General features: G+C 71.2%; 36 protein-coding genes (2 of these 36 running past the window's edge). 11 read left to right on the forward strand and 25 right to left on the reverse strand.

From position 1 onward, the window contains the following. From EJ913_RS15160 to EJ913_RS15210, 11 genes are all read right to left on the reverse strand, one after another. Positions 1-423 carry the 5' portion of an FAD-binding oxidoreductase gene (locus EJ913_RS15160; protein WP_211098961.1) on the reverse strand. Its footprint begins 999 nt before the window's first position, so 423 of the gene's 1,422 nt are visible here — the first part of the coding sequence; it begins with the start codon at positions 421-423; its stop codon lies off the left edge, out of view. 10 nt (positions 424-433) lie between these two features. After that, the gene (locus EJ913_RS15165; RefSeq protein WP_126999285.1) at positions 434-1,141 is read right to left on the reverse strand and encodes an ABC transporter ATP-binding protein; all 708 of its coding nucleotides are present in this window, start codon (positions 1,139-1,141) and stop codon (positions 434-436) included. After that, on the reverse strand, positions 1,134-1,910 hold the full coding sequence (locus EJ913_RS15170) for an ABC transporter ATP-binding protein (RefSeq protein ID WP_126999287.1): 777 nt from the start codon (positions 1,908-1,910) through the stop codon (positions 1,134-1,136). Before EJ913_RS15170 ends, EJ913_RS15165 begins: the two co-directional genes overlap by 8 nt. Then, positions 1,907-2,905 carry a branched-chain amino acid ABC transporter permease gene (locus tag EJ913_RS15175; protein ID WP_126999289.1) on the reverse strand — a complete coding sequence of 333 codons (999 nt, stop codon included), beginning with the start codon at positions 2,903-2,905 and terminating at the stop codon, positions 1,907-1,909. The genes EJ913_RS15170 and EJ913_RS15175 overlap by 4 nt, the downstream gene beginning before the upstream one ends. Continuing rightward, positions 2,902-3,780, reverse strand: coding sequence for a branched-chain amino acid ABC transporter permease (locus EJ913_RS15180; RefSeq protein WP_126999291.1), 879 nt, complete (start codon positions 3,778-3,780; stop codon positions 2,902-2,904). Before EJ913_RS15180 ends, EJ913_RS15175 begins: the two co-directional genes overlap by 4 nt. Before the next feature lie 218 nt (positions 3,781-3,998). Next, on the reverse strand, positions 3,999-5,141 hold the full coding sequence (locus EJ913_RS15185) for an ABC transporter substrate-binding protein (protein WP_126999293.1): 1,143 nt from the start codon (positions 5,139-5,141) through the stop codon (positions 3,999-4,001). 55 nt (positions 5,142-5,196) lie between these two features. Continuing rightward, the gene (locus tag EJ913_RS15190) at positions 5,197-6,060 is read right to left on the reverse strand and encodes an isocitrate lyase/PEP mutase family protein (RefSeq protein WP_126999295.1); all 864 of its coding nucleotides are present in this window, start codon (positions 6,058-6,060) and stop codon (positions 5,197-5,199) included. Beyond that, positions 6,044-6,592 (reverse strand): 3-isopropylmalate dehydratase small subunit, encoded by a 549-nt coding sequence (locus EJ913_RS15195; protein ID WP_126999297.1) that lies wholly within the window; start codon positions 6,590-6,592, stop codon positions 6,044-6,046. Before EJ913_RS15195 ends, EJ913_RS15190 begins: the two co-directional genes overlap by 17 nt. An 8-nt stretch (positions 6,593-6,600) precedes the next feature. Then, on the reverse strand, positions 6,601-7,857 hold the full coding sequence (locus EJ913_RS15200; protein WP_126999299.1) for a 3-isopropylmalate dehydratase large subunit: 1,257 nt from the start codon (positions 7,855-7,857) through the stop codon (positions 6,601-6,603). A gap of 26 nt (positions 7,858-7,883) precedes the next feature. Further along, positions 7,884-9,470 (reverse strand): FAD-binding oxidoreductase, encoded by a 1,587-nt coding sequence (locus EJ913_RS15205; protein ID WP_126999301.1) that lies wholly within the window; start codon positions 9,468-9,470, stop codon positions 7,884-7,886. Positions 9,471-9,666: 196 nt separating this feature from the next. Beyond that, entirely contained in the window at positions 9,667-10,575 is a 909-nt protein-coding gene (locus EJ913_RS15210) for an MBL fold metallo-hydrolase (RefSeq protein WP_126999303.1), read from the reverse strand. Between the two features lie 236 nt (positions 10,576-10,811). Here EJ913_RS15210 and EJ913_RS15215 point away from each other — a divergent pair, with 236 nt between their 5' ends. Beyond that, positions 10,812-11,672: an IclR family transcriptional regulator gene (locus tag EJ913_RS15215; protein ID WP_126999305.1), complete on the forward strand. Its 861-nt coding sequence runs from the start codon at positions 10,812-10,814 to the stop codon at positions 11,670-11,672. A gap of 96 nt (positions 11,673-11,768) precedes the next feature. Then, positions 11,769-13,358 (forward strand): alpha/beta fold hydrolase, encoded by a 1,590-nt coding sequence (locus EJ913_RS15220; protein WP_126999307.1) that lies wholly within the window; start codon positions 11,769-11,771, stop codon positions 13,356-13,358. Between the two features lie 73 nt (positions 13,359-13,431). Here the strand turns inward: EJ913_RS15220 and EJ913_RS15225 are convergent, their stop codons facing one another. Together EJ913_RS15225 and gloB are read right to left on the reverse strand one after the other, a co-directional pair. Continuing rightward, on the reverse strand, positions 13,432-14,052 hold the full coding sequence (locus EJ913_RS15225; protein WP_244939367.1) for a glutathione S-transferase N-terminal domain-containing protein: 621 nt from the start codon (positions 14,050-14,052) through the stop codon (positions 13,432-13,434). Positions 14,053-14,131: 79 nt separating this feature from the next. Further along, positions 14,132-14,899 (reverse strand): hydroxyacylglutathione hydrolase, encoded by a 768-nt coding sequence (gene gloB, locus EJ913_RS15230; RefSeq protein WP_211098962.1) that lies wholly within the window; start codon positions 14,897-14,899, stop codon positions 14,132-14,134. 52 nt (positions 14,900-14,951) lie between these two features. On the opposite strand from gloB, the gene EJ913_RS15235 reads away from it, so the two are divergent. After that, positions 14,952-15,731 (forward strand): class I SAM-dependent methyltransferase, encoded by a 780-nt coding sequence (locus EJ913_RS15235; protein ID WP_126999311.1) that lies wholly within the window; start codon positions 14,952-14,954, stop codon positions 15,729-15,731. Positions 15,732-15,817: 86 nt separating this feature from the next. Here EJ913_RS15235 and EJ913_RS15240 read toward each other — a convergent pair whose 3' ends face one another. Beyond that, entirely contained in the window at positions 15,818-17,032 is a 1,215-nt protein-coding gene (locus EJ913_RS15240; protein WP_126999313.1) for a methyl-accepting chemotaxis protein, read from the reverse strand. Between the two features lie 217 nt (positions 17,033-17,249). Here EJ913_RS15240 and EJ913_RS15245 point away from each other — a divergent pair, with 217 nt between their 5' ends. Continuing rightward, the gene (locus EJ913_RS15245; protein ID WP_126999315.1) at positions 17,250-18,281 is read left to right on the forward strand and encodes a 4-(cytidine 5'-diphospho)-2-C-methyl-D-erythritol kinase; all 1,032 of its coding nucleotides are present in this window, start codon (positions 17,250-17,252) and stop codon (positions 18,279-18,281) included. An 84-nt stretch (positions 18,282-18,365) separates the two neighbouring features. Here the strand turns inward: EJ913_RS15245 and EJ913_RS15250 are convergent, their stop codons facing one another. The 8 genes from EJ913_RS15250 to EJ913_RS15285 all read right to left on the reverse strand — a co-directional run bounded on the left by EJ913_RS15250 (position 18,366) and on the right by EJ913_RS15285 (position 29,635). Next, positions 18,366-20,780 carry a TonB-dependent siderophore receptor gene (locus tag EJ913_RS15250; RefSeq protein WP_238521784.1) on the reverse strand — a complete coding sequence of 805 codons (2,415 nt, stop codon included), beginning with the start codon at positions 20,778-20,780 and terminating at the stop codon, positions 18,366-18,368. A gap of 316 nt (positions 20,781-21,096) precedes the next feature. Continuing rightward, positions 21,097-22,092 carry a FecR family protein gene (locus EJ913_RS15255; protein ID WP_126999317.1) on the reverse strand — a complete coding sequence of 332 codons (996 nt, stop codon included), beginning with the start codon at positions 22,090-22,092 and terminating at the stop codon, positions 21,097-21,099. Positions 22,093-22,185: 93 nt separating this feature from the next. Next, entirely contained in the window at positions 22,186-22,713 is a 528-nt protein-coding gene (locus EJ913_RS15260; RefSeq protein ID WP_126999319.1) for an RNA polymerase sigma factor, read from the reverse strand. A gap of 140 nt (positions 22,714-22,853) precedes the next feature. Then, the gene (locus EJ913_RS15265; protein WP_126999321.1) at positions 22,854-24,575 is read right to left on the reverse strand and encodes a tetratricopeptide repeat protein; all 1,722 of its coding nucleotides are present in this window, start codon (positions 24,573-24,575) and stop codon (positions 22,854-22,856) included. Positions 24,576-24,785: 210 nt separating this feature from the next. Next, complete coding sequence (locus tag EJ913_RS15270) at positions 24,786-26,342, reverse strand: multicopper oxidase family protein (protein WP_126999323.1); 1,557 nt, start codon at positions 26,340-26,342, stop codon at positions 24,786-24,788. A gap of 18 nt (positions 26,343-26,360) precedes the next feature. After that, positions 26,361-28,049 (reverse strand): GMC oxidoreductase, encoded by a 1,689-nt coding sequence (locus EJ913_RS15275; RefSeq protein ID WP_126999325.1) that lies wholly within the window; start codon positions 28,047-28,049, stop codon positions 26,361-26,363. Positions 28,050-28,060: 11 nt separating this feature from the next. Next, entirely contained in the window at positions 28,061-28,603 is a 543-nt protein-coding gene (locus tag EJ913_RS15280; protein ID WP_126999327.1) for a sugar dehydrogenase complex small subunit, read from the reverse strand. A gap of 198 nt (positions 28,604-28,801) precedes the next feature. Next, positions 28,802-29,635, reverse strand: a complete 834-nt coding sequence (locus EJ913_RS15285) for an isocitrate lyase/PEP mutase family protein (RefSeq protein ID WP_126999329.1) — start codon at positions 29,633-29,635, stop codon at positions 28,802-28,804. 225 nt (positions 29,636-29,860) lie between these two features. Here EJ913_RS15285 and napE point away from each other — a divergent pair, with 225 nt between their 5' ends. The 7 genes from napE (at position 29,861) to EJ913_RS15320 (ending at position 38,214) form a co-directional block, all read left to right on the forward strand. After that, positions 29,861-30,088 (forward strand): periplasmic nitrate reductase, NapE protein, encoded by a 228-nt coding sequence (napE, locus tag EJ913_RS33015; RefSeq protein ID WP_126999331.1) that lies wholly within the window; start codon positions 29,861-29,863, stop codon positions 30,086-30,088. A gap of 14 nt (positions 30,089-30,102) precedes the next feature. After that, complete coding sequence (gene napF / locus EJ913_RS15295; RefSeq protein WP_126999332.1) at positions 30,103-30,654, forward strand: ferredoxin-type protein NapF; 552 nt, start codon at positions 30,103-30,105, stop codon at positions 30,652-30,654. After that, a complete protein-coding gene (locus EJ913_RS15300; RefSeq protein WP_126999334.1) occupies positions 30,644-30,955 on the forward strand; it encodes a chaperone NapD in 312 nt (103 codons plus the stop codon). Before napF ends, EJ913_RS15300 begins: the two co-directional genes overlap by 11 nt. Positions 30,956-31,013: 58 nt before the next feature. Then, a complete protein-coding gene (gene napA, locus EJ913_RS15305) occupies positions 31,014-33,506 on the forward strand; it encodes a periplasmic nitrate reductase subunit alpha (RefSeq protein WP_126999336.1) in 2,493 nt (830 codons plus the stop codon). A 15-nt stretch (positions 33,507-33,521) separates the two neighbouring features. Continuing rightward, positions 33,522-34,046 (forward strand): nitrate reductase cytochrome c-type subunit, encoded by a 525-nt coding sequence (locus EJ913_RS15310; RefSeq protein WP_126999338.1) that lies wholly within the window; start codon positions 33,522-33,524, stop codon positions 34,044-34,046. Continuing rightward, positions 34,043-34,747, forward strand: a complete 705-nt coding sequence (locus EJ913_RS15315) for a cytochrome c3 family protein (protein WP_126999340.1) — start codon at positions 34,043-34,045, stop codon at positions 34,745-34,747. The genes EJ913_RS15310 and EJ913_RS15315 overlap by 4 nt, the downstream gene beginning before the upstream one ends. A 200-nt stretch (positions 34,748-34,947) precedes the next feature. Continuing rightward, complete coding sequence (locus EJ913_RS15320) at positions 34,948-38,214, forward strand: PAS domain S-box protein (RefSeq protein WP_126999342.1); 3,267 nt, start codon at positions 34,948-34,950, stop codon at positions 38,212-38,214. 42 nt (positions 38,215-38,256) lie between these two features. Here the strand turns inward: EJ913_RS15320 and EJ913_RS15325 are convergent, their stop codons facing one another. The 3 genes in view from EJ913_RS15325 to EJ913_RS15335 are tightly spaced (each overlapping or abutting the next) and all read right to left on the reverse strand, a layout consistent with a single transcriptional unit that may run on beyond the window. Next, positions 38,257-46,806 carry a non-ribosomal peptide synthetase/type I polyketide synthase gene (locus tag EJ913_RS15325; protein WP_126999344.1) on the reverse strand — a complete coding sequence of 2,850 codons (8,550 nt, stop codon included), beginning with the start codon at positions 46,804-46,806 and terminating at the stop codon, positions 38,257-38,259. Further along, complete coding sequence (locus tag EJ913_RS15330) at positions 46,803-56,705, reverse strand: non-ribosomal peptide synthetase (RefSeq protein WP_126999346.1); 9,903 nt, start codon at positions 56,703-56,705, stop codon at positions 46,803-46,805. Before EJ913_RS15330 ends, EJ913_RS15325 begins: the two co-directional genes overlap by 4 nt. Further along, a protein-coding gene (locus tag EJ913_RS15335; protein ID WP_126999348.1) for a type I polyketide synthase crosses the window boundary here: on the reverse strand, positions 56,702-57,671 show its end. Its footprint extends 3,836 nt past the window's final position; the window shows 970 of its 4,806 coding nt (coding positions 3,837-4,806); its start codon lies beyond the right edge, outside the window; it ends in the stop codon at positions 56,702-56,704. Before EJ913_RS15335 ends, EJ913_RS15330 begins: the two co-directional genes overlap by 4 nt.

The raw sequence follows: 57,671 nt of genomic DNA on the forward strand, positions 1-57,671 counted from the left end.
GGTGCCTTCGCTGCCGAGACTCATCGGGAACAGCCGGTCGGCCTCCTCGGCGGCGCGCTGCACCTCGGCCAGCGTGCAGCCGGCGTCCACGGTGATCGCGTCGCTGTGCCGGTCGAGGTTCCGGATCCGGTTCATCCGCGTCAGGCACAGCACCAGCGCCGAGCCCGACCCGTCCGGGATGGCGCCGCCGCAGACGCCGGTGTTGCCGCCCTGCGGCACCAGGGGAACCCGCCGCTCGGCGCAGAGGCGGACCAGCGCCGCCACCTCCGCCGTGTCGGCCGGGCGGGCGACGCAGAGCGCCGCCCCCCGGTAGCGCCCGCGCCAGTCGGCGACGTAGGGCTCGGTGTCGCCGGGGCCGGTCAGGACATGGCCGCTCCCGACGACGGCCCGCACCCGCGCGACGAAGTCGTCGTTCACAGCCATGTCCATCGCGTCACAGGCCCAGATAGGCGGTCTTGATGCGCGGGTCGGCCAGCAGGGTGTGGGCCGCCTCCTCCATCACGACGCGGCCGGTCTCCAGCACATAGGCGCGGTCGGCCAGACGCAGGGCCAGATCGACCCGCTGCTCGACCAGCAGCACGGTGATGCCCGAGGCGTGCAGGCTCTTGATGGTGTCGGCCAGCGTGTCGACCATGATCGGCGCCAGACCCAGCGACGGCTCGTCCAGCATCAGGCATTTCGGGTTGGCCATCAGGCCGCGCGCGATCGCCACCATCTGCTGCTGCCCGCCGCTCATGGTGCCGGCCTTCTGGGCGTGGCGTTCGGCCAGCACCGGGAACAGGTCGTAGACCCAGCGCAGCCGCTCGGCGAAGCCCATGGAGCCGGGGCGTCCGCGCAGGGCGCCCAGCTCCAGATGCTCCAGCACCGTCATCTCCGGGAAGAGCAGGCGGCCTTCCGGGACGTGGACGACGCCGCGCTCGATCACCTGGTGCGGAGCCAGCCGGTCGATGCGCTCGCCGTCGAAGCTGACGGTGCCGCCCGACGCGCGCAGCAGGCCGGAGATCGCCTTCAGCGTCGTCGTCTTGCCGGCGCCGTTGGAGCCGACCAGCGTGACGATCTCGCCCTCCTCGACCCGCAGCGACACGTTGTGCACCGCCTCGCGGTGGCCGTAGCTGACCTGCAGGTTCTCGACCTTAAGCATCGACCGTCTCCCGTCCCAGATACACGCGGATCACCTCGGGGTCGTTGAGCACCTGGGCCGGCGGCCCCTCGGCGATCTTCACCCCGTGGTCGAGCACGAACAGCCGGTCGCAGACGGCGGCGACGACGCGCATGTGGTGCTCCACCAGCAGCACGGTGACGCCGCTCGCCCGGATGCGGCGGATCATCTCGACCAGCCGCTGGCCCTCCTCCGGGTTCATGCCGGCGGCCGGCTCGTCGAGCAGCAGCAGGCGGGGCTGGGCGGCCAGCGCGATGGCGATCTCCAGCCGGCGCTGCTCGCCGTAGGACAGCGCGTCGGCCAGGATGTCGGCCCGGTGGTCGAGGTCGCAGAAGGCCAGCGTCTCCATCGACCGGCGGTGCAGGTCGGCCTCTTCCCGACGGTAGGCGGCGGTGCGGAACACCGAGGCGCCCCAGCCGGCCTTGGTCGTGCGGTAGGCGGCGCTGCGCACGTTGTCGAGCGCGCTGAGGCTGGGGAAGACGCTGGTGATCTGGAAGGTGCGCGACACGCCGCGCTGTCCCATGACGTGCGAGGGCTCGCCCGTGCAGTCGGCGCCGTCGAAGCGGATGCGGCCCGAGGACGGCGGCAGCGACCCGCCCAGCATGTTGAACAGCGTCGTCTTGCCGGCGCCGTTCGGCCCGATCAGCCCGACGACCTCGCCCGCGTGGACCGTCATGTTCACGTCGCGCACCGCCGTCAGACCGCCGAAGATGCGGGTCAGGCCGGTGACCGAGAGGATCTCCGCGTTCATTTGGCGCCTCCCTCGGCGTTGGGCAGGGTGGTCGGCGCGGTCGTCGCGGTGGCGTTGTTCTCGGCCTTGTGGTTGCCGCGCCAGCGCTGCCACAGGCTGACCAGCCCGCCCGGCAGGAAGACCACGGTCCCGGTCAGCAGCGCGGCGAAGACCACCATGCGCAGGGGACCTGCGACGCGCAGCGATTCCAGCAGGCCGATGTAGACCAGCGCGCCCAGGATCGGCCCGACGATGGTGCCGCGCCCGCCGACCACCACCACGATGATCAGGGCGGCGACGTTGTGGACGCCCATGATGTCGGGGGTGATGACCTTGATGTAGTGGGCGTAGATGGCGCCGCCGACGCCGGCGATGGCGGTCGCCACGACGAAGCCCAGCAGCTTGGTGTGGAAGACGTTCACGCCCAGCGAGGCGGCGAGCGGCGCGTTCTCGCGCACGGCGATGAAGGCGCGCCCGGTGCGGCTGTTGACCAGCGCGTGGCACAGGAAGGCGACGACCAGCACCAGCCCGAGGACGAGGTAATAGGTCTCGCGCGCGTCGGTGAAGGTGACGGGGCCGAGCGACAGCGGCGGGATGTTCGAGATGCCCATCGGCCCGCGCGTCACGTCCACCCAGTGGTTGGTGACGGTGTAGAGGATCGACCCGAAGCCCAGCGTCAGGATGGCGAATTGCGGCCCGACGACGCGCAGCGCCGCGTAGCCGATCACCAGACCGAACAGCGCCGCGACGAGCCCGGCCAGCGGCAGGCCGATCAGCGGCGGCAGGCCGAGCTGGGTGGAGAGGATGGCCGAGGTGTAGGCGCCGACGCCGACGAAGGCGGCGTGGCCGAAGGACAGCTCGCCCAGATAGCCGATGATGATGTTGAGGCTGAGCGCCAGCAGCGCGTACAGCATCCACAGCACCAGCAGATGCTCCAGATAGGCGTTCCCGGCCAGGAAGGGCAGGATTCCGAGCAGCAGGACGCCGCCCGCGAGGCTGATGTGTTTGGCGTTCATCGCAGCCCCCTTGCCGTGCTGAACAGGCCGTTGGGGCGCCACAGCAGGACCGCGATGATCATCGCGTAGCCGATCGCCTCCATGAAGCCGAGGGAAATGTAGCCGCCGCCCAGCGATTCGATGACGCCGAGCAGCAGGCCGGCGAACAGCGCGCCGGTGACGCTGCCGAGCCCGCCCATGATCACCACGATGAAGCCCTTCAGCACCGCCCAGTTGCCGATGGTCGGGAAGATCATCACGGTCGGGCCGACCAGCGCGCCCGACAGCGCGGCGAGGCCGCAGGCGAGCGCGAAGGTGTAGCTGTGGACCAGACCGATGTTGATGCCGGTCAGCGCCGCGCCGTCGGGATTCTGCGCGGTGGCCCGCATCATCTTGCCGAAGCGCGAGTAGCGGATGAACAGGTAGACCGCCACCAGCACCGCGACGGCGGCGGCGAAGACCAGCACGCGCTGCTGGGTCAGGGTGACGGTGCCGATGTCGAGGATCTCGTCGGCGAACGGGCTCTCGACGTATTTGGGATCGGCGCCGAACAGCAGCTCGCCGCTGTTGGCGATCAGCAGGGCGAGGCCCAGGCTGGACAGCAGGATGGTGAATTCGTGGTCGCGGCGCAGCGGCCAGAAGATCAGCTTGTTGGCGACGACGCCAAGCGCCGCCACCACCACGGCGCCGAGCACGGCGGCGGTGATGTAGTCCAACCCCAACAGGGTGCCGGCGAAATAGGTGAGGTAGGCGCCGAGCATGTAGAACTCGCCATGGGCGAAATTCACGATGCGCAGCACCCCGAAGACCAGCGTCAGCCCGGTGGCGATGAGCACATAGGCCATCCCGTTGACCAGGCCGTTCGCGATCTGCTGGGCGAAGACGGTGAAATCCATGGAGGTGTTGACCTTCCTGTCGGGGAGGGGCCGGACGCAGAGGCGCTGATATGCCCTTCTCCCCTTGTGGGAGAAGGGTTGGGATGAGGGGGATTCCGCCGAAGGCGGAAAGGAACCGTATGTTTCCGGCCGGCTGAAGCCGGCTCCCCCTCACCCCTAACCCCTCTCCCGCAAGGGGAGAGGGGCACCAGCGTCCAAGGGGGCCGGACCGGCTGGCGTCAGTCGCGGACGGCGACGATCTGCTTGCTCTTCACCTGGACGAGATGGATGGGCTGCGTCGCCTGCCCCTGGTCGGAGAAGCGGACGTTGCCGAGCACGGTCGGGGTCTCGTTCGCCTTCAGATAGGCGGCGATCTTGTCGTAGGCGCGGGGATCCCCGCCGGTGCCGGCGACACCGGCCGCGATCAGCTCGACGCCCTGGGCGCCCAGCGCGGCGATGAAGGAGGGCTCGTTCTTGTAGGACTTGCGGTATTCCGCCAGCCAGGGCTTCATCGAAGGCTGGCCGTTGTCCTCGACGAAGGGCGAGGCCGAATAGACGCTCTCCAGCGAATTGCCGGACAGCTCGACCAGCTTGGGGTTCATGTTGCCGGCCGACGCGATGACCTTGCCGCGGAAGCCGGTCTGCCGGACCTGCCGGTAGATGGTGGCGCCCTGCGAGGTGTTGATCGCCGCCACGTAGATGGCGTCCGGGTTCAGCGCCTTCAGCTTGGTCAGCGCGGTGGTGAAGTCCGTGTCGGTGCGGTTGTAGAACTCGTGGCCCTTGATCTCGATGCCGCACTCGCCGAGCAGCTTGGTGTAGTTGTCCAGCTCCAGCCGGCCCCAGTCGTCGTTGACGTTCATGAAGGCGATCGACTTCGGCTTGATCTGGCCGCAGATCGCCTTGGAGTAGAAGTTCGACATCATCGCCGAGGTGGCGTTGAGGCGGAACAGGTACTTGTGCCCCTCCTCGGTGACCTTGGGGTGCTGCGAGCTGGTCATCACGGTGATGATCTTGTCGCGCGTGACCTCCTTCATCGACAGCGCCACGGCGCTGAACCAGCCGCCGATGATGAAATCGACGTTGTCCTGCTCGATGGCGCGCTTGGCGGCGCTGACGCCGTCCTCGGGCGAGCCCTTGTCGTCGTAGTTGAGCAGCTCCAGCTTGCGGCCGGCGACGCCGCCCTTGGCGTTGATGATGGCGGCGGCCGCCTGCGCGCCCTCAAGGCCGAGCTGGCCCTCGAAGGCGCCGGTTCCGCTCATCGGGCCGATGAGGGCGATGCGAATGGGCGGTTGCTGGGCCAGCGCGCCGGCCGAGGGGCCGACGAAGGGGATGGCCAAGGCCAGGGTCGCCGCCGCGGCGATGAGATCGCGCCTTCCGAGCATGGTTTCCTCCGTTGATTTTCGCTTTGTTGAGCCGGTGGGATGAGGCCGGCGCCCGTCAGGCGCTCTTGAGATACTTTTTTTGCAGCTCTTCGATTTCCGGGAAGCCGATGAAATCGATGAAGCTGTTGTGGTCGGTGGTCGGGCGCGGCAGGTCCTTGGTGGACCGGCGCTGCGCCAGCGCCGCCAGGTTTTCCTTCAGCGCGGAGGCCACCGTCATCAGCGGCACCAGCGCGTAGGTCGCCATGCCGGCGACCTCCTCGACCTCGGCCGGCGACAGGTCGCGCTCCAGCCAGCCCAGAAGCTGGAGGGACAGCGGAACGCCGACCGCCTCGCGCATCGCGCGCAGGCCGTCGATGGAGCTGAAGCACTTGCTGATCGGCTGGATCATGTCGGCGCCGGCCTCGACATAGGCGCGGCCGCGCGCCATCGCCTCGGCGGGGTCCACCGCGTCGGTGCGGGCGATGATCAGCATGTTGGGGTCGCGCCGGGCGTCGGCCGCCGCCTTGATCTTGGCGACGCCCTCGTCCATCGGAATCACCTCGACCCCGCCGACGCAGATCGGGCAGCGCTTGGGCGCCACCTGGTCCTCCATGATGACCGCCGAGACGCCGGCCGCCTCGAACTCGCGGATGGTGCGCATCACGTTGATGGCGTTGCCGTAGCCGGTGTCGATGTCGGCGATGACCGGCACCTTGACCGCCGAGACGACGTTGCGCACCACCGTCAGGTTCTCCGACATGGTGTACAGCTCGGCGTCCGGCTGGCCCAGGAAGGAAGCGGACACGCCGAAGCCCGAGGTCATCAGGGCGTCGAAGCCGGCCTGCTCGATGAAGCGGGCCGACAGCGCGTCGTAGGCGCCGGCCGACCAGACGGTCTTCTGCGCGAGAATGCGGTTGCGGAACTCAGGCCCCCTGGACATGCTCGCTTCCCTTCTGCTGACGTTGTTCAGTTGCTTGGCGTTTGAGGTAGGGGACGAGGCCGCCGGCCTCGATCATCTCGGCGTCCGACTGCGGCGGCGGCTCGAAGGCGATCTCGGTCCCCTGGGTGACGTTGCGGATGGTGTGGGTCGACCAGTCGACCTCCAGCTCGTCCCAGCGCTGGACGAAGCCGAGGATTCCGGGGCAGCTCACCTGCGGGAAGCCCATGCTGATCTCGCCGCGCCAGTAGCCGGGCGAGAAGGACTCCGCGATCACCCCGGTGATGCCGAGGTGCCGCATCGCCTTCATCGGCGGGTAGTGCGGGTGGCCGTAGCCGAAGTTCCCGGCTCCGACCAGCAGGTCGCCGGGCTTCACCTTGGCGGCGAAATCCGGGTCGTAGGGCTGCATGGCGAGCTTGGCCAGCTCCTCCACGTCGGTGATCTTGATGTTCTTGACGCCGACGATCTGGTCGACGTCGAAGTTGACCTCGTCGAAGATGTAGGCGACGCGGCCGCGCAGGGGGTTCAGCGCCATGGCGGGCCTCACAGATAGGGGCGCGGATCGGCGATCCGGCCCTCGATGGCGGAGGCCGCGACCACGGCGGCGTTGCACAGGTAGATTTCCGAGTCCGGGCTGCCCATGCGGCCCCGCACGTTCAGCGTCCCGGTCGAGACCGCGCGCTGGTTGGCGGTCATCGTCGCGATGCGGCCGAAGCAGTAGTCGCAGCTCGGCGAGGAGACGAAGGCCCCGGCCTCAACCAAAGTGGAGATCAGCCCCTCGCGCGCCGCCGCCGCCATCAGCTCCTGGCTGGTCGGGATGATGTGCAGCGAGACGCCGCTCTTCACCTGACGCCCGCCGAGGATCTTGGCCGCCACGCGCATGTCCTCCAGCCGGCCGGACGCGCAGGACCCGAGATAGCCGGCGTGGATCTCCAGCCCGAGGAACTCGGTCAGGTCGCGGGTGTCGGCCGGGGTCGGCGGCACCACGACGATGGGCTCCAGCGCCGACAGGTCGATCTCGTGGACCGCCGAGTATTCGGCGTCCGGGTCGCTCGACACCGGGTCGAGCTTCTTGCGGGCGCGCGGCAGGGCGTAGTCGAGCCGCACCGGGTCGGGGTTGACGATGGCGGTCAGCGCCCCGGTGAACATCGCCAGGCCGGTGATGGTCTGGAGACCCTCGGTGCTCATCGACGCCGCCGCCGGCCCGCCGATCTCCAGCACCTGGAAGCGGCAGGAGCTGGGGCCGAGCACGCGCACCAGATGATGGAACACGTCGCGCGCCATGACGCCGGGCCGCAGGGAGCCGCGCAGGTTCACCCGCACGGTGTGCGGCACCCGCAGCGACACGGTGTCGCTGACGAAGGCCTCCAGCACGTTGCGGCGCAGCCCGATGGCGAGCGTGCCGAAGGTGCCCATCTGGCTGACATGGCCGTCGAAATGGACGGCGAAGGCGCCCGGCGTGGCGTAGCCGACCTCGCAGGCCACCTGATGGCCGATGCCGCGCCGTTCGAACAGCGGCACGTTGTTCTCCGCGCACCAGGTGCGGGTGTTGATGTGCAGCTCCTCTTCCTTGGCGGTGGCGGTCGGCACCATGTGGTCGATGAAGATGCCGAAGCGTTCCGGCTCGGCGACCCGCTCGATGCCGAAATCCTCCTTCATGGTCTTGAAGTAGACGTCGGTGTAGCCGGGGAAGTCGTAGGCGAGGACGAAGTCCGGCTTTGCCTTGATGTCCTGGCCGGCGCGGACGGCGGGGAGCCCCGCCGCGCGCGCCAGGATCTTCTCGGTGATGGTGTAGCCCATGCTGTGCGGTCTCCGTTCCGGTGGGCTCAGTCGAGGCCGAGCGCGCCGGGGTTCATCAGGCCTTGCGGATCGACGGCGCGCTTGACGCCCTCCAGCAGCGACCAGGTCTCGGGCGAGAGGATCTCGCGGAAGGGATAGTCGCGGGCGACCTGCCAGCTGATGCCGCCCATGCCGGCGTAGAGTTCCTGCGTGGCGCGGCGGAGTTCCGCCACCGCCTGCCGGGTGGCCGGGTTGGCCGGACGGTCGCGCCAGGGACGCACCACGTCCTCGCCCAGGCTGGCGGCGTGCAGCGGGGTGATCTCGTCGTCCCAGTAGAAGGCCGGCTCCAGGAAGAAGTCGTTGCCGACCGTCATCGTCATCACCGAATAGATGATGCCGTGGGTCTCCATGAAGCCGCGCTTCTCCGCGAAGAAGGCGTCGTTGGCGTCGATCACCTTGGGCGCGTCGCTCAGCGGGAAGACGGCGTGGATGGGAACCCAGCGCTGGCCGTCGCGCCCCAGCATGCCGCGCACCGGCCCGAAGGGCTTGGAGCGCATCACCTTGGGCACGCTGTTCTCGATCTCGGTGCCGTGGCGCTTGCCGATGGCGCGCAGCGTGTCGAGCGAATGGCGCAGCTCGCCGTCGGTGCGCCCCTCCACCACCAGATGGAGCGTGAAGTTGTGCGCCTTGAGGAAGGCGGTGCCGGCGGTCGCCACGCCCAGCGCGTCCTTGGCGCCCTGGAACAGCGACTTGCCGCCCATGGCGAGGTTGCCCAGCGTCTTCAGACCGTCCGACAGCTTGTTGACGCTGGCCGAATGCTCGATCTTGGTGCGGTCGATGCCGAAGCCTTCCGAGACGCAGCGCGAGCGCGCCATCTCGACTTGCGCCGCGGCCATCGCCTGCATGGTCTGGAAGCCGAAGGACAGGAAGTCCACCTTGTCGGGGCGCGGGTAGAGGCGCAGCGTGGCCGAGACCTTGACGCCCATCGCCCCGTTGTCGCCCAGGAACATCCCCGTCAGGTCGGGGCCGCCGTAGCGGTTGAACGGCTTGGCGCCGACGCGCCCGCCCGACCCCGTGGTGACCTTGCGGCCGTCGGCCAGCACCACCGTGACGCCCAGCACCGTTTCGGCCACCGTGCCGTGGATGCCGGAGCCGAAGAAGGCGCTGTTCTGCGACAGGGCGCCGCCGATGGTGGCGTTGATGCCCGACAGCGGCCCCCAATAGCCGGTGCGCAGGCCGGTGCCCTCCAGCGCCTCGTTCAGCGCCGACCAGGTGCAGCCGGTCTCGACCGTCACGTACTGGTCGGCGGCGTTCAGCTCGACGATGCGGTTCAGCTTGCGGCCGTCGACGACGATGGAGTCCGGGCGCTTGGGCAAATAGCCCTTGGTGTAGGACATCCCGCCGCCGCGCGGCACGATGGAGACCCCGGCCTTCGACGCGGCGGCCACCGCGGCGGCGGCCTCGTCGGCGGTGCGCGGCAGGACGATGGCGAGCGGGGCGACGCCGGGCTGCCAGAACACGTCGTTGGCGTAGTAGGTGCGGCTCTTCTCGTCGTGCAGCACGGCCTCGGCGCCAAGGGCGGCGCGCAGGTCGTCGAGCAGGGTGGCGGAGCCTTCGAGGGCGGCGATGCTCATCGAACTTGCCTCTGCGTCAGATGTCGAAATGTTTCGGTGTCGGACCAACGGCTGCGGGTCCTGGCTTTTTCGAAGCCCCTCTCCCCTTGAGGGAGAGGGGTTGGGGTGAGGGGTGCGCAAATCTCTTCGCCTTCGGCGAATACCCCTCATCCCAACCCTTCTCCCTCAAGGGGAGAAGGGCTCAAGAGCCCTGGCCTCAAACCGGCTCGTGCAGCGGCTCGAAGCGGAAATCCTCGCCCCGGCGGCGCACGAAACCGGTGTGCGGCGCGCCGAAATGGGCGGGGAAGACCAGCGCCTCGCGGTCCGCCGCGAAGTCCAGCAGGCGGCGACGGGTCGCCACGGCCTCGTCCTGGTCCTCGCAGAAGCGGCTGTTCCAGTTCGGCCGGGCGATCTGCATCGGTTGGTGCAGGCAGTCGCCGGTGAACACCGCCGCGTGGCGGTCGGACTCCAGCTTGACGAAGAGCTGGCCCGGCGTGTGGCCGGGGGCCAGCTCCACCTCCAGCCCGTCGAGGATGCGGTCGCCGCTCTCGATCAACTCGACCTGGCCCGCCTCCCACACCGGCATCACGCTGTCGTCCATCACCGGCCCGTTGCCCGGCATCGTGACCAGCCCGCCGGTCGGCGAGCGCCAATGCGCGAACTCCTTGGCGCCGTAGATGTAGCGCGCGTTGGGGAAGGTCGGCACCCAGCGGCCGTCGACGAGCTGCGTGTTCCAGCCGACATGGTCGATGTGCAGGTGGGTGTTGATGACCAGCGTCACCTCCTCGGGCCGCACGCCGGCTTCGGCGAGGCGCTGGAGGTAAGGCTTGTCGAGCATGTGGAAGCGCTCGAAGCCCGGCGTGTCGCGGTGCTTGCCGTTGCCGCAGCCGGTGTCGATCAGGATGACGTGGTCGCCGGTGCGGATCAGCCAGGAATGCATGCTCGACATCAGGCGGCGCGAGGCCGGGTCGAGGAAATTCGGGGCGGCGAGATCGGGGTTCGCGTCGAGGATCGACTCCTCGTAGGCGGGAAACAGGAAGCCCGGGTCGAAGCCGGGCGTCAGCATTTCCTCGATCCGCGTCACCGTGAACGCACCCAGGGAGATGGTGTGGGCGGTGGTGGCCATGCGCCTCCCCTCGTTGCCGTTTGTTTTGTTTGTTCGTTAAGGAAACCATTTGCCTTGGACGGTGTCAACAGGCAAAAATGGTTTCACTCTGCAACACGGATGCGGCCGATGCCGGGGGGCTGGACCCGACATTGGGCTTGCACAATGCAACGAGAGATAAGAATGCTACCGGAGCGGGATGATCTCGGCCGGTTCGCGGCCCGACGGCTGCGCCATCCATCAGGGGACTTTGCGGAATGGACAACGATCAGGACGACACTCAAGCGGTGGAAACGGGAGCGGAGAAGAACGGGCTCAGCGTCCGCGCCGTGTCCCGCGCGCTCGCCGTGCTCCGCAGCTTCTACCAGGAGGGGCCGTCGCTCTCGCTGACCGAGGTCGCGAGCGCCGCGAAGCTCGACAAGGGCACCGCCCGGCGCATCCTGCTGACGCTGGTGCAGGACGGCTTCGCGGTGATCGATCCGCAGACCCAGAAATACAGCCTCGGGCTGGAGATCCTGAAGCTGGCCGGCGCCGTGCCGGAGCGCCGCGACCTGCGGCAGATCGCCTCCACCATCCTGTCGCGTCTGGCGAAGGCCACCGGCAGCACGGTGTTCCTGTCGGTCTACCACGACGGCTCGGCCATCTGCCTGGATCAGTTCCACAGCGACCGCTCGGTGGAGGTGCGCTGGTGGATCGTCGGCGGGCAGTTGCCGATGAACTGCGGCGCGGCGCCCCGCGTGCTGCTGGCCTATCTGCCCGAGGACGAGGTGTCGCGGGTGCTGGCGCGCGGCACGACTCGGCTGACGCCCTTCACCACGACCGACCCGAAGGCGCTGATGGAGGAGCTGGAGGCCGTCCGGCGCGACGGCTGGTCGGTCGCGGTGGACGATGTCTACGAAGGGTTGGCGGCCATCGCCATGCCGGTCTTCGACCCCGAAGGCGCGCTGGTCGCGGCGGTGAGCCTGACGGGGCTGACGCCGTCGATCATCCGCAACGGGCAGCCGTCCTTCCTGGACGAACTGCGCAACGCGGTGCGGGACATCTCCGGCAACCTCTATCCCGGAAAGGCAGCGCCGCTGCACCGGGCCGCGCGGGCGCAATCGGCTCTGAGCGGCTGAGCGTGGCGGCGTGTCGCTGCGCGACGCGCGTTTCATAAAATCAAGAACGTCGCCCTTGGCGCCGGGCGTGGCGCCGTGGCGGACAAGGGAGGGGACATGGCGTTTCCACACTATGCGACGACGGCGGCCGGGCAGCTGCGCGTCTGGCGCGAAGGCAGCGGGCCGGATCTGGTGGTGCTGCCGGGGTTGACCGTGGCGGCGTCCGTGCGGGCGCGGATGCTGGCCGAGACGGCTCCCGGCTGGACGGTCACCGTGGTGGAACTGCCCGGCATCGGCGGGTCCGCCGGGCTGTGGGCCGACAGCCTGGAGGGCCTTGCCGAACGGATCGCCGAGGCGCTGGCCGCGCTGGGCATCGGCCCGGCGGTGCTGCTGGCGCATGACCTGACGGGGCCGCTGGCCGTGGCGTTGGCGCGAAGGGTTGCGATCCCGCCCGCCGCCGTGCTGCTGAGCGGGGCCGACGCGGCCCGCGCCTGGAGCGGACAGGGGATCCGCCCGCCCTCGCTGGCGCCGCGCCAGGACGGGGCGCATCTGCTGGCGCTGTGGACGCACATCCGCGACCGCCATCTGCTCGATCCCGAAATTCCCCATCTGCCGGCGTTCGACGGCCCCGCGATCCCGAGCGACGCGGATCTGAACGAAGCGGTGGTCGCCGCCTCCGTCGCCCCGGAACGCTACGAGGCGCTGTGGTCGCTCTGCGTGGGCGGTTCATGGAACGGCGTGTCGGTGAACGGCGTGTCGGTCGAGGAAATCGCGGACGGCGCGTTGGCCGCGCGGTTGGTCTCGCTGCGCGGCGCGCTGCCGAAGGCCGGGGCGCTGCCGCCGACGCGGCCCTTCGCCGATCCGGCCGCGCTCTGGTGCGACCACGTGGACATCCCCGCCGGCCGGGTGCATCTGCGCCGCGCGGGCGGCGAGGGCCGGCCCTTGCTGGTGTTCCAGACCGGCGGCGGTTCGGCGGCGCCCTTCGCGCCGGTGGTCCGCAAGCTGGCGGAGCGACACCGCGTCATCGCGCCGGACTATCTCGGCAATGGCTGGTCCGACAAGCCGGAGCGGCCCGCGAGCATCGAGGCGCTGGCGACCGACGCGCTGGCGGTGGCCGACGCGCTCGGGCTGGAGGAGTTCGACCTGTGGGGCTCGCACACCGGCGCGCTGGTGGCGTTGGAGATCCTGCTGCGCCAGCCGAACCGCGTCGGCCGCGCGGTGCTGGAAGCGCCGGTCTTCGTCAGCGGCGGCTTCCTGGACGACGTGCTGCGCCACTACTTCCCGCCGCTGGTCCCCGACCGTTGGGGGCGGCATCTGGTGCAGGCGTGGAACTGGCGCCGCGACATGTTCCTCTACTGGCCGTGGTACCGGGTGGAGCGCGCGGCGGCCCGGCGTCTGGGCCTGCCGGAGGCGGAGGATCTGCACGCCTTCACCGTCGGCCTGCTGCAGAGCGGCGCCCATTACGACCGCGCCTACCGCGCCGCCTTCGAATACGACACCGCCGCGCGGATCGGCCAAGCGACCCGTCCGATGATGATCTGCTCCGGGGCGGACGACATGCTGGCGGACAGTCTGGACCACGCGCGCACCCTGGCGCCGCCCGGCACGCTGGTGACCCTTACCCCCGCCACCGTCTGGTGGCCCCGCCAGCGTGCCGACGCGGTCGCCGAAACGCTGCGGATGTACGAGGATTTCCTGGAAGGCTGAGGCGAGCCCGCCGAGCCGTCAGTCAGCCAGCCAGCCAGCCAGCCAGCCAGCCAGGCCGGTCGGGTGCCGGCCGTCACGCGCCCGGCGGGACCGTGCGGCGGACGCTGTCGCGGTCGGACGCCGTGGCGAACCACGCGGCCAGCGCCGGCCGCCCCTCGCGCCACGGCTCGTGCCCGAAGCGGAAGTCGAGATAGGCGAGCGCCGCCACCACCGCCAGCGTGCCGATGGTGGGGCGGTCGGGCGGCGTGGCGGACAGCGTCGCCGCCTCGGCCTCCAGAACGTCCAGCGCGCGGGCGACCGCCTTGCGCTGGCGCTCCATCCAGCCGGCGGATTTCTCGCCGTCCGGGCGGTTGTTCTCCAGCCGGCGCAGGATCGCCGCGTCGCAGATCCCGTCCGCCACCGCCTGGAACCGCAGCGCCGCCCAGCGCGCCGGTCCGTCCGCCGGCAGCAGCCCGGCCGCCGGGTTGAGCGCGGCGAGGTATTCGACGATCACCGGGCTGTCGAACAGGACGGTCCCGTCCTCCACCGTCAGGGCGGGCACCTTGCCGAGCGGGTTGTCGTTGGGCAGGTCGGTGTCGGCCGACCACGGATCCGTCGCGCGGCAGGACAGCCGGCCATCCAGCCCGGCTTCGATGGCGACCATCATCACCTTGCGCACGTAAGGCGACGTGGCGCTCCAACGCAGGGTCATCATCGGGCGGGTTCCTCATCAAGGGGATGCGGTGTCATGGACGCAACCCTAACCCGCCCTGTCGCTTCGGTCATCCGAAAGATCAGCCTCGGAAATGATCCTTGCGGCTGCGGATCTCGGCGAAGACCCGCTCCGGCGTTGCGCCGGGAAGCCCGACCGCCGCCTGCACCGCCGGGTCGTCGGCGCGCAGGAAGGGGTTGGTGCGGCGCTCCACCCCGATGGTCGAGGGGATCGTCGGCTCCCCCCGCTCGCGCAGAGCCGCGATCTCGTCGGCGCGGGCGCGCAGCGCGGCGTTCTCCGGATCGACCGTCACCGCGAAGCGGGCGTTCGACAGGGTGTATTCGTGCCCGCAATAGATCCGCGTCGGGTCCGACAACGCGCGCAGCTGGACCAGCGAGTCCCACATCTGCTCCGGCGTGCCCTCGAACAGGCGCCCGCAGCCGAGCGCGAACAGGGTGTCGCCGGGGAACAGCGCGTCGGCCCCCTCGAACCAGAAGGCGATGTGCCCGCTGGTGTGGCCGGGAACCGCGAAGACCCGCACCGCCTGCTCGCCGAACACGGTGCGGTCGCCCTCGCCCAGCGCCACGTCCAGATCCGGGATGCGGTGGGCGTCGGCCCGCGCGCCGATCACGGTCGGCCGGTAGCGCGCCTTCAGTTCGGCGACGCCGCCGATGTGGTCGTTGTGGTGGTGGGTGAGGAAGATGTGGGTCGGCGTCCAGCCGCGCCGGTCCAGCTCCGCGATCACCGGCGCCGCATCGCCGGGATCGACAATCCCGACCTTGCCGGACGCGTCGTCGCGCAGCACATAGATGTAGTTGTCGGCGAACGCCGGAACGAGAACGACCTCCACGGCAGCGGACTCCCTCTGTTGCGATGCGAAACCGTGATACGCTTGGGATGCCATGTACACAGATATCGTCGATCTGAGGGAGTTCTACGAGTCCGGATTGGGCCAGATGGCCCAGCGGATGATCCGGAACCGCGTGCGCACCATCTGGCCGGACGTGCGCGGCCAGATCGTCGTCGGGGTCGGCTACGCCACGCCCTACCTGCGGCCCTTCATGGACGAGGCCGACCGGGTGGCGGCGGTGATGCCGGCCAGCCAGGGCGTCAGCTTCTGGCCGCCGGAGGGGCGCGGCATGGTGGCGCTGGGCGACGAGGCCGACCTGCCCTTCGGCGACAACACCATCGACCGCGTGCTGCTGGTCCACGGGCTCGAGGGCACCGAGCAGCTGCGCCCGATGATGCGCGAGATCTGGCGCGTGCTGGCCGGCGGCGGCCGGGTGCTGGCGGTGGTGCCGAACCGGCGCGGGTTGTGGGCGCGGGCCGACTGGACGCCGTTCGGCCACGGCTTCCCCTATTCCGCCTCGCAGCTCAAGCAGGTGCTGCGCGACACCATGTTCGTGCCCGAGCGCACCGGCCATGCCCTGTTCATCCCGCCGCTGCGCTCGCGCTTCCTGCTGAAGACCGCGCCGGCCTGGGAAGAGGTCGGCGGGCGCTGGTTCAAGGCCTTCGCCGGGGTGACGATGATCGAGGCGTCCAAGCAGATCTTCGCCGGCGTGTCGCGCCGCGCGGCGCCGCAGCCGGTGAAGCGCCGCCTGATCGTGCCGTTGCCGGGCGGCGCGGCGGCGGCGCGGCGGACCGCCGATCCCGACCCGACGACGCCTTGTCCACGGACTTGATCGTTGCAGCGACGACCGTTTGAAGCCCTTCTCCCTCAAGGGGAGAGGGGCTTCGCCTGTTCGGGCAATGGAAAGCGTGCTCTCCCTTACCCGCGCACCTGACGCAGCGCGTCGCCGATCCGACCGCCCAGGCTGCCGGCCCGCGCGCCGATGTTCTGGCTCAGCGTCGTCAACTCCTCCAGCGTGTGGGTGACGCCGGACAAAGTCTGTTCCGCGTCGCCGATGCGCTGTTCGGCGGCCATAGCGTCCTGGCGCGAGCGGTCGAGCGTGCGCGACACCTCGGCGGTCAGCATCGCCTGCTCGTCGATGGCGGCGGCCACCGTGCCGTTGATCGTCTGGATCGAGCCGATGGTCGAATGGATGCGGCCCAGCGCCTCGTCCACCGCCGCCGTCTCCTTCTGCAGATTGGAAACCTGGTCGGCGATCTGCTTGGTGGCGTCGGCGGTCTGGCGCGACAGCGCCTTCACCTCGTTCGCCACGACGGCGAAGCCGCGCCCGGCCTCGCCCGCGCGGGCGGCCTCGATGGTGGCGTTCAGCGCCAGCAAATTGGTCTGGCTGGCGATGGCGTTGATCAGCTTGACCACGCTGGCGATCTGCTCGGCGGCGGCGCGCAGCGAGGTCATCACGGTGGTGGCGCGGTCGCTGTCGGCGGCGGCGGCCTGGCTGATCTCGCGCGCCTTGCTGGTGTCGCCGGAGATCCGCGCGGAGGTCGAGGACAGCCGGTCGAGCACGCCCGCGATGGCGGCGACGGAGCCGTCCACCGCGCGGGCGGCGCCGGCCGCCTCGCCGGTCTGGCGCAGGCAGGTGTCGCCGGCCCGCCGCACGGTGCCGACGGCGGTGTCGAGCTTGCGCCCGGCCTCGGTCATCTCGGCGGCGATGCCGCCGATGTCGCGCTCCAGCCGTTCGGACAGGGCGCGCAGCACGGTGGCGCGCTCGGCCTCGGCGCTCTCGGCGCGCAGCATCGACAGCGCCCAGTGGCGGGCGATGCGGGCGTAGCGGCGGGCCTGGTCGACCGGGCCGGCGACGCCCAGCGTGCCGATGCGCTCGCCGTTCAGGTCGATGGCGACGTTGAAGCCCTCGCGCATCGTGCCGCCGGACTTGGCGGCCTCCTCCTTGCTCACGCCGCGCTCGTCGGTCCGGCGCGCCATGATGTCGGCGGCGATGGCGTGGGCGGTGCCGATGCGGTCGCGGGCGGTGGAGGCGACGATGGTGCCGCCCTTGCCCATGAAGGACACCACGACGTCCAGTTCGCGGCCGATGTGATCGCAGATGTCCTGTGCAATGGTCGCGCTGATGTCCAAGACGCTTTCCCCCTGAAATGATGGCCCGGCCGACGGTCTTGCGATGATCCTATACGCAAAGCATGACGATTCTGAGTTGAAAGAATGACGCAGGCGACCGTCCGTGGCCGGCAGGGGCCGGACTCGCCTGCGTCGTTCCTCCGTCCCGCCGGACGGCCTTGCCGTGGCGCGGCATCGGTGCCACACAGGGCCGACGCTCCCTCCACCCGGTGACCCCATGACCGCCGCCCCCATCGTCGAGGCCGCACCGGCCAAGCTGAACCTCTACCTGCACGTCACCGGCAAGCGCCCGGACGGCTATCACGAGCTGGACAGCCTCGTCGCCTTCGCGGAGATCGGCGACACGGTGACCCTGCAGCCGGGGGGCGCGCGGATCGCCCTGCGCGGGGCCGACCTGCCCCCCGCCGGGCCGCGTCTGGCGATTTCCGGGCCGTTCGGGCCGGCGCTGATGGGGGAGAATCCCGCCGGCAACCTCGTCATCCGGGCGGCGCACGCGCTGGCGGCGCGGCTGGGGCGCGAGGCCGACGTGATGATCGCGCTGAACAAGGCCCTGCCGGTGGCGTCCGGCATCGGCGGCGGATCGGCCGACGCGGCGGCGTGCCTGCGGGCGCTCGGCCGGCTGTGGGGGCTGGAGGCGGAGGATGCCCGCCTCTACGGGATCGCCGCCGGGCTGGGCGCCGACGTGCCGGTCTGCGTCGCCGGGCGGAGCTGCTTCTTCGGCGGCACTGGCGAGATCCTGGACGAGGCGCCGGCCTTGCCGGACACCCACGCGGTGCTCGCCAACCCCGGCGTGCCGGTGCCGACCCCGGCGGTGTTCAAGGCCCGGAGCGCCACGTCCGGCGGCGCCTTCTCAGCCCCGGCGCGCTTCGCCACGGCCCCGGCCGACGCAACGGCGCTGGCGGCGCTGCTGCGGGAGCGGGCCAACGATCTGACGGATGCGGCCCTGACCGTGGCCCCGGCGATCGCCGACACGCTGGCCGCGCTGGAACGGACGGACGGCTGCCTGCTGGCCCGGCTGTCGGGCAGCGGGGCGACCTGCTTCGCGCTCTACGCCAGCGCGGCCGAGGCCGAGGCCGCCGCCGCGCGCGTCGGGGCGGCGGAACCGCGCTGGTGGGTCAAGGCGACCCGGCTGCGGGCCTCCCCGGCGAACGCGCCGGCCTTGCCGAAAGGGCTGAGGGTCGGCGGGCTGGCCGCCGCCCCTCGGCCCATGGCGCCCTTCCCCGACACCGGCGGCTGGGGCGTGGGGTAAGGACCCCGTCCTCTTCCCCCGTGGGGCCGTCGGCCGGTGCCTCCGCGCCCTCGCGGGGATGACGGTCCTCCGCGTCCGCAGCCCTCAGAACTTGCGGGACACGCGGGCGGTGAGGGTCAGCGGTTCGTTGAGGTAGCACATCGACTGGGTCGCGCTCTTGGTGCAGGTGTACTCGACCTCGCGGTCCAGCAGGTTCCGCACGTTGACCGACAGGCGCCACGCCTCGGTGCTGTAGCGCAGCATCATCTCGTCCATCACATAGGCGGCGGTGGTGACGTTGCTGGCGTTGTTGGTGGTCTTGCCGACGAAGCGCAGACCGCCCCCGACGCCGAAGCCGGCCAGCGGGCCGTCCTGCACGCCGTAGTCCAGCCACAGCGAGGCGGTGTGGATCGGCTGGTCGGACTGCTGCCGCCCGATCTCGCTGGCGGTGTTGCTCTTGGTCACCTCGATCGGGTTGTAGGTGTAGGCGGCGACGCCCTTCAGCCCCTGGGCCAACTCCATGGTCAGGCCCAGCTCGACGCCCTGCGACTTGACCTCGCCGGTCTGCACGCTGCACCGGCTGCCGCTGCACAGGTGGGTGATGTCGGGGTCCGGGGTCAGGACGTTCTGCTTGCGCAGGTCGAACAGCGCGACGGTCGCCAGCAGGTTGGTGCCGGGCGGCTCGTACTTCACGCCGATCTCGTACTGGCGGCCGGTGGTGGGTTCGAAGCGGGTGCCGCCCCAGCCGGTGCCCGATTGCGGCTCGAAGGATTCGGCGTAGCTGGCGTAGGGGACCACGCCGAAATCGGTCTTGTAGGCGACGCCGAAGCGGCCGGTGTAGGCGTTCTGGTAGGCGTTGCCGCTGGACACGCCGGGGAAGTCCCGGCGGCCGCCCAGCAGGAAGATCCAGTTGTCGGCCACCGTGATCTGGTCCTGGACGTAGACGCCCAGCATGCGGGCATCCGCGTCGGTGTAGGACAGGGCCGGTTGCGACCCGTAGCGCCCGTAGACCGGGTTGAACAGGTTGAGGGAGGTCTCGACCGCCCGCGACCCGAAGCCGTCCTTCATGTTCAGGTAGGAGTAATCCACCCCGCCCATCAGCGTGTGCTCGGTGGAGAGGACGGAGAACTTCCCTTCGGCGCGGGCGTCGAACGCGTAGTTCTCGGCCTCCTGGCCATAGACGTACTGGGCGCGATTCATGATCAGGCCGTTGGCCTGGAAGCTGCCGGGCCAGACCTGCCGGTAATCCAGGTCGTATTTCGCGTAGCGGCCGCCGAAGGTGAATTTCAGGCTGTCGTTGACCGCGTGCTCGGCCAGCAGGGTCACCTGGGTCTGTTCCTGGTGGTAGCGGTCGTAGTCCGGCTCGCCCATGTAGGTCTTGGAGCTGACCGTTCCGGCCGCGGTGGTGTAGCGCCGGCGCGGGGTCCATCCCCGGCTCTCGTCCACCTGATGGACGGCGGCCACGGTGACGCTGGTCCCCGGCTGCGGTTTCCAGGTCAGCGAGGGGGCGATCATCTTGCGGTCGGCCTGATCGTGGTCGATGCCGTTCAGGCCCTCGCTGTCCTGGACGGCGGCGGTGATCCGGTAGAGCAACTCCTTGTCCTGGTCGAGCGGGCCGGTGATGTCGCCTTCCACCCGCTTCCAGTTGTTGGAGCCGTACTCCACCGCGACCTCGGCCGACTGCGCGTCCTGGGGACGCTTGCTGACCATGTTGATGAGGCCGCCGGGAACGCTCTGGCCGTACATCACCGAGGCGGGGCCGCGCAGGATCTCGACGCGCTCCATCAGGAACGAATCCATCCGCTGCCAGCTCTGGCCGGCGACCTTCAGGCCGTCGCGGTAATAGGTGGTGGTGACCGGGAAGCCGCGCATCTTGTACCAGGAGCTGCGCGAATCGCCGGCCGAGCCGTAGGACAGCACGACGCCGGGCGTGTACTTGACGGCGTCCTCCAGGGTCTGGGCGTTGCGCGCCTCCAACTCCTCGGCGCCGACGACGCTGATGCTCTGGGGGGTCTCGACCAGCGGCGTGTCGGTCTTGGTGGCGCCGGCGGTGCGCTTGGCGACATAGCCCGGCACGGGGCCGGTGGGATTCTCGCGGCCGCCGCCGCCCTGCACCGTCACCGGGTCGAGCACGACCGCGCCGGAGACGGCGACCTTCTCCAGCGTCACCGTCTTGGGGCCGGTGAAGCGCCAGGTGAAGCCGCTGCCCGACAGCAGGCGGTTCAGGGCGTCGGTCGGGGTGGCCGTGGCGGTCAGGCCTGGGCTGCTCAGGCCGCGCACCGCCGGGGCCGCGAACAGCAGCTTGAAGCCGGCTTGATCGGCGAAGGCGGTCAGCGCGCTGTCCAGCGATTGCGGCGGCACGTTGAAGCGCTGGGCCGCGTCCTGGCCCGACTGGGCGACTTGGGCGGCGCGTTCGGCGGCGTGGGCGGCCGGCGCGACGGCCAACGCCGTGCAGGCGGTCGAGACGAGCAGGGCGTGGCGAAGCCCCCGCCCAATGATGCGAACCGCCGGAACGGCCATGGTCTATCCCCTTGAAGACGCTGTCGTTTCTTGAACGGGACGGATCAATAAGCGAATGCAAATCATTCTCGTCCCACAAAAGGACGGATGACGAATGGCCGAGCGACAGCGGAAAATGCAAGAAAGTGGAGGGGCCTTGCAAAAAAGTGGCAGGGGTGTGGCGGGAGCAGCCTCCGGGCAAGTGCGGAGCCCAGCCACGTTTGCCCCCACCCTTCCTCCCCCGCTGGGCGGGGGAGGGGAGCGGTTGGATTTTTGCAAACATCCAGCGGCAGTCCCCTTCCCCGCCCAGCGGGAGAGGGTCAGGGTGGGGGCAAACTCAGCGCAGCAGCGTCAGCAGGGGCAGGCGCACGACCTTCACCGGCAGGATCTGTTCGATGGCGCGCAGCATGCCGTCCGGGTCGTCCAGCTCGAACACGCCGGTCACCGGCAGCCGCTTCAACTCCTCGCTGGTCACGACGATGCGTCCGGCGCTGTATCGGCTCATCTCCGCCGCCACCTCCACCAGGGGGCGTTGGTTGAAGATCAGCTTGCCGCGCCGCCACGCCGTCGCCACCGCCTCGTTGACGTGATAGGGCGCCGTCATAGTGGCCTTGGGGCCGTAGTCGATGCCCTGGCCGGCGCCCAGGCTGACCGGGGCGACCGACAGGGCGGTGACTTCGACGATGCCCTCGGTGACCATGACGCGGACCAGATCGCCGTTATCGCGCACCGCGAAGGCGGTTCCCACGGCGCGGGTTTCCCCGCCCCTGGCGGTGACGATGAAGGGACGGTCGGGGTCCTTCGCCACCTCGAAGAAGGCTTCGCCGGCCTCCAGGCTGATCCGACGCTCCTCCGGCGTGAAGGTCACGGACAGCGCGGTGGCGGTGTTGAGCAGCACGGTCGACTCGTCGGGCAGCGACACCGTGCGGCGCTCCCCCGGCCGGGTGGCGTAGTCGGCGGTCAGCGCGGCCAGCGGGCCGAAGACGCCCGAGCCGCCCACCACCAGCGCGGCCGACGCCGCGACGGCGCCGGTCATCACCGCCCGGCGGGCGACGGTCCGGCCGGAGGCCGGGCGGGTCGCCCCGGACGGCAGCCGCGCCACACGTGGGTCCGGTCCCGTGCGGCGGGCGGCCTCCCGCTGGGCGAAGGCCACGGCCGTGTCGGTCCGGCCGATCTCGCGCCACAGGGTTTCCGCCGCGCGCGCCGCCCTTTCATGCGCCGGGCTGCGGGCGCGCCACGCGGCGAAATCGGCCCGGTTCGCCGTGCCGAATTGCAGACGCACCAGCCAGTCCAACGCTTCCTCGTCCACGGCGGAGTCTTTCGGATCAGACATGGGAGAGCGGCCTGCGTCGGGAGGAAGAGGGGTGCTCCACCATAAGACGATTCCGGAAGGCGCCGGCGACAGGAAAAAACATCGCGCCCACCCTCATGCCTTGTCCCGGTCCAGCCGCTGGCGCCACTTATGGCAGTGCAGCATGGCCTGGGCCACGTATTTCGTGACCATGCTCTCCGACACGCCGAGCCGGGTGGCGATCTCCGCCTGGGACAGCCCGGCGACCCGGTGCAGCAGCAGCGCCTCGCGCGGCTTGGGGGGCAAGTCCCGCAGCGCCTCGTCGAGCAGGCGCAGGCGTTGCTTGGACAGCAGCGCCTCGTCCAGCGGAACGGAATCGTCGGCCAGGGCGGACATTTCGTCCTCGACCGTCTCGGCCGAGACCATCCATTTCTCCCGCCGCAGCCGGTCGATGGACAGGTTGCGGGCCACCCGCAGAATGTAGGCGCGGAAATTGGTGATGGGCTTCTCGGAGTCCGGAAGCGCCGCGAGCCGGAAATACGTGTCCTGCGCCACGTCCGCCGCGTGGTCGGCGTCGCCGGTGCGCCAAATCAGAAAGCGCATCAGGTCGCCGTAATGCTCCTGGAAGCTCGCGACCAGACCGGGCTTGTCCCTGTCTCCCATACCCCTGCACCCGCTCCCGCCGCTCGACCGCCTTGGGGCAGTCTAGTGAAAGTGCGAATGATTATCAAATCGCATCCGCCGCGTTGCCCAAGGGACGTTCCGGTGGGACGCGGGCGGCACAGGCGCGGTGAGTCCGGCCGCTATTTCTCGCCGACGAAGGAGCAATGGGCGAAACCCTGGAAATCGTGCCAGCGGATGCGCAACGGCGGGTTCCGGCGCTGGAACCAATCGACGGTCGCCAGATGGGCCGACTGGTCCAGCATCCAGCGCGGCTCGGCATCCAGCAGGAAATGCCCGATGTAGGCGGCCACCGTCGCCAGGAACCGTCCCGCAAGCGGCGTGTTGTTGTAATAGTCGAAGCCGACGAGGATCTCCCGGAACGGCCCCCGCCTTCGCTTGTCCAGCATGAGGCCGAGATCCCGGTCCGTTATCCCGGACGCCAACTGGCGGAGGTCGCTCCGAACCACCGCGTCGAGGTCGAGCACGATGAGCGGCCGGCCCAGCCTCTGGTGCCACTGAAACGCGCGGATGAAGCGCACGCAGGCGAAATAGGTGCTCCGCCGGACCGGCGGCCATCCGGAGAGGTCCGGGCGCTCGCGGGAGACGGCCAGGGCCAGGGGGTAGCGTCGGCGCCACTCCTCGACGAGGCCGAGCGTCCCGGCCGTCGGCGCCACGAGGTGCAGCACGACCGACGCGCCGGGCGAATGCCGGGCGATCGATTGCAGCAGGTCCGGTCCGAAGCGGCGGATATAGACATCGTCGCCGCTCACCATGATCGCCGGCTCCGTGGTGCCGTCGCCGGCGTCCGCCATCGTTTCCGGGGCCATCGTTTCCGGGGCCAGCGTTTCCAGGTCCGGCAACCGCGCGATGACGCTGTCCACCGGCCGCAGGCGCGCGAAGAAGGCGTCGTCCGCGCGCAGCATGGACCAGTAGCCCAACTCCGCGTCGGCGGCGATCTCCGCCGCCGTGAAGCGCGCCGTGAAGCGCGTTTGCAGGCGGGAGGCCAGGGTCAGCCGCCCCCGGCGGTAGACGTGATAGCCGACCAGCGCGGCGGCCAGGGAATCCTTCGGTTTCACGCGCAGCCGCTGCCACGCCGTCCGCGCCGCAAGCTCCAGGCGGTCGTCGTCCAGCGTTCCCAATTGCAGCAGATCCAGGGCCAGCGCGAGCCAGGTTCGCACCCTGTCGCCCTGTTCCGGCTCCGGTTGGACCGCCAGGGCGAAGCGCAGATGGTCGAAGGCCGCCAGCGCGCGCGGGAAGTCCACCACGCAGGCCTTGCCCGGATACCAGTCGAGGAACCCGCTGCTTTGCAGGAGCGTTCGGGCCAGCCGTTCATGCGCGTGCGGGGATTGTGGATCGCGGGCCACCTCCCGCCGCATCGCCGCCTCGAACCGATCGGCGTTTCTCTGCCGGAGGATGTCCAGATTGTTCCGCGCCTGCTCTTGGTCCGGAGTCACCGCGAGGATGCGTTCGTACCAGACCGCCGCGTCGAGCGGACGCCCCGCACCGCCGGGAGGGGCGGCGCCCAGCAGATTCGCCAGATTGAAGGTCGCCGCGCCGTGGGCCGGGTCGAGCGCGAGCGCCCGGCGATAGGCGTCCCCGGCCACGGCCGCCTGTCCCGCTCCGCGCAGCATGCCACCGAAATTGGCCCAATGGTTCGGGACGGCGGGCTCCGCATCGATGACCCGCCTGTACACGGCCATCGCCTCGGCGGAGCGTTTCTGCTGCATGAGCAGCAGGCTGAACATCTGAAGCGTTTGGCTGTGGTTCGGCCGGTCCGCGAGAAAGGCGCGGTACCCGCTTTCCGCCGCCCCGAAATTGCCTTGCTGATGAGCTGCGATGACGTCGTTCAGGTTGCTGGACACGGCCGGGCTTGCCCCCGCCGTCCATGGGCCACAACCATCGGTCACGGCCAAGCGGTGGTCATGACGAGAAGGATGACCGGCGGACGGCTGGACCGGTCATCGTCTTCCCGGTTGATCTAGCATGGAGAACCGCGTCGCCGAACGTGGTCACATCGTCGCAATTGCAGCCTTTTCGATGCCAGGATCAAAGTTTGCGCGTCGAGTCGGGGGTCAGGCCTCCACGGTGAAGAGCCGCATCATGCCCTGGTCCTCGTGGACCAGCGTGTGGCAGTGGAAGACGTAGACGCCGTCGTAATCGACGTAGCGGGTGCGAAGGCGCACGCGGCCGTGCGGCGGGATGGTGATGGTGTCCAGCCAGCGGCCCGGCTTGACGGGAACCGGCAGCCCGTCGGCTTCCAGCACCTGGAACGGGTTGATGTGGATGTGGAAGGGGTGCGGGTCGTTGGTCTGGTTGGTCAGCACCCATTCCTCGGCGGAGCCGAGCTTGGCGGTGAAGCCCTTCTCGTCCATCGCGAAGGGCTCGCCGTCGATGGTCCAGGTCCAGTAGGGCAGGGTGCCGACCTGCCCGAAGCCGACCCGGCGGCCCTTCACGATCTCCCCGTCCTCGACCGGCCTGAGATGGCCGCCGAAATCCTTGGCGTAGTCGACCAGCGGGCCGCGATACGGCTCCGCCGGCCGTTCCACTTCGCCCTCCACCAGCACGGTGGCGATGGTGCCGTAGGCCACGCCGAAGTTGGTGCCGCCTTCGAGCGCGTGGCTGCCTGGTTCCGGCGCCTGCACCAGGAACTCGGCCCGGTTGCCGGGCGCCAGGAAGATGGCCTTGTGATCCTCGGTTTCCTCCAGGGGGTTCCCGTCGAAGCCCAGCGCGACGAAGGGACGCCCGGCCAGCGTGAGCGTCAGGAAGCGGTCGTGGGTGGCGTTGACCAGCCGCCAGCGCTGCACCTCGCCGCGCTTCATGCGGATCGTCGGGTTCCTCTGGCCGTTGATGTAGACCTGGGTGCCGGTATCCAGCGTGGCGTATTGCTCCAACTGGCCCTGCGCGTCCACCGGCAGGCTCTGGAGCAGCATCACCACGTCCTTAAGGCCCTTGATGCCCTCGATCCCGTCGACCTTGCCCTCGACGATCAGCGCGCCGGCCATGCCGCTCGCCACCTGCAGCGCCACCGACCCGTGCTCGTGCGCGTGGTAGAAGTTGAGGCCGCAGGGGTGGGTCGCCGGGATGGCGTAGCTGTAGTTCTGGACCTGCCCCGGCTCGACCGTCAGCAGCACGTTGTCGGCCGGCGAGCGCGGCGAGACGTGCATGCCGTGCAGGTGCATGTTGGTGCGGTTGAAGCCGTGCGGCACGTTGAGGCCGGTCATCCCCGGCACCGGCGCGCTGACGTGGTGGAGATGGCCGTTGGCCGCCGCCGCGCCGTGGGCCGCCAGATTGGGCGGCGGCGACGGCAGGCGGTTGGCCAGCTTGAGGCCCAGCGTGTCGCCGGCCCGGACGCGCAGGGTGCGCGGACGCGGCCCCCCGTCGTAGCTGCGCAGCGCCACCGGGCGGCGGTTCAGGTCGTAATAGCCGTAGACCGCGTCGATGGCGACGTCGAGGCGGTGGGTGTCCGGATTGGCGGTCACCGTCTCGGGTTCCAGCAGCGGGTCGCCCCCGGAGGAGGGCGCCGCGCCTTGGGTCAGGCCCAGGCTGGGCAGCCCGGCGACGAGCGCCAGGGCGCTGGCGCCGGTGAACAGGCTGCGCCGGCCGAGCGGCGTCGCGAAGATGGTCGTCATGGCTCCGGTCCCCTCGGCTCAGCCCTGGTTGAACGTGGCGTGGATCTGGTCGGCGGCGCGCAGCGCCAGCGCGGCGGCGGTCAGCGACGGCGACACGATGCCGGTGGTCGGGTAGACGCCGGTGCCGATGATGTAGAGGTTCGGGTGGTCGTGGGCGCAGCAGGAGGCATCGACCACCGAGGTCCTGGGATCGTTGCCCATCACCGTGGTGCCGGCGATGATGGCGGTCTCGACCTCCGGCGGGATCGTCGTCCGGTCGGTCGCCTTCATGGCGTCGAAGACCTCGGCGTGCATCTTGAGGGCCACCTGGATGCCGCGTTCGGTGTAGTCGTCCCAGCGGAAGCTCACCTTGGGGCGGGGGATGCCCAGCGCGTCGCGCATCGTCTCGTCGGGGACGATGCGGTTCTCCGGGTTGGGCAGCACGTCGACCATGCTGGCCAGCACCACCTCGCGCTCCGTGTCGTGCCTCAACCGCCGGTTCAGCTCCTCGCCGAACACGCCCTTGGAGATCAGATCCTGCGCGCGCTGCGCCGGCCCCAGCGTGGCGTTCCAGCCGCCGTTGACGAAGTTGGTGGCGATGGCGCCGTGAACCCGGCGGAACTCGCCGTCGCGCAGCGATTTCAGTCCGCCGGTGGCGCTCACCGGGCCACGGTAGGGGTAGGTCGGGGTGGGCGACAGGGCCTGACTGTTCACGTCGATCAGCCCGATCAGGTTGCGGCCCACCATGTCCGAGGTGTTGGCGACGCCGTTGGGCGTGCGCTCCCCCTTCGAATTGAGCAGCAGCTTGGGCGCCTCGATGGCGTGGGCGGCCAGGATGTAGCGCCGGCCGATGGCCCGCCCCTCCCAGCCGTCGGGGTGCTTGTAGCGCATGCCCGACACCATGCCGTCGCTTCCCACCTCGACGCGGGTGACCACGCGCTTGTCCAGCACGCGCACGCCCAGCAGCTCCGCCTTGGTGACGTGGACGCTGGCGTCGTATTTGGCGGCGATGGGGCAGAGGAAGCGGCAGGACGCGTTGCCGCAGCATTGCGGGCGCCCGTCGTAGGGCACGGAGTTGCGCGAGTGCGGGTAGGGGCCGTATTCCAGCTTCTTGGGCGGGAAGACGACGCCCCCGGATTCGTAGCCGAAATCGACCGTGGCCGCCGCCGCCCCCATCTGGAGGTCGGAGTAGGACATCGGCACCTTGGGCAGCGGGAAGGTCTCGCCGTGGCGGTTGGGGCCGATGTAGTCCGACGCGTCGCCGGACACCCCCCATTCCTGCTCCGCCCGCAGGTAGTAGGGCAGCACGTCGTTGTAGGTGATCGGCCAGTCGACGCCGACGCCGTAGGTCGACTTCATGCGGAAGTCGCTGGGGTAATGGCGCTCGGCGTGGCCGGTCCAGTGCCACGAGCTTCCGCCGACGCCACGGATGTACAGCCCTTGGAAGGCGACCGGCCCGGCCTGGACGTAGTAGTTGTTCAGGTCGGTGTCGTCGGGCTGCGGCGCATACCAGGGATTCTCGTAGGGGGCGTTGGCCCCCTTCGACGGCGAGGCGCGGAAGCGTTCCAGCGCCTCCACCCGGTCGATGCGCGGGCCGGAATCCAGCAGGATGACCGAATGCCCGTGGCGCGCCAGCGCGCAGGCGGCGAGGCCGCCGACCACGCCGGCGCCGATGATGACCACGTCGGCGGACACCGTTTCCACCACGGCCGAGGATTGATGATGCATGGCCGTTTTCCTCACGCCTTGGTGGCGGTCGATGCGGTGGGCGAAATGGGCGCGGTCAGCGTGGGCTGGTAGGGCTGTTCCCAATAGCCGAACGGGCCGCCGCAGGTGGCCGGCGGTTTGGTGAAGGCGCAGGAGCGCCACATCAGCGCGTCGTTGTAGAACAGCACCGTCTGCCCGCCGTCGGCGGCGCTGGCGCCGGTGTACCAGGTGCTGGCCAACGCCTGCGCGGCGGGCAGCAGACCCTGTTTGAGGAGAATCTCGGTCAGCGGGGCGCCGGCCGGCGCGTCGTTCACCACCCGCACGAGCCGGTCCAGATCCTGGGCGCCGTAGGTCGGCGCCAGCGTGGCCCAGACGACCTGCACCAGATCGAGATAAGAGGCGCCAAGCTCGATGCCGGTCAGCCGCGCCGAGGCCAGCAGCCGCCGGGTCGCGGTCTCGTCGGCCCAGGCGGCGGCGGTGGACGGGGCGAGCGCCACGGCGGCCACCCCGGCCATGCCGGCGAGCACGTCGCGGCGGGTTGGTCCCGTGGCTGGCTGGGACTGTGCGTCGGACATGCTGGCTCCCTCCCGGTTGGCTGCAAACCTGGGGGGACTATTCTTCTTTCAACGTGTATATGTCAAACATCAATCCACCATTGGGACGCATCGTTGAAATTTGTCAAACATGACGGGAATTGAAAGCCATTCGTTACAAGAATCGGTGATTTGAATGGTTCCAACCCTCATTGCGGGATGAAATTCCGGAAGCGCGCGTCACGGCGGCGGTTCGGGCGAGAAGCTGGCGAAGACGTCGTCCAGCTCCTTGCCCGGCGTCCCGCCGGCCAGACCGTCGAAGGAGCCGGCCTTGATCCGTTCGACCGTCGCCAGCATGGCGCCCCAGGCGACCCGCGCCAGCGCCCCGCCGATGCTGATGCGCCGCACGCCGAGATCGGTCAGCTCGGCGACGCTCAATCCGGGGCGCATCATCACGACGTTGAGCGGCTTGGGCGCCACGGCGCGCACCAGCGCCGCGATGCCGGCCTTGTCGCGGATGCCCGGCGCGTAGAGGCAGTCGGCGCCCGCCTCGGCGAAGGCGACCAGCCGGTCGATGGAGGGCGCCAGGGCGTCCGGGTCCATCAGCAGCCCCTCGGTGCGCGCCACCAGCACGACGTTCTCGCCCGAGCGGTCGATGGCGTCCCGCGCGGCGCGGATGCGCTCCACCGACAGCGCGAGGTCGTAGAGGTCGGGCGCGTTGCCGTCGCGGTCCTCGATGGACAGCCCGGCGACTCCCGTCTCCAGGGCCAGCGCGACGTTGGCCGCCACCCCCTCGGGTTCGGTCGCGAATCCGTTCTCGAAATCGGCGTTGACCGGCAGATCGACCGCGCCGCACAGTGCGGCTAAATGTCGCAGAACGTCGTCGCGGGTGACCGCGTAGTCGGGACGGCCGGTGCTCCAGGCGTAGCCGGTGCTGGTCGAGGCCAGGGCGGAGAAGCCCTGGTGCTGAAGCATCCGGGCGCTGCCGACGTCCCAGGGGTTGGGCATCACGAAGCAGCCCTGATGGTGAAGGGCGCGGAAAACGGCGCGTTTCTCGGCGACGGTGCGGGTCATCGGGTGCCTCGTTTGCGGCGGTGGGGAGAGCCGGGCCGGGGATGCTGAGGGTTCCCATGGCGAAACTCAACCGTGGAAGCGGGAAAATCCCCTTGCCGAAAACGGTCGGGTTTGCCGAGAGCCTATCGGAAGGGGTGCCTCCTCAGGGTGACTTCCCGTAATGGGAAGGATCATACATTTGTCGGTTGCAGCGCTGCCAAAAAATTAAGCAGAAAGGCGCGACGGATGAGCCATTTTTCATCGAGCGGCAAACCTTCCGGACCACGACCTCGTCTGGTGCCGGACCGGAACGACCCTCCCGGAACCGGGACGAAGCGGCGCGATGTCGCCATGTTCGTCCTGCTGGCCATCCTGATCTGGCCGGTCCTGTCCATCGCCGTCGTCGGCGGCTACGGGTTCCTCGTCTGGATGTCGCAAATGATTCTGGGACCGCCCGGACCGCCGCCGGTCTGACGGGAGGGGGCCTTATGACCGCCGACACGGTCGATCTGGGACGGCGGGGCTTCCTGCGGGGCCGGCGAAGCGACGCGCCCGCCCCGATCCATCCCCCCTGGTCCCGGCCCGAGTTCTTCACCGACCTGTGCAGCCGTTGCGGCGCCTGCGCGGACGCCTGCCCCGAAGCCATCCTGCGCCCCGGCGACGGCGGCTTTCCGGAGGCCGACTTCGCGCTCGGCGAATGCAGCTTCTGCGGCGCCTGCGCCGAGGCTTGTCCGGAGCCGATCTTCGACCGCAGCGGCGCCCCCTGGTCGCTGGTCGCCACGGTCGCCGACACCTGTCTGGCGGCCCGGCGGGTCGTGTGCCGGAGCTGCCAGGACGCCTGCCCGGAATCGGCGATCCGCTTCATCCCGGCGCCGGGCGGGGCCGCCCACGCCACCATCGACGACGCCGCCTGCACCGGCTGCGGCGCCTGCGTGGGCGCCTGTCCGGCCGACGCCGTCACCCTTCGCCGCCAGACGCCCAACCGCCAGACGCCCAACAGCCAGCTTGGCAGCCAGCCGGGAGACCCCCATGCCCTTTGACGCCGAACCCCCCGCCGAACCGCCGACGCGCTCCGCCCGAGGCAACGAACACCACCTCGCCTCGCTTCTGCTGCACGTCCGGCCGGAGTGCCGGACCGCCGTGCGCGCCACCGTCGCCGCCATGCCGGGGGTGGAAATCCACATCGAGCAGCAGGGCAAGATGGTGGTCACGGTCGAAGGACCGCACGAGGGCTGGATCGCCGACCGGATGACCTCCCTCCACCTGCTCGACGGCGTGCTGTCGGCGGTCATGGTCTTCCACCACCTCGAAACCGTCGCGGACACCGCGCCGTCCGCCTGAACGGCGGAGCGCCGGACCGACAGGACGACCGAAAAACGAACGCAAGGAGGAGACGTCCATGCTGGATCGTCGCGATTTCATCAAGGCGCAGGCGGTGGCCGCCGCGGCGGCGGCCGGCGGCATCGGGCTGCCGGCCATGGCCCAAACCTCGATGGTGGCGGGCGAGGACGCGTCGCTGAAATGGTCCAAGGCGCCGTGCCGCTTCTGCGGCACCGGCTGCGGGGTCATGGTGGCGACCAAGGACAACCGCGTCGTCGCCACCCACGGCGACATGCAGGCGGAGGTCAACCGGGGCCTGAACTGCGTGAAGGGCTATTTCCTTTCCAAGATCATGTACGGCAAGGACCGGCTGACCCAGCCGCTGCTGCGCATGCGCGACGGCCAGTACCACAAGGAGGGCGAGTTCCAGCCGGTCTCCTGGGACCGCGCCTTCGACGAGATGGCCAAGCAGTGGAAGCGCGCCATCAAGGAAAAGGGGCCGGACTCGGTCGGCATGTTCGGTTCCGGCCAATGGACGATCTGGGAGGGCTACGCGGCGTCCAAGCTGATGCGCGGCGGCTTCCGCACCAACAACCTCGATCCCAACGCCCGCCACTGCATGGCGTCGGCCGCCGTCGCCTTCATCCGCACCTTCGGCATGGACGAGCCGATGGGCTGCTACGACGATTTCGAGCACGCCGACGCCTTCGTGCTGTGGGGCTCCAACATGGCGGAGATGCACCCGATCCTGTGGACGCGCATCACCGACCGCCGGCTGGCCCACCCGCACGTCAAGGTGGCCGTGCTCTCGACCTTCGAGCACCGCAGCTTCGAGCTGGCCGACGTCCCGATGATCTTCGAGCCGGGCACCGATCTGGCGATCCTCAACTACATCGCCAACCACATCATCCAGACCGGCCGGGTGAACAAGGAGTTCGTGGACAAGCACTGCAACTTCCGCCTGGGCCAGAAGGACATCGGCTATGGCCTGCGCCCGGAGAACGTGCTGGAGGTGCGCGCGGCCAACGCCAAGGACCCGACCGATTCCAAGCCGATCGACTTCGACGCCTTCGCCAAGTTCGTCAGCACCTACACGCTGGAATACGCGTCCGAACTGACCAAGGTGCCCAAGGAACGTCTGCTGGCGCTGGCCGAACTCTACGCCGACCCGAAGACCAAGGTCATGTCGCTGTGGACCATGGGCTTCAACCAGCACGTGCGCGGCGTGTGGGTCAACCACATGGTCTACAACATCCACCTGCTGACCGGAAAAATCTCGGAGCCCGGCAACAGCCCGTTCTCGCTGACCGGCCAGCCGTCGGCCTGCGGCACGGCGCGCGAAGTCGGCACCTTCGCCCACCGGCTGCCCGCCGACATGCAGGTCAACAACCCGACCCACCGCGCCCACACCGAGGAGGCGTGGAAGCTGCCCAAGGACCATCTGCCCGGCAAGATCGGCTACCACGCCGTGCTGATGGACCGCATGCTGAAGGACGGCAAGCTCAACGCCTTCTGGATCATGGTCAACAACAACCTCCAGGCGGCGCCCAACACCGAGCAGGAGACCTACCCCGGCTACCGCAACCCGGCCAACTTCATCGTCGTCTCCGACGCCTACCCGACGGTGACGGCGTCGGCCGCCGACCTGATCCTGCCCGCCGCCATGTGGGTGGAGAAGGAAGGCGCCTACGGCAACGCCGAGCGCCGCACCCATTTCTGGCACCAACTGGTCACCGCGCCCGGCGAGGCGCGCTCGGATCTGTGGCAACTCATGGAGTTTTCCAAACGCTTCACCACCGACGAGGTCTGGCCCAAGGAGACGCTGGACTCCAACCCCGCCTATCGCGGCAAGACGCTGTTCGACGTGCTGTTCCGCAACGGCAACGTCGACCGCTTCCCGGTGTCGGAGCTGAACCCTGAGTACCAGAACGACGAATCCAGGGCCTTCGGCTTCTACGTGCAGAAGGGGCTGTTCGAGGAGTACGCCGGCTTCGGCCGGGGCCACGGGCACGATCTGGCGCCCTTCGACACCTACCACGAGGTGCGCGGCCTGCGCTGGCCGGTGGTGGACGGTAAGGAGACGCGCTGGCGCTACCGCGAGGGGCTCGACCCCTTCGTCAAGGCGGGGGAGGGCGTCAGGTTCTACGGCAATCCGGACGGCAAGGCGAACCTCTTCGCCTTCCCCTACGAAGGCCCGGCCGAGGTTCCCGACAAGGAGTTCGACCTGTGGCTGGTGACCGGCCGCGTGCTGGAGCATTGGCATTCCGGCTCGATGACCATGCGGGTGCCCGAGCTGTACAAGGCGATGCCGATGGCGATGGTGTTCATGCACCCCGACGACGCCAAGGCGCGCGGCCTGCGGCGCGGCTCGGAGGTGACGGTGGCGTCGCGTCGCGGCGAGATGCGGACGCGGGTGGAGACGCGCGGCCGCAACAAGCCGCCGCGCGGCGTGGTCTTCGTGCCGTGGTTCGATTCCGGGCGGCTCATCAACAAGTGCACGCTGGACGCCACCGATCCGATCAGCAAGCAGACCGACTACAAGAAATGCGCCGTCAAGATCGTCGCGGTCTGAGGGAGGAGCCCTGCCATGCGTGCCATCCACCTCGCCATCCTGGCGGTGCTGCCCTTCTGCGTCCCCGCCCTGCTGTCCGCGCAAAGCGGTTCCCTGGGCGGCTCCCAAGGGGGCAGCGGAATCGACGCCCAGCCCAAGCGCCTGGACGATCCCTGGCGCCCGCCGGTCAACTTCGTCGATGAGAACCCGGCGCCGCCGATCCCGGCCGACGTCACCGACGACCGCCGCGTCGTCCGCAACTACCCCGAACAGCCGCCGGTCATCCCGCACAACGTGCGCGACTACCAGATCAGCCTGAACAACAACCAGTGCCTGACCTGCCACAGCCGCCGCTTCACCGAGGGATCGCAGGCGCCGATGATCAGCATCACCCATTACGTCGACCGCGAGGGCCAGACGTTGGGCGGGGTCTCGCCGCGCCGCTACTTCTGCATGCAGTGCCACGTCCCGCAGACGGTGGCGCAGCCCATCGTGCCCAACACCTTCAAGGACATCGACAGCCTGCTCAGCCGTCCCTCCGAGGGCGGGGGGCACCAATGAGGCTGCCGATCCCGGAGTTCGTGCGGCGCTGCTGGCGGACCATCGCCAGCCCCAGCCGGTATCTCAGCCTGGGCTTCCTGACGCTGGGCGGCTTCGTCGCCGGGGTGATGTTCTGGGGCGGCTTCAACACCGCGCTCGAGGTGACCAACACCGAGGCCTTTTGCACGAGCTGCCACGAGATGCGCGACAACGTCTACGAGGAGATGAAGCAGACCATCCACTTCACCAACCGCTCGGGCGTGCGGGCGACCTGCCCGGACTGCCACGTGCCGCACAAATGGACCGACAAGATCGCCCGCAAGATGCAGGCGTCCAAGGAGGTGTGGGGCAAGATCTTCGGCACCATCGACACCCGCGACAAGTTCGTCGCGATGCGCCGCGAGCTGGCGGAGCATGAATGGGCGCGGCTGAAGGCGAACAACTCGCTGGAATGCCGCAACTGCCACACCGCCGATTCCATGGACATCACCAAGCAGGGCGCGCGGGCGGCCCGCATCCACCAGCAATACCTGTTCACCGGCCAGCGCACCTGCATCGACTGCCACAAGGGCATCGCCCACCGCCTGCCCGACATGAACGGCGTCGCGCCGGGCTGGAGCGAGGCGTCGGGCGACGACACGCGCGCGCCGGTCGCTCATTGGTTGGCGGACCGGGGGTTGGCGGACCGGGGATTGACGGATCGGGCTCCCGACGGTCGTTGAGGACAGCCAAACGGATGCGCCGCCGCCGTGGGAATCGTTTGGTCGGCCCCGCAGCGGCGGCGCATGGGTGCGCCGCCGGCCGCGTCGCGGAACCAATGGAGTGAAGGGCTATTGTCCTAGGCCGAGGTTGTGTCATACAGAATCGATTGCGGCTCTGAACATTGCCTCCGCCTGTCGACGGTTGGCAAAAGGACTCTCCCATGGCGGACCCAAAGACGAACAGGGCGGCCTTGCGGGTTGTCGAGGAGGAGATCGAGCGCCTGCGGGTGCAGGCCGCGCGGCTGCGCGCCGCCTTGAACCTGCCGACCGACGAGGAGGCGGGCGACCAGGCCCTCTCCGTCCTGGAAAGCGTCACGGAACACGCGATCGTCACCACCGATCTGGACGGCCGGATCATCGGGTGGAACAGCGGCGCCGTCAACAATCTGGGCTGGAGCGAGGCGGAGGCGCTGGGCCGGGACGCCGCGACCCTGTTCTTCACGCCGGAGGACATCGCCAACCATCGGCCCGAGCACGAAATGACGCTGGCCCGCGAGATGGGCCACGTCAGCGACGAACGCTGGCACGTCAACAAGAACGGTCGCTTCTACGCGCAGGGGCAGATGACGCCGCTGCTGGACCGCCAGGGCGCCCATGTCGGCTATGTGAAGGTCTTCCGCGACCGCACCGGACAGCGCATGGCCGAGGACGCCGCCCAAGCGGCCGTCGACGAGTTGCGGCAGATGACCGACGCCCTGCCCATCCTGATCGCCGTCGTGGGCGCGGACCATCGCTACCGCTTCGCCAACCGCCATTACGAAACCTGGTTCGGCGTCCCGCACGACCGCATCGTCGGACTCCACCTGCGCGATCTGGTGGGGGAGGAGGCGTACCGCGACCGCCTGCCCCAGATCGAACGCGCCCTGGCGGGGGAACTGGTCGATTACGACGGCTACCTGCCGGACAAGGACGGAAACCGCCGCGACTGCAACATCCTCTACATCCCCCGCCGGACGGCCGAGGGGGGCGTGGACGGCTTCTACGTCCAGGTGGTGGACATCACCGACCGCATGCGGGCCGCCGAGCAGGCGCGCCGGGCGGACGAGCGCATCCATCTAGCCCTGGAGGCGGGCGCCGTGCACGGCACCTGGGTGTGGGACGTGGTGGAGGACCGCTTCACCGCCGACGCCCGCTTCGCGCGCACCTTCTCGCTCGACCCGGCGGCGATGGAGCGGGGGGTGCCGCTGGCGGAGGTGGTCAAGTCCATCGACCCCACGGACGAGCCGGGTGTCCGGGCGAAGATCGCCGCCGCGCTGGCGCAGGGGGGACGGTACCGTGCGGAATACCGCGTGCGTCAGTTGGACGGCTCCTATCTGTGGGTCGAGGCGAACGGCCATGTGATCACGGACGCGGACGGCAAGGCCCTGCGCTTCCCCGGCGTGCTGGTGAACATCGAGCAGCGCAAGGTCGCGGAACTGTACCAGAACGCGCTGCTCGACCTCGGCGACCGTCTGCGCGCCTTGGACGAGGCGGCGGACGTCGCGTTCGCCTCGGCCGAGATCGTCGGCACCACGATGGCGTCGCTGCGGGCCGGCTACGCCGTCGCCGACCCGGAACGATGCTCCGTCGTCGTCGAGCGGGACTGGCGCGCCGATCCGGACATCCCCAGCGTCGTCGGCCCTCACAGTTTCGCGGATTACGGAACCTATTTCGCCGACCTGCTGCGCGGCGAGGTCGTTGCCATCACCGACGTGACCCGCGATCCGCGCACGGCGACGGACTGCCGGAAACTGCTGGCGCTGAGCATCCGGTCATTGCTGAACGTGCCGCTGCTGGACGAGGGCCGGCTGTCCGGCGTCTTCTTCCTGCATTACGACAAGCCCTACGCGTGGACCGAGGAGGAGATCGCCTTCGCGCGCGGCGTCACCGACCGGACCTGGGCCGCGATGACCAAGGCGGCGGCGGACAAGGCGCTGCACCAGTTGAACGACACGCTGGAACAGCGCGTCGAGGCCGCCGTCGCCGAGCGGGACCGGCTGTGGCAGACCTCCCGCGACCTTCTCGTCGTCATCGACCGCGAGGGGCATTTCAAGGCGGTCAACCCGGCCTGGGTGCGCGAGTTCGGCCATGCGGAGGCCGACATGACGGGCGCCCGTGTGGCCGATTTCGTGCATCCCGACGACCGGGGCGTCTTCCAGCGCCTGGACGAGCATCTGAAGGGTCTGAACGCGGCCATGGAGGTGCGGATGCGCCTGCGCGACGGCTCATACCGGCTGGTCGACTGGATCGTCGCGGCGATGGAGGACGGCTGGTACGCCACCGGCCGCGACGTGACCGAGCAGCGCCGCGTCGAGGAGCAGCTGCGCCAGTCGCAGAAGATGGAGGCGGTGGGCCAGTTGACCGGCGGCATGGCGCACGACTTCAACAACCTGCTCCAGGCCATGTCGGGCTGCCTGCAACTGATCGGTCGGCGCGCCGGCCATGTCGCGGGGGTCGAGAAGATCCTCGATTCCGGGCGGCAGGCGGTCGATCGCGGCGCCAGCATGATCCGCCAGTTGATGGCCTTCTCGCGGCGTCAGAGCCTCCAGCCGGAGATCTTCGACGTGCGCGACCGGCTGCTCGGCATGCGCAGCTTCCTGGACCGGGCGCTGCGCGCCGACATCCAGCTGGAGTTCGACCTCCAGGCCGGGCTGTGGGCGGTGACGGCCGACCCGGTGCAGTTCGAGCTGGCCGTGCTGAACCTCGCGACCAACGCCCGCGACGCCATCCCGACGGACGGCCGGGTGGTGATCGGCGCCGGCAACGTCGAGCTGGACGGCGACGAGGGGCTGAGCGGATCCTTCGTGGAGGTCTGGGTGCGCGACAGCGGGCGCGGCATCGCGCCCGAGGCGTTGCACCGCGTCTTCGAACCCTTCTTCACCACCAAGCCGATGGGCAAGGGGACCGGGCTGGGGCTGGCCCAGGTCTACGGCTTCTGCCGGCAGTCCGGCGGCAACGCCACCGTGGAAAGCGTCGAGGGCCGGGGCACCACCGTGGCGCTGCTGCTGCCCTGCGCGAAGGAAGGGGCGACGGCGAGGGAACTGCCGCGCCGGGCCGTGACGGCGGGCGGCGACGCCCGCGTGCTGCTGGTGGAGGACGATCCGGTGGTGGCGCCGGTCATCATGGCGGCGCTGGAGGATCTGGGCTACCGGGTGATCCGCGCGGCCAGCGGCGAGGAGGCGCTGGACCGGCTGAAACGGGGCGAGGCGGTGGATCTGCTGTTCACCGACGTGGTGATGCCGGGCGAGATCGACGGCGTCGCCCTGGCGCGGGCGGCGCGTCGGCTGCTGCCCGGTCTGGCCGTGGTGCTGACCACCGGCTACAGCGAGGACCGCGCCGGGCTGGACGGGTTGCCCGTGCTGCCCAAGCCCTACCGCATCGAGGATCTGGCGGCCGTCATCAAGGCGGAGCTGGAGCGCGCGGGGGTTGCCGGCACGGACACGCCCTGACGGCCGGCGCCCGACCCCGCCCGAAGCGCGCCCGGCCGCGCCTCACCCCTCCGCGACGCACAGCCCTTCGAGGTCCAGGGCGTTCCAGCATTCCTCCAGGATCCGGGCGGAGGATGCGTCGAGCACCGCGAAATGGTTGCCCGGCACCGTCCGGACGGTCGGCGGGCCGTCGCTGTAACGTTCCCATCCCAGATCGTCCCCGGCCAGGGCGGCCGGCAGCCGGTGGCGGTCGGGGCGGTTCAGCGTCTCCTCCGCCCGCAGCAGCAGCACCGGGACCGGCCGGGCGTCCGGCGGGTCGTAGTCCATGGCGGCGCAGCTCCGCATGACGCGCGCCATCCCGCGCAACGCGGCGCGGCCGATGTCGGGTACGTGGCTCTCCCGCAGCAGCGCCAGCGCTTGGTCCAGCGCGGTCTCGGCGTCCAGCCCGGCGAAGCGGTCCGGCCCGATGGACAGGCTCCGGCCGGCGGCGGCGGCCAGCTCCTCGACCACGGCCGCCAGCCAGACGCCGTCCTCCCGTGTTCCGGCTTCCGCCAGCGGGTTGGGGCCGGGGGCGTAGCCGTCGAGCACGGTCAGCAACTCCACCGCCTCCCCGTCGCGCAGCAGATGTTGGGCGGCGGCGAAGGCGAGCTTGGCGCCGAAGGAATGCCCGCCGAGCCGGTAGGGGCCGGCGGGTTGCGCCGTCCGGATCGCCGCGACGGCGCGGGCGGCCATGCCGTCCATGTCGGGATCGGGCGGGGCGAGGCCGTCGAGCCCGGCGGGTTGCAGCCCATAGACCGGACGCGCGTCGCCCAGCCGCCGGGCCAGCGGCGCGAAGGACAGCACGCTGCCGCCGGCTCCGGGGAACCAGAAGCAGGGACGACCGTCCCCGCCCTCGGCGAGTGGGACCAGGGGGGACCAAGGCTCCCTCTCGCCTTCGCCCCGCACCAGCGCCGCCAGCGGGCCGGCGAGCGCCGCGACCGTCGGGTGCCGGAACAGGCGGGCGATGGGCAGGGCGACGCCGAAGCGCCGCTCGATCCGCGCCAGCAGCTCCACCGCCCGCAGCGAGGTGCCCCCGGCGTCGAAGAAGCCGGTGTCCACCCCGATGGGGGCGACGCCCAGCACCTCCTCCCACAAGGCGCAGAGGTCGGCCTCCACCCCGGCGCGCGGCGCGCGGTAGCCGGAATCGGCGAAGGCGCCGCGCGGGTCGGGCAGCCGGCCGTGGTCGATCTTGCCGCTGGCGGTCAGCGGCAGGGAGTCCAGCGTCACGAAGAAGCCGGGCACCATCCAGTCCGGCAGCGCCGCCGCCAGATCGCCGCGCAGCCGGGCGGCCAGACCATCGGTCGCCACGCCGTCGCGCGGCACCAGATAGGCGGCGAGGTCGGTCGGGTCGCGTTGCGGATGGCCGACCACGGCGGCCTGCGCCACCGCCGGGTGGCGGCGCAGATGGGCTTCCACCTCGCCCGGCTCGACGCGGAAGCCGCGCAGCTTGATCTGCTCGTCCAGGCGGCCGAGGAACTCAATGGTTGCCGGGGCGATGGCCGCCGGGGCGTCGCCGTCGCCGCGCCGGAAGACCACCCGGTCGCCGGTGGCGTAGAGCCGTTCGCCGGTCGGCGTATGGTCGAAGAAGCGCTGCGTGGTCAGCTCCGGCCGCTCCCAGTAGCCGCGCGCCAGACCGGCGCCGCCGATGTGGAGTTCCCCCGCGACCCCGTCCGGCACCGGGTTGCCCTGTTCGTCGAGGACGAAGACCGACCAGCCCTCCAGCGGCCGGCCGATGGTCGGCTTGCCGCTTGCGCCGCTGTCGCAGACGCCGAGCGTGGCGCAGACCGTGGTCTCGGTCGGGCCGTAGGCGTTGATGAAGACGCGCCCCTCCGCCCAGCGCCGCACCAGATCGGCGGGCAGGGCGGCCCCGGCGGCGACCAGAACCTTCAAATCCGGCAGCCGCCGGGGCGGCAGCGCCGCCAAGGCCGAGGGGGTGATGGTCAGGTGGGTGATGCGCCGGTCGTGGAGAAGCTGGGTCAGTCCGGGGCCGGGCATCAGCTCCCCGGCCGGCGCCATCACCAGCTCGGCGCCCGACCCCAGCGCCATGACGAACTCCCACACCGAGGCGTCGAAGCCGCTGCTGGCCAGTTGCAGCACCCGGTCCCCCGGCCCTGCGCCGAGCAGCCGGCGCTGTTCCAGCGCCAGGGCCAGCAGCCCGCCATGGGTCAGCATCGTCCCCTTGGGCCGCCCCGTCGATCCGGAGGTGTGGATGATGTAGGCGAGGTCTCCCGGCTCCACCGTCACGTCCGGCGTCGGACCCGGCGGCCCGGACAGGATGTCGGCGACCAGCGCGGCGGTCAGGGTCGGCGGGTGGTGCAGGTCCTCCAGGATGCCCTGCTGGCGAGCCGGCGGCGCCGCCGGGTCCAGCGGGGCGTAAGCCAGCCCGGCCTTGAGGATGCCGAGGAAGGCGACGACCAGCTCCGGACCGCGCGGCAGCGCCACGCAGACCGGGGCCTCCCTGGGCAGGCCGAGCCCGGCCAGATGCGCGGCGAGCCGCTCGGCGTCGGCCTTCAGCGCGGCGTAGCCGATGGCCTGCCCGCCGAAGCGGAGGGCGGTGGCGTCGGGCCGGCCGGCGGCGATGGACTCGAACAGCGCCACGATGCTCTGGCAGGACGGCTCGGGCGGCGGCAACGGGTCGAGGCCGGCGGGGGTGGGGGCCGGGTCGCGGCTCCAGCGCTCCAAGATGTCCCGCATCTCCCCGGCGGGCAGCAGGGGCAGCCGGGCCAGGGCGGTGTCGGGGGCGCCGACCGCGCCGTCCAGCAGGGTGCGGTAGTGCACCGCCATCCGCTCGACGCTGTCGCGGCGGAACAGGTCGGTGGCGTATTCCAGGCTGAGGACCAGATCCTCCCCGGCCTCGGTGCCGACCTCGGTGATCGAGCAGACCAGATCGAAGGGGCTGGCGTTCTTGCCGGCCTCGACGAAGGCGATCTCCAGCCCGTCCGGCGGGCGGCTGTCGTAGGGCAGGTTCTGCAGCACGAAGCCGATCTGGGCCAGCGGGTGCCGGTCGGGGCGCCGCTGGGGCCGCAACGCCTCCACCAGCGTCGCGAAGGGCAGGTCCTGGTTGGCGTAGGCCTCCAGCGCGGTCCGCCGCACCTCCTCCACCAGCGCGCGGAAGCCGGTCTCCGGCCGGGGCCGCGCCCGCAACACCAGAATGTTGACGAAGAAGCCGAAAATCTCCTCCTGCCAGTGCCGGGTGCGGTTGGCGACGCTGACGGCGACCGCCTGGTCGTCGATTCCGGTGTGGCGGAACAGCAGCGCGTGGAAGGCCGCCAGCAGGACCATGAAGGGCGTCGCACCCTCCCCTTGGGCGAAGGCGCGGACCCGCCGGGCCAGATCGCCGCCCAGCGGCAGCGTCACGGTGGCGGAGGCGAAGGTACGGGGCTCGGGTGGGGGGAAGTCCCCCAGCAGCCCGTGGCGCTCCGGCAACCCGTCCAGCCGCTCCCGCCAATACGCCAACTGGCCGGCCAGGGCGCCGTCGTCCAGGGCGTTGCGCTGCCAATGGGCGAAGTCGGCGTATTGCACGGCGGGTTCGGGCAGCGGCGAGGGCTGGCCCCGCGTGAACGCCTCGTAGAGCGCGACCAGCTCCTTCATGAACAGGGCGATGGACCAGCCGTCGGTGACGATGTGGTGCATCACGATCAGGAAGATATGCTCCTCCGCGCCGGTCTCCAGCAGACAGGCGCGCAGCGGCGGCCCCGCCGCCAGATCGAAGGGGCGCGAGGATTCCGCGTCCAGCCGTTCCTTTCCGGCCGAGGCCAGGGCCTCGCCGTCCAGATGCCGCAGCGAGACCACGGGCAGCGGCACGGGGGCCGGCGGCGCGATCTCCTGATGCGGGCGGGCGCCTTGAGAGGGGAAGCGGGTCCGCAGCGCCTCGTGGCGGCGGACGATCTCGTCGAGCGCCCGGCCCAGCGCCGCGCGGTCCAGCCGTCCGGTCAGCCGCAGCGCCAGCGGCACGTTGTAGGCGGCGGTGCCGGGAAGCATCCGGTCGACGACCCACAACTGCTGCTGCGGCCAGGACAGCACCGCCGGCTCGTCGGCCGGGCGGCGGGGGATGCCGGACTCCGTCCTGCGTTCGGTGGTTTCGGCCGGAGCCGCCATCGCCGTTTCCACGGCTTCGGCCAGCGCGCGCAGAGTGGGGGCGCGGAACAGGGCGCCCATGGGCAGGGACACGCCGAAGCGGTGGCGGATCTGCGCCAGCACCTGCGTGGCCAGCAGCGAATGGCCGCCGAGGTCGAAGAAGTTGTCCTCCGGCCCGATCCGCTCGTGCCCGAGCAGCGCCCGCCAGACGGTGGCGAGGCCGCCTTGGACGTCGCCGGTCTCCGGCGCGGGCAGGGTGTCCGGCGCGGGGAGGTCCGCGCGCGGGGGCAGGTCGATCCATTGCCGCAGGCGCGGTTCGAGATCGCCGCGCGTCACCAGGGTCTGCGCGGCGGTGGCGTGGTGCAGCACCCGCAGGAAGGCGTCCAGCCCCTCGGCCGCCGACATCTCCAGCGCGCGCAGCAACTGGCCCGGCCCCCGGCCGTCGTCGTCGGCGCGCACCTGCCAACTGTCCCAGTTCATGGCGATCCAGCGGCCGGGTATCCGCTGCTCGGCGCGCTGGGCGGCGGTGTCGAGCGCGGCGTTGGCGGCGGCGTAGGCCGCGAAGCCCAAGCCCCCCAGCACCGAGGCCATCGACGACATCAGCACGCAGAAATCCACGTCGCGCCCGCGCAGCAGCCGGTCGAGCACCCGCACCCCGTCCGGCTTGGGCGCGAACTGCTCGGCGCATTGGGCCGGGTCGTACTCGTCCAGCGTCCGGTGGGTGGTGGCGCCGATGGCGCCGGCGGCGTGGACGACGCCGTGAAGCGTGCCCCATTCCGCATCGAGGGCGGCGAACACCGCCTCCATCGAATCCAGCCGGCCGGCGTCGGCCGCGAACAGCCGCAGTTCCGCCCCCGCCGCCTCGAAGCCGAGCAGCCGTTCCAGCACCCGGCGGGTCGGATCGTCGGGGCCGTGGGCGGCGATCCATCCCTCCCACTCCGCGCGCGGCGGGTAGGCGGTGCGCCCGACCAGCGCCAGCCGGGCCTGGGCCTCGCGCGCCAGATGCCCGGCGATCTCCAGCCCCAGCCCGCCCAGGCCGCCGGTGATCAGGTAGACGCCGTTCGGCCGCAGCGCCCGGCGTTGCGGCCCGGCGGTGTCGAGCCGTTGCGGCGTGTACGCGGGCAGCCAGCGGTGGGCGCCGCGCAAGGAAAGCCGCGCCGGCCGGCCGTCGCCCGTCAACTCCGCGTGGATGCGGTCGAACAGCGCCGCTTCGCGCGCGCCGCCGGGGGCGGGGGGGATCAGGTCGATCAGGTGGGTGCGCAGGGTGGGGTATTCCTGCGGGATCACCATGGCCGGGCCGGCGATCAGGCTCTTTTCCGGGCACAGGATCTCGTCGCCGGTCACGTCGTGCAGGCCACTGGTCAGGACGGTGAGGTCGTGGACCGCCCCCCCGGCGCCGAGCGCCTTGCCCAGCAGGCACAGGCTGTGGAAGCCCAGCCGCCGTTCGATGACGGTTTGCGCCTCGTCCAACGCGTCGGCCGGTTGGATCAGGGACCAGGCGTGCAGGATCGTCCGGGGCACGGTTCCGAGATCGGCCAGCAGGCGCCGGTAATCCTCCGGGCTGTCGGGGCGCAGCGTGGCGATGCCGGCGTCCGGCGGCGCGTAGGAATCGCCGGGACGCACGCGGGTGACGGCGCTGCCCCGGATCTCCAGATGGGCGGCCAGCCCTTCGCCCAACCCATCGGGGCCGGCGAACAACAGGACGTGCTCCGGCCCGGTCCCGCTGGGACCGGAAAGCGGCGGGCTGCGGCGCCAGACCGGGGCCAGGAACCAGTCGGCCGGGTCGGTCTTGCGCCGGATGCGGGCGGTGGCGCTGGGGAGGGCGGTCGGCTCCTGCGGGTCGATCCAGCAGCGGCGGCGCTGGAACGGGTAGGTCGGCAGCGGCACCTTGCGCCGTTTCTCCCCGGCGCCGTGGGCCTCCCAATCGACGGCGACGCCGGCCTGCCACAGCCGCGCCAGCGAGCGGGCGAGAAAGGCGTCCTCCTCCTCCGCGTCCTGCTGGGGATGAGGGAGCGAGGCCACCACCGGCCGGGCCGGATCGGCGGACGGATGCGCCTTGGCGAAGGTGCCGAGCGCGTTGCCGGGGCCGATCTCCAGCAGCAGCGCGTCGGGATCCTCCAGCACCCGGCCGATGCCGTCGGCAAACCGCACGGCCTCGCGGAGATGCCGCACCCAGTACTCGGGCCGCGACACCACCGTCGCGTCCACCCGCTCCCCCGTCATCCCGGAGACGTAGGGCAGGCGCGGCGGGTGGAAGGTCACGGCGGCGGCGGCCTCGGCGAAGGCCGGCAGGATGGAGTCCATGGTGCAGGAATGCGCCGCCCGCGACACGTGCAGCCGGCGGGAGTCCACGCCGATGCCGGCCAGCCGCGCCTGGAGCGCCTGGAGCGCGTCCTCGTGGCCCGACACCACGCACATGTCGTGGGCGTTGACCACCGCCAGCGACAGCCGGTCGTTCAGGAAGGGGCGGATCTCGCTTTCGCTGTTGCGCAGCGCGACCATGCCGCCGGGGGCGGTCGTGTCCATCAGCCGGCCGCGCGCCGCCACCAGCGCCAGCGCGTCCTCCTCCGACAGGATGCCGGCGAGGCAGGCGGCGGCGTATTCGCCGCTGCTGTGGCCGATCACGCTCTGCGGCTCGACGCCCCAGGACCGCCAGAGCCGGGCCAGCGCCATCTGCACGATGAACATGACGGGCTGGCTGACGTCCATCCGCCGCAACTGGCCCTCCGCCCACTCCTCCCGGCCGGGGGCGGGGTGAAGCACCGCCAGCGCGTCCAGCCCGGTCCGGGCCTCCAGGGCCGCCGCCCGCTCGCGCAGGGCCTCGCGGAAGACGGGTTGGGTCTCGCAGAGCCGGCGGGTCATGCCCACCGATTGCCCGCCATGGCCGGTCAGCAGGAAGGCGACCCCGCGCCCCGGCTTCGCGGCGAGCGCGGCGGGGCCGGCGTCCAGCGCGCGGCGCAGCTCCTCGGATGTGCGGCCGAGAGCGAAGGCGCGGTGGTCGAACGCCTTGCGGCCGGTCTGGAGCGTGTGGGCGGCGTCGGCCGGATCGACCGCGCTGGCGCCCAGATAGGCCGAGAGGCTGGCGGCCATCGGCGCCAGCGCCTCCGGCGCGCGGGCCGACAGGGGCAGGATGCGCCAGCGCTCACCCGGGGAGGGCGGCGCGGTTTCGGCGAAGCGGTTCTCCGCCAGCACCAGATGGGCGTTGGTGCCGCCGATGCCGAAGGAGCTGACCGCCGCCACCCGGCTGCCCGGTTCGGCCGTCCAGTCGATCAGCCGGTCGTTGACGAAGAAGGGGCTGTCCTCCAACCCCAGCGCCGGGTTCGGCGCCTGGAAATGCAGGGTCGGCGGGATCTGCCGGTGTCCCAGGCAGAGCGCGGCCTTGATGACTCCGGCCACCCCGGCGGCGGCTCCGGCGTGGCCCATGTTGCTCTTGAGCGAGCCCACCGCGCAGGCGCCGATCCGGTCGGTGCGGGCGCGGAACGCCTTGGTCAGGGCGGTGAACTCGATCGGGTCGCCCAGCGGGGTGGCGGTGCCGTGGGCCTCGACGTAGCCGACTTGGTCGGGGTGGATTCCGGCGATGTCCAGCGCCTCGGCGATGACGCGGGCCTGCCCCTCCGGGCCGGGGGCGGTGTAGCCGACCTTGCGGGCGCCGTCGTTGTTGACGGCGCTGCCCTTGACGATCCCCAGGATGGTCGAGCCCTGCGCCAGCGCCTGTGCCAGCGGCTGGAGCAGCACCACCCCCGCCCCGGCCCCGTTCAGCGTGCCGGCGGCCTGCGCGTCGAAGGGGCGGCAGCGGCCGTCGGGGGACAGGATCATCCCCTCCTGGTGGAGATAGCCGCCGTCCTGCGGGGTGGAGAGGGCGACGCCGCCCGCCAGCGCCATGTCGCATTCGCCGTTGAGCAAACTCTGGCAGGCCATGTGGATCGCCACCAGCGAGGTCGAGCAGGCGGTCTGCACCGTGACGCTGGGGCCGGTCAGGTTCAGCTTGTAGGAGACCAGCGTCGCCAGATAGTCCTTGTCGTTGCCCAGCATCACCTGGAAGCTGCCGAAGCGGTCGAGGATCTCGGCGTTGCCGGCCAGATTGTTGAGGAAATAGGTGTTCACCCCCGCCCCGGCGAAGACGCCCACGTCGCGCGTGTCGGACTCCGCGCCGTAGCCGGCGGATTCCAGCGCCTCCCACGCGCATTCCAGGAACAGCCGGTTCTGCGGGTCGAGCAGCGCCGCCTCCTGCGGGCTGTAGCCGAACAGGGCGGCGTCGAAGGTCTCGATCCCGTCCAGCACCACCCCGCGCTTGACGTAGGACGGGTTGCCGACCAGCTCCGGCGGGACGCCGCGCGCCAGCAGTTCCTCGTCGGTGAAGTCGCGGATCGTCTCCACCCCGTCGCGCAGGTTGCGCCAGAATTCGGCGACCGTCGCGGCGCCGGGGAAGCGGCAGGCCATGCCGACGATGGCGATTTCCGTCGGTTCCGGCTGCGGAATCGTCATGCCAGCGGTCATCGCGTGCTCTCTTCTCTGTCAGGAATGTCCGCCGCGCCGCCGTGGCGCAGGGCGGTGCGGCGGTCGCGCCGCTGGTCTCGCGTATCGGCGAGGGTCCGCCGCGCCGCCGCGCGGTGGCGGATCGGGGAGGCGCCCGGCGTCCCACCCGGCGTCCTACCCGGCGTCCCACCCAGCGTCCCACCCGACGTCCCATCGATCAGCCGGGCCAGGGAGTGGACGGTCGGGTGCTCGAACAGGCTGACCATGGCGACGTGGCCCGCCTCGGGGAAGCGCCGCCGGATCTCGCCCAGCACCTTCAGCAGCAGGAAGGAATAGCCGCCGAGGTCGAAGAAGTTGTCGTGCAGCCCCACCGGCGGCCCTTGCAGCACCGCTTGCCAGATCCCGGCCAGCACCCGTTCGGTCGCGGTGCCGGGCGCGGCGGCGATGGCCGTCCGGCCCTTCGCGGCGGCGGTGTCGGGCGGCGGCAGGGCCTTGCGGTCCACCTTGCCGCTGCGGGTCTGCGGCAGGGCCGGCAGCGGCACCCACAGGGTGGGGATCATGTAGTCGGGCAGCGCCGCCGCCAGCCCGTCGCGCAGCACCCTGGGGTCGCCGGCCTCGGGATCGGCGGGGACGTAATAGGCGACCAGCCGGTTCTCCCCGCTGCCGTCGCTCCAGGCGACCACCGCCGCCTCCCGCGCGCGGGCTTGAGCGACCAGCGCGCGCTCGACCTCCTCGGGCTCGATGCGGTAGCCGCGCACCTTCACCTGCTGGTCGATGCGGCCGAGGAAGTCGATCTCCGGCGCGTCGCTTCCTGCGTCCCAGCGCAGGCAGGCAAGGTCGCCGGTGGCGTACATCATCCCGCCGCCGAAGGGATCGGGCCGGAAGGCGGCGTCCGTCAGGTCGGGCCGGTTGAGATAGCCCCGCGCGACCGCCGTGCCGGCGATCCAAAGCTGCCCCGGTACCCCCGGCGGCAGGGGGCGCCCCTCCTCGTCCAGGATGTAAACGGCGGTGTTGGCGACGGGGCGGCCGATGCGCGGCAGCTCCGGCCAGGAATCCGGGTTCGCGGGCAGAGCCAGGGCGGTGGCGACGTGGGTCTCGGTCGGGCCGTACTGGTTGACCAGCCGGGCGCCGGGAAGGGCGCGGAACATCCGCCGCAGGGCCGGCGTCACCTTCAGCCGCTCGCCGGCCGTGATCAGTTCGCGCAAATCCGCCGGGCGGGCGGAGGCCAGCGGCCAGGCCTCGGCCATCTGCTGCAAGGCGGTGAAGGGCAGGAAGATCCGCTGGATGCCCCATTCGGCGGCGCGCGCGATCATGCTGGGCACGTCGCGGCGCAGCGCCTCGTCCATCAGCACCAGCGTGCCGCCCGACGCCCAGGTGGCGAACATCTCCTGGCAGGCCACGTCGAAGCCCAGCGTGGTGAACTGCAAGGTGCGCAGCCCCGGCGCGAAGCCCGGCTCCGCCACCTGCCAGCGGATCAGGTTGACCAGCGCCCGGTGGGGCATCAGCACCCCCTTGGGCTGGCCGGTCGAGCCGGAGGTGTGCAGCACGTAGGCCAGATGTTCGGGCGCCAGTGCAGGGGCGGGGTTGTCGCCGCCGTCCTCCACCGGCCCGACCGGCACCGCCTGCGCGCCGTGCGGCAGACCGCCATCGGGAGCATTGCCGTCCGGAGCGCCGCCGACCACCAGCGCCAGCCCGGCGTTCTCGACGATGAAGGCCAGCCGCGCCGCCGGCAAGGCGGGGTCGAGCGGGGCGTAAGCACCGCCGGCCTTCAGAATCCCCAGCACCGCCGCGACCATCTCCAGCGAGCGCTCCAGCCGGATCCCCACCGCGTCGTCGGGCGTCACGCCGAGCGCGATCAGCCTGCGGGCCAGCGCGTTGCTCCAGCGGTTCAACCGGTCGTAGGTCAGGCTTCGGCCGTCGAACTCCACCGCCACGGCGTCGGGGGTGCGGGCGGCGGTCTCCTCGAACAGGCGGTGCAGCGTGCCGTCGCCGCCGGGTGTCCGCGCCGGTCCCCGGCAGGCTGCCAGCAGGCGGTCGCGCTCGGCCTCGGGGAACAGCGGCAGTTCCCGCAGGCGGCGGTCCGGCTCCTCGGCCACCGCGCGCAGCAGGGCGACGTAGTGGTCGGCCATGCGTTGCGCGGTCTGCGGGTCGAACAGGTCGCTGCTGTATTCCCAATGGCCCTCCAGCCCGCCGTCGGTCTCGATCAGGGAGAGCAGCAGGTCGAACTTGGCGGTGCGGGTGTCGATCTCCAGCGGCGCCAGCGTCAACCCCGGCAGATCGACCGGCTCCACCGGCGTGTTCTGGAGGTTGAACATCGCCTGGAACAGCGGCGCGTGGGACAGGCTGCGCGGCGGGTCGAGGGCGTCCACCAGCTTCTCGAAGGGCACGTCGGGGTTGGCGAAGGCGTCCAGCGCCGTCCGCCGCACCGCGTCGAGGAAATCGGCGAAACGCGGATTCCCCGCCATGCGGCCGCGCAGCACCAGCGTGTTGGTGAAGAAGCCGATCAGCCCCTCCAACTCGGCGGCGGGGCGGTTGGCGACGGGGGTGCCGACCAGCACGTCGTCCTGGCGGGAGTGGCGGTGCAGCAGCACCATGAACACCGCCAGCAGGGTCATGAACAGGCTGGCCTGCGCCGCCTGTCCGACCGCCAGCAGTTTGCGGGTCAGCGCGGGCTCCACCCGGAAGCGCAGGGTCGCGCCGTGGAAGCTCTGGCGGTGTGGGCGCGGCCGGTCGGTGCAGAGGTTCAGGTGCGGCGGCGCGTCCCCCAACTGCCGCTTCCAATAGTCGAGCTGCGCCGCGAAGCCGGGGCTGGACAGCCAGCGCCCCTGCCAGTCGGCGTAGTCGCCGTATTGCAGCGGCAAGGGCGGCAGAGCCGCGTCCCGCCCGGTGACGGCGGCGGCGTAGAGGGCGCAAATCTCGCGGACGAACACGCCCAGCGACCAGCCGTCCGAGGCGATGTGGTGCCACGTCAGCACGCCGAGATGGCGGCCCCGCGCCAACTCGATCAGGGCGAAGCGCAGGGGCGGTTCGCGGGACAGGTCGATGGGGCGGGCGGCCTCGGCCAGGGCCAGTTCGGCCAGGGCCGCGTCGTCGTCCGCACCGGCCGCCGATGTCCGGGAGAAGGGCAGCGGCAAAGGCGGCAAGATGCGCTGCCACGGCTCCTCGTCGCGCAGCACGAAGCCGGTGCGCAGCGCCTCGTGCCGGGCCATCAGGGCGTCGAGCGCGCGGACCAGGGCCGGCACCTCCAGCGCGCCGGTCAGCACGAAGGCCCCGACGGTGGTGTAGGCCCGTCCGCCGCCCTCCAGCCGGTCGAGGAACCACAGCGAGCGCTGGGAATAGGACACCGGCATCAGCGCCGCGCCGTCCGCCTCCAGCTTGCGGGGCAGCGCGACCAGCGGCGGGCGGGCGGCGGCCGCGCCGTCCTGTTCCGTCAGCAGCGCCAGTTCGGCGGCCAGCTCCACGATGGTCGGGGCCTCGAAGACGTGGCGCACCGACAGCGCCACCGGCCAGCGGGCGCGGATGCGCGCCACCACCTGCACCGCCATCAGCGAGTGCCCGCCCAGGTCGAAGAAATTGTCGTGGACGCCGAGGGCGTCGGTCTTCAGCACCTCGCGCCAGATCGCCGCCAGCGCCCGCTCATCGTCGGTGCGCGGCGGGATGCGGTCGGTGGGCGCGCGGGCGTCGGCCAAGGCGGTTTCCGCCATCGCCTCCAGCCGGCGGCGGTCGATCTTGCCGCTGGAGGCCAGGGGCAGGGCGTCCAGCGCGACGAAATGGGCCGGCACCATGTAGTCGGGCAGCGTCCGTTTCAGCGCCGCGCGCAGGGCATTCCCCTCCGCCCCCGCCCCGGCGACGAAGGCGACCAGCCGGTGTTCGGTGTCGCCGGGTCGGCGGACGCCGACCACCGCGCTCTCCCGCACCGAAGGGGCGGCGTTCAGCGCCGCCTCGATCTCGGCGGTCTCGATGCGGAAGCCGCGCAGCTTGACCTGCCGGTCGAGCCGGCCGAGGAACTCCAGCCCCTCCGGCCCCAGCCGCACGCGGTCGCCGGTGCGGTACATCCGGGCATCGCCGCCCGCGAAGGGGTCGGGCAAGAAGGCGGCTTCGGTCAGGGCCGGCTCGTTCAGGTAGCCGGCGGCGAGGCTCCCGCCGGCCAGGAAGAGTTCGCCCGGCATGCCGTCGGGCACCGGCCGCAAATCCCCGTCCAGCGCATAGGCCCGCAGATTGTCCACCGGACGGCCGATGGGGACCGTCGCTTGGCGCAGCCCCGGCCGTCCTTCGTGGAAGGCGGCGTCGATGCAGGTCTCGGTCGGGCCGTACAGGTTGAAGACGCGGGCCGGCGCCACCTGGGCCATCAGCCGGTCCTGGAGCGCGGTCGCCAGCGCCTCGCCACCCGAGCACACCACCCGCAGCGTCGGGCAGCCGGCCAGCAACCCCTCCTCCACCATCACCTGCAACAGCGCCGGGACGGCCTGGAACAGCGTGATCCCCCCGGCGCGGATCAGGTCGCGCAGTTGGGCGGGGTCCTTCTCGCCGCCGGGCGGGGCGATGACCAGCCGGCCGCCGCACAGCAGCGGCGCGAACATCTCGATGACCGAGGCGTCGAAGTCGAAGGAGGTCATCTGCACCAGCGCGTCGCCGGAGGACAGGCCGAAGACGCGCCGGAACCAGAGCTGGTGGTTGACGATGGCCCGGTGCGGCACCGCGACGCCCTTGGGCGTGCCGGTCGAGCCGGAGGTGAACATGACGTAGGCCAGCCGGTCGCCGTCCGAGGGCAGGTCCGGCGGGGTGCCGGGACGGCCGGCGACGGCGTCCGCCTCGGCGTCGGGATCGACGAGGACGACGGACGCGTCCGCCACGGGGAAGCCGGGGCCGGCGACGACCAGCGCCGGCTTGGCGGCGCGCAGCACCGCCGCGATGCGCTCGGCCGGGTGGGCGGGGTTGAGCGGGACATAGGCGCCGCCGGCCTTGAGGATCGCCAGCAGGATCACCGGCAGATCCAGCGCGCGGCGGCGGTGCACCCCGACCAGCCCGCCGGGCTTCAGGCCGCGCGCGATCAGGTGATGGGCCAGCCGGTTGGCGGCGGCCTCCACCGCACCGTGGCTGAGCGTGGCGTCGCCGTAGGACAGGGCGGGCGCCGCCGGGGTCCGCCGCGCCTGCTCGGCGATCAGGTCGTGCAGGCCGACGCCTATGGGGCGGGGATGCACCGCGCCGGCAAGGCCGGGCGGGCGGGCGCGCTCGGCGGCGTCGCGCAAATCGATGGCGGCGACCGGCTGCTCCGGGTCGGCCAGGACCGCCGCCAGCAGCGTGCCGAACCAGCGGCCCAGGCGCGCGGCGCTGTCGGGGTGGAACAGGTCGGTGTTGTATTCCAGGCTGCCGGCGACGCCGCCGGACGAGGGCTGCACCGTCAGGGTCAGGTCGTATTTGGCAAAGGGCGAGTCCCAGGCGACCGGCTCCACCGTCAGGCCTGGCAGGGTCAGGGCGAAGGGGGCCTCGTCCTCCACCGCCAGCATCACCTGGAACAGCGGCGCGGTGTCGAGCCGGCGGCTGGGTTTCAGCGCTTCAACCAAAGCGGTGAAGGGAAGATCCTGGTGGTCGAAGGCTTCCAGCACCGTCCGCCGCGCCCGGCCCAGCAGGGCCGAGACGGACTCGTCCCCCTCCACCGGGGTGCGCAGCACCAGGGTGTCGGCGAAGAAGCCGATCAGCGGCTCGACCTTGCGGTGGTGGCGGCCGGCGATGGGGGTGCCGACGCCGAAATCCGCCTGCCCCGTGACCCGGTGCAGCAGGGCCGCGAAGACCGCGTAGAACAGCATGAAGCGGCTGATCCCGCGCGCGTGGCACAGGCGGTCCACCGCCGCCATCCCGACGTCGGCCGTGAAGACCGCCGTGGCGCCCCGGTTGCCGGGAACCGGCGGTCGGGGGTAGTCGGTCGGCAGCTCCAGCCCGTCGGGCAGCCCGTCCAGCTTGGTCCGCCAATAGCCGAGCAGACGCTCCAGCCGGGGGCCTCGCAGCCATTCCCGGTGCCAGTCGGCGTAGTCCTGATATTGCACGGGCAGGGGCGGCAGGGGGGAGCGGCCGGCGTAGAGCGTCTCCATCTCGCGCAGGAAGACCGCCACCGACCAGCCGTCGCAGACCAGATGGTGCATGACCACCTGGAGGCAATGCGCGTCGGGGCCGGTGCGGAACAGGGTGGCGCGGATCGGCGGGCCGCGCTCCAGGTCGAAGGGTGCCTCGGCTTCCAGGGCCAGCCGGCGGGGCAGGTCGGCGGCGGCGCAATCCTGACGGGACAGGCGGAAGCCGGCGGGGGCGATGCACTGCACGCCGCGCCCATCCTGTTCGGTGAAGACGGCCGACAGGGTGTCGTGGCGCTCGACGACCGTCCGCAGCGCGTGTTCCAGCGCGTCGGCGTCGAGCGGCCCGTCGATCCGGTACCGGCCCGGCACGTTGTAGGCCCCGCCCGTCGGCAGCAGCTTTTCCAGCACCCACAGCCGTTCCTGCGCGTGGGACAGCGGCAGGCCGCTCCGGCCGAGGTTGCGCGGGGACAGCGGCGCGCCGGCGTCCTCCTCGCCGGTTCCGGTCTCGGCGCGGTCGATGACGGTGGCCAGGGCGGCGAGCGTGGGATGCTCGAAGACGCTGCGCACGGGGAGATCGTCGGAGCGGCCGGCGGCGGCCAGGACCTCGCGGACGCGCGCGATCATGCGGATCGCCGACAGCGAGTTGCCGCCGCGCTCGAAGAAATGCGTGGTCCGGTGAACCGGCCCGCCGTCCAGGACCCCGGCCCAGAGTTCGGCCAGCAGGGTCTCGGTGGGGGTGGCCGGGGCCTCGCCGCCGGAAGCGGGCGCCACCCGGAAGCGGTCGGAGGCGAGCGCCTGCCGGTCGGTCTTGCCGGTCGGCGACACCGGCAGCGCGTCCAGCGCCACGAACTGGCTGGGAACCATGTAGTCCGGCAGGCGGCTCACCAGAGCGGCGCGCGGATCGGGGGGCGGCGAGGACGCGGCCGGCACCCAATAGGCCACCAGCCGGGGCTGCCCGTCGTCGTGGCGGACCACCACGGCGCAATCGGCGATTCCGGGCAGGGCGCCGAGCTGGGCCTCGACCTCGCCGGGCTCGATGCGGAAGCCGCGGATCTTCACCTGCCGGTCGATGCGGCCGAGGATGTCTATCACCAACCCGCCGGTGGCGGGATCGGGGACCCAACGGGCGAGATCGCCGGTGCGGTAGAGCCGTTCCGTCCAGCGCTCGCCGCCCAGCGCCAGATCCAGCGTGACGAAGCGTTCGGCGGTCAGGCCGGGTTGGTTGTGGTAGCCGATGGCGAGCCCGTCGCCGCCGGTCAGCAACTCGCCCGCCACCCCCGGCGGCACCGGGTTGCCGTGGGCGTCGAGGACGTACACGCTGGTCCCGGCGATCGGCCGCCCAGCCGGGAATACGGCCGCCGGCCCCTTGGGGAAGCGGTGGCAGGCGGTGAAGGTGGTGTTCTCCGTCGGGCCGTAGCCGTTGACCAGCGTGGTGTCCGGCAGCCGCGCCAGAACCTCGGCCGCGTGGCGGCGCGACAGGGCCTCGCCCCCGGTGATCAACTGGCGCACGCCGCGCAGGTCGTCGAGGGCGGTGTCCACCATCAGGGTGAAGAGGCCCGAGGTCAGCCACAGGGTGGTGACGCCGCCCTCGCGGACGACCCGCCCCAGCGCCAGCAGGTCGTCGTCCAACGGCGGGGCGATCAGCAGGGTGCCGCCGTTCAGCAGGCTGCCCCAGATCTCCAGGGTGGAGGCGTCGAAGGACACCGGGGCCAGCAGCAGCATCACCTCGGACGCGCCGAAGCGGGCGTAGTCGGCGCCCCTCACCAGCCGGACCACGCCGCGCTGGGGAACGACCACCCCCTTGGGGCGGCCGGTGGAGCCGGAGGTGTACATGACGTAGGCGGGGCTGCCGGCGTCGGTGCCGGGATCGGGAAGCGGCGCCGGCGCGTCATCCCCGGCGAAGGGCAGGGCCTCCACCACCAGCCGGGGAACCCCGGTCCAGCCGATGCCCCCGGCCCCGGCGGCGTCGGTGACCAGAAGCCGGATGCCGGAATCCTCCGCCATCCAGGCCAAGCGCTCGGCCGGGTAGCGGAGGTCCAGCGGCACGTAGACCGCGCCCAGCTTGAGGATCGCCAGCAGCCCGGCGATCAGCTCGGGCGAACGGTCGAGCGCGATGCCCACGGGATCGCCCCGGCCCACGCCATGCTCCCGCAGCCGGCGGGCCAGCGTTTCGGCCTGCCGGTCCAGCGCGCGGTAGCCGACGCGGCGCTCCCCGAAGCGCAGGGCGACGGCGTCCGGCGTGGCCGCCGCTTGGCCGGCGAACAGGGCGGCGATGGTGGCGTCGCCGGGGGTGACGGTCGAGAGCGTCCGGTTCGAGGCCCGCAGCAACGCCCGTTCGTCCTCGGGCGTCAGCAGGGCCAGCGCGTGGACCGCCCTGTCGGGCGCCGCCAGCGCGTCGGCCAGCAGGACGGTGAAGCGGCGCGCGATCCCCGCCACCGTGGCTTCGTCGAACAGATCGCTCTGGAAGTCCCAGCACAGCTTCGGCCCGCCCGGCTCGTCGGGCAGGATGGTCAGCAGCAGCGGGTATTTGCCGGTGTCGGCGCGCAGCGGGTGCGGGGCGAGGGCGACGCCGACCAACGACAGCTCGGCCATCTCCACGTTCTGGAGAACGATCATCGCCTGGAAGACCGGCGGGTGCGGCTGGCCGCGCTCCGGCCGCAGCGCGTCGACCAGCAGGCTGAAGGGCAGCTCCTGGTGCTCGTAGGCGGCGAGCGCGGTGTCGCGCACCCCCGCCAGCAGGTCGCGGAAGGCCGCACGCCCGTCCACGTCGGTGCGCAGCGCCAGGGTGTTGACGAAATAGCCGGGCACCGCCTCCAGATCCGGGCGCAGCCGGTTGGCGATGGGGGTGCCGAGCACGATAGTCTCCTGCCCGGTGATCCGGTGCAGCAGCGCCGTGAAGGCGGCGGTGAAGACCATGAAGGGCGTGGCCTTCTCCCGCCGGCACAGGGCCTCCACCCCGTCGCGCAAGCCCGCGTCCAGCGGGACCGTGATCCTCCCGCCCCGGTAGCTTTGTCGGCCGGGATAGGGGCGGTCGGTCGGCAGGGCCAGCAGCGGCGGGGCGTCGGCCAGGGCCTGCCGCCAATAGGCCAGCAGCGCCTCCCCCCACTCCCCCGCCAGCCGGTCGCGCTGCCAGCGGGTGTAGTCGCCGTACTGCGCCGCCGGGGGCGGCAGCGGCGACGGGCGCCCTGCCTGGAAGGCGGCGTAGAGCGCCGACAGCTCCCCCACCAGCAGGGCGATGGACCAGCGGTCGGTGACCACATGGTGCTGGCTGAACACCAGGATCCAGCTTTGCGCGCCGGTGCGCAGCAGGTGCAGCCGCAGCAGCGGCGCCCGATCCAGCGCGAAGGGCGCCCAGGCGACGGCGTTGACCCGCTCGTCGAGCGCCGCCGGGTCGAGGCCGGTGGCGTCCTCCACCGGCAGGGCGACGGACAGGGCGGGGGAGACGATCTGGCACAGCGCGCCGTCGCGCAGCTCCAGCCGGGTGCGCAGGCTGTCGTGGCGGCGGCACAGCGCGTTCAGCGCGGAGCCCAGCGCCGCAACGTCCAGCTCGCCGTTCAGCCGGACCGCCCGCGCCTCGATGTACAGGGACGGGCAGTCGGTCTCCACCCGGTCCAGGGACCACAGCGTCTCCTGGTTGGCCGAGGCGGGGAACGCCGTCTCCACCGCCTCGCGCGCCTCTTCCGGCGCCGAGAGACGGGCGATCAGCTCGGCCTTGCGTCCGATCAGCGCGTCGCGCAGGCTGCCCTGGACCACCCCCTTGGGCGCGGAGAAACGCAGCTGCCCGGCCTCGACCCACAGCCGGACGCCCAGGTTCTCCAACTGGCGAAGGAGCGTGTCCAGGCCGTCGCTCATAAGGTGCCTTCCTCGCGGTCGTCGTCCTCGGCGGCGGGGACGGTCGCGGCCTCGATCCGTTGGGCCAGGGCCTCGACGGTGGGGGTGGCGAAGAAGCCGCGGATGTCCAGGGTCACGCCGTAGGTCTCCCGGATGTGCGACAGGATCCGGGTGGCGCCCAGCGAGTTGCCGCCCAGCTCGAAGAAGCTGGCGTCCAGGGCCGGCGGCGGGCCGCCCAGGATGCGCTGCCACAGGGCGGTCAGGGCGGCGCGCGTGTCCTGGACTCCGCGCGGGGCGGCGGTGGCGCTGCCGTCCGATGGAGCGGGCGCCGCCGGGGCCGCGGACGCCGCGGCGCGGGAGACCATCAGTTGCGGGGCGATGCCGATGGGCAGCTTGCGGAAGATGGCGACGCCCTCCTCCGGGGTGATGCTGTCGGCCTCGAACGGGTTGCCGTGCAGGCGGTCGGCGGCACGCGGTGTGTCCGGGCCGGTCGCGGCGCCGCCGGACGGAGACGCCAGCGTGTAGCCGTCGATCTCCACCAGCACCCGGCCCTGGCGGTCGGCCAGAACCATGTCCCAGCGCGTCGCGCCGTCGCGGCGGTCGGGCGGCAGTTGGGCGACGCTGACCAGCTCCGCCTCCAGCGGCGCGTGGACGCGCAGGCGGCGGTAGCCCACCGGCAACTGCAGGTCGTCCGGCGTCCGGGCGTGGCCGTGGACGCTGGTCGCGATGTCCAACAGGGCCGGGTGCAGCCGCGCCGTCGCCAGATCGCCGTGGAAGGGGGCGGACAGGGACAGCTCGGCGACGCTGCGGCGGTCGTCGCCGGTCACTTTGGTCAGGGTCCGCCAGCGCGGCCCCAGTTGCAGGTCGGGGGAGGTTCGTTCCGGCAACGCGTGGATCCGGGCGGCGGGGGCGACCGCGACCGGAGCCGGGCGTCCCCCCTCCAGCCGGTGCAGCGTGCCTTGGCCGTGCAGGCGGGGAGCGGCGTCC

This window comes from Azospirillum doebereinerae, assembly GCF_003989665.1.
GTDB lineage: Bacteria > Pseudomonadota > Alphaproteobacteria > Azospirillales > Azospirillaceae > Azospirillum > Azospirillum doebereinerae.

Excerpts from the sequence above, each read along its gene's own strand:
- EJ913_RS15275 (WP_126999325.1), bottom strand. The coding sequence starts at position 28,049 with ATGCATCATCAATCCTCGGCCGTGGTGGAAACGGTGTCCGCCGACGTG.
- EJ913_RS15180 (WP_126999291.1), bottom strand. The coding sequence starts at position 3,780 with ATGGATTTCACCGTCTTCGCCCAGCAGATCGCGAACGGCCTGGTCAAC.
- EJ913_RS15205 (WP_126999301.1), bottom strand. The coding sequence starts at position 9,470 with ATGAGCATCGCCGCCCTCGAAGGCTCCGCCACCCTGCTCGACGACCTG.
- EJ913_RS15325 (WP_126999344.1), bottom strand. The coding sequence starts at position 46,806 with ATGACCGCTGGCATGACGATTCCGCAGCCGGAACCGACGGAAATCGCC.
- EJ913_RS15220 (WP_126999307.1), top strand. The coding sequence starts at position 11,769 with ATGGCGTTTCCACACTATGCGACGACGGCGGCCGGGCAGCTGCGCGTC.
- EJ913_RS15210 (WP_126999303.1), bottom strand. The coding sequence starts at position 10,575 with ATGGCCACCACCGCCCACACCATCTCCCTGGGTGCGTTCACGGTGACG.
- EJ913_RS15175 (WP_126999289.1), bottom strand. The coding sequence starts at position 2,905 with ATGAACGCCAAACACATCAGCCTCGCGGGCGGCGTCCTGCTGCTCGGA.
- EJ913_RS15260 (WP_126999319.1), bottom strand. The coding sequence starts at position 22,713 with ATGGGAGACAGGGACAAGCCCGGTCTGGTCGCGAGCTTCCAGGAGCAT.
- EJ913_RS15315 (WP_126999340.1), top strand. The coding sequence starts at position 34,043 with ATGAGGCTGCCGATCCCGGAGTTCGTGCGGCGCTGCTGGCGGACCATC.
- EJ913_RS15190 (WP_126999295.1), bottom strand. The coding sequence starts at position 6,060 with ATGTCCAGGGGGCCTGAGTTCCGCAACCGCATTCTCGCGCAGAAGACC.
- EJ913_RS15245 (WP_126999315.1), top strand. The coding sequence starts at position 17,250 with ATGACCGCCGCCCCCATCGTCGAGGCCGCACCGGCCAAGCTGAACCTC.
- EJ913_RS15280 (WP_126999327.1), bottom strand. The coding sequence starts at position 28,603 with ATGTCCGACGCACAGTCCCAGCCAGCCACGGGACCAACCCGCCGCGAC.
- EJ913_RS15195 (WP_126999297.1), bottom strand. The coding sequence starts at position 6,592 with ATGGCGCTGAACCCCCTGCGCGGCCGCGTCGCCTACATCTTCGACGAG.
- EJ913_RS15250 (WP_238521784.1), bottom strand. The coding sequence starts at position 20,780 with ATGGCCGTTCCGGCGGTTCGCATCATTGGGCGGGGGCTTCGCCACGCC.
- EJ913_RS15330 (WP_126999346.1), bottom strand. The coding sequence starts at position 56,705 with ATGAGCGACGGCCTGGACACGCTCCTTCGCCAGTTGGAGAACCTGGGC.
- EJ913_RS15255 (WP_126999317.1), bottom strand. The coding sequence starts at position 22,092 with ATGTCTGATCCGAAAGACTCCGCCGTGGACGAGGAAGCGTTGGACTGG.
- EJ913_RS15320 (WP_126999342.1), top strand. The coding sequence starts at position 34,948 with ATGGCGGACCCAAAGACGAACAGGGCGGCCTTGCGGGTTGTCGAGGAG.
- napE (WP_126999331.1), top strand. The coding sequence starts at position 29,861 with ATGAGCCATTTTTCATCGAGCGGCAAACCTTCCGGACCACGACCTCGT.
- EJ913_RS15170 (WP_126999287.1), bottom strand. The coding sequence starts at position 1,910 with ATGAACGCGGAGATCCTCTCGGTCACCGGCCTGACCCGCATCTTCGGC.
- EJ913_RS15215 (WP_126999305.1), top strand. The coding sequence starts at position 10,812 with ATGGACAACGATCAGGACGACACTCAAGCGGTGGAAACGGGAGCGGAG.
- EJ913_RS15185 (WP_126999293.1), bottom strand. The coding sequence starts at position 5,141 with ATGCTCGGAAGGCGCGATCTCATCGCCGCGGCGGCGACCCTGGCCTTG.
- EJ913_RS15310 (WP_126999338.1), top strand. The coding sequence starts at position 33,522 with ATGCGTGCCATCCACCTCGCCATCCTGGCGGTGCTGCCCTTCTGCGTC.
- EJ913_RS15300 (WP_126999334.1), top strand. The coding sequence starts at position 30,644 with ATGCCCTTTGACGCCGAACCCCCCGCCGAACCGCCGACGCGCTCCGCC.
- EJ913_RS15200 (WP_126999299.1), bottom strand. The coding sequence starts at position 7,857 with ATGGGCTACACCATCACCGAGAAGATCCTGGCGCGCGCGGCGGGGCTC.
- EJ913_RS15270 (WP_126999323.1), bottom strand. The coding sequence starts at position 26,342 with ATGACGACCATCTTCGCGACGCCGCTCGGCCGGCGCAGCCTGTTCACC.
- EJ913_RS15285 (WP_126999329.1), bottom strand. The coding sequence starts at position 29,635 with ATGACCCGCACCGTCGCCGAGAAACGCGCCGTTTTCCGCGCCCTTCAC.
- EJ913_RS15235 (WP_126999311.1), top strand. The coding sequence starts at position 14,952 with ATGTACACAGATATCGTCGATCTGAGGGAGTTCTACGAGTCCGGATTG.
- EJ913_RS15225 (WP_244939367.1), bottom strand. The coding sequence starts at position 14,052 with ATGATGACCCTGCGTTGGAGCGCCACGTCGCCTTACGTGCGCAAGGTG.
- EJ913_RS15165 (WP_126999285.1), bottom strand. The coding sequence starts at position 1,141 with ATGCTTAAGGTCGAGAACCTGCAGGTCAGCTACGGCCACCGCGAGGCG.
- napF (WP_126999332.1), top strand. The coding sequence starts at position 30,103 with ATGACCGCCGACACGGTCGATCTGGGACGGCGGGGCTTCCTGCGGGGC.
- napA (WP_126999336.1), top strand. The coding sequence starts at position 31,014 with ATGCTGGATCGTCGCGATTTCATCAAGGCGCAGGCGGTGGCCGCCGCG.